We start from the raw sequence: 57,671 nt of genomic DNA on the forward strand, positions 1-57,671 counted from the left end.
TACTGACAACTTAAGGGAATTATTGATGTCCTCTCCCCTGGGTGAAAAAAACACCCTGGCTATTGATCCTGGTTTTCGTACAGGCTGCAAACTTGTATGTTTGAATAAGCAGGGAAGGTTACTTGAAAACACAGCCATTTTCCCTAATGAACCGCAGCGTAAAACAACTGAGGCTGAAGCAATAATACTGGCATACTGCCAGAAGTATGAAATAGAAGCAATCGCCATAGGTAATGGGACAGCCAGCAGAGAAACAGAGGCTTTCGTACGGGGAATTAAGCATTTGCCAAAAAATATACAGATAGTGATGGTCAATGAAAGCGGGGCGTCAGTATACTCCGCGTCTGATGTTGCCAGAGAAGAGTTTCCCGACTATGACCTTACTGTAAGAGGTGCAGTTTCTATCGGTAGAAGGTTGATGGACCCTCTCGCGGAGCTGGTAAAATTGGACCCTAAATCCATAGGGGTAGGACAATACCAACACGACGTAGACCAGACGGCCTTACGTCAGAGTCTGGACGATACGGTAGTCAGTTGTGTAAACAACGTAGGTGTGGAAGTAAATACAGCGAGTAAGCAATTGTTGACATATGTATCCGGTTTGGGCCCTTCCTTAGCACAGAGCATTGTTAACTACCGGGATGAGAAAGGCCCCTTTAAAACGAGAGGAGAACTCTTGAGCATACCTCGTCTTGGGAATAAAGCATTTGAGCAGGCTGCGGGATTTTTAAGAATAAGAGATGCGGATAACCCACTTGACCGTAGTGCGGTTCACCCTGAAAGATACGAAACTGTCAACCAGATGGCAGCTGACCTGGGCTGTACCATAGAAGATTTGATCAAGGATGAAAACTTACGTAAGCGCATTAACTTAAAGCAGTATGTATCAGAAGATGTAGGGCTTCCTACGCTGGAAGATATCATGGCTGAGCTTTCCAAACCCGGCCGTGACCCCCGCGAACAGTTTGAAGCTTTTCAGTTTATGGAAGGTGTACATGAGATAGAAGATTTGAAAGTAGGGATGAAACTACCCGGCATCGTTACCAATGTTACAAATTTTGGAGCATTTGTTGACCTCGGAGTTCACCAGGACGGATTAGTACACATTAGCCATCTGGCTGATAAGTTTGTGGATAACCCCGCTGAAATTGTTAAAGTACACCAGCAAGTGCAGGTAACAGTGATGGAAGTGGATGTTGCCAGAAAAAGAATTGGACTATCTATGAAAAGTGATCCCTTTGCTCCACCAAAAAAAGGTGGAAACAAACCCGCGAAAAAAAGAAGTAAGCAGGAGGGTGACAGTGGGGATCTTCAATCTAAACTTGCCATGCTAAAAAACAAATTCAGATAATATTAAAGCTCATCAAGTATGATGAGCTTTTTTTTCTGTCATATGGATGAGTTCGGTGATCAGCCCTGTCCAGCCGGTCTGATGGGAAGCACCGAGCCCCCTTCCATCATCCCCATGAAAATACTCATAAAATAAGATATGATCCTGAAAATGAGGATCTGTCTGGAACTTCTTCTGATCACCAAACACTACTCTTTTTCCCTCTTCATTCTTTTTAAAAATATTGATGAGGCGATGGCTGATGTTTTGAGCAATTTTGTCCAGTGTAAGAAAATTTCCGGAGCCCGTAGGATGTTCCAGACGAAAACTTTCTCCATAATATTCATGGAATTTCATTAAAGATTCTACGATGAGGAAGTTGATAGGAAACCAAACCGGCCCTCTCCAATTTGAATTCCCACCGAACATAGATGAATCCGACTCTCCGGGTAAGTAGGATACCGAATGTGGATGCCCATCCACAGAATACTGATAAGGGTTCTCATGATGAAACTTAGAAAGCGCTCTAATTCCATATTCTGATAAAAATTCATCTTCATCTAACATACGTCTTAGGATGCATTTCAGACGGTGAACCCTCACCAGGGATAACATTCTGGTTTCCCCTTTTCCGTGTTCATACCAGCGAGAAATCAATGAACCCAGATCTGGACGATTACGCAATACCCACTGCAGACGGCGGGTAAAGTCGGGCAAAGCTTCCAGGAGCTCTGGAGTAAGTACCTCAACTGCAAAAAGAGGGATGATACCTACAATTGACCTGACCTTCAGAATTTGAGTAGAGCCGTTTTCCAGGTGCACTGCATCATAATAAAACTCATCAGTCTCATCCCAAAGGTCTACTCCTTCTTTACCTATATTAAACATCGCACCAGCAATGGAAAGGAAGTGCTCAAAAAATTTAGAAGCCATCTCCTGATAGTAAGGACGGTGTTGTGATATTTCCAATGCTATCCTCAACATATTAAGCGAATACATTGCCATCCAGGCGGTAGCATCTGCCTGCTCCAGCCTGCCACCAGTAGGTAGCCCATGGCTACGGTCAAACACGCCAATGTTGTCAAGTCCTAAGAAGCCTCCCTCAAAGAGGTTACTCCCACTTGTGTCTTTTTGGTTGACCCACCAGGTGAAATTCATGAGCAATTTGTGGAAGATTTTTTCCAGAAACTCAATATCTCCGGTGCCCATTCTTTCTTTGTCTATACTGTAAACCTTCCATGCACTCCAGGCATGTACAGGTGGATTGACATCGCTGAAGTTCCACTCATAGGCGGGAATCTGCCCGTTGGGGTGCATATAGTATTCGCGCAGCATCAGCAGGAGCTGCCGTTTGGCAAAACTGGGATCCAGACGGGCTAAAGGAATACAATGAAATGCCAAATCCCAGGCAGCATACCAGGGATACTCCCATTTGTCAGGCATTGAGATAATATTATTATTTACCAGATGCCTCCAGCTATTGTTTCTTCCATTTCTACGATGCGGACTACTTTTATTAAACTTTGGATCCCCGTTGAGCCATTGATTAATATCGTAAGCGTAGAGTTGCTTGCTCCACAGCATACCCGCATAAGCTTGCCGTTGTATACTTAAGAGGTCAGGATCAGTAACTTCTTTTTGTAAATCTTGATAGAAAATATCAGCTTCTTTGACTCTCTGTGAGAAAATGTCTTCAAAGTCGGAAAATGGTTCGTTCTGATTCGTAGACATTCTCAGGCGAGTTTCCCAAACCTCATTGGGTGCGAGTACTTTTTTCCAATATAATGAGGCCTTTGTACCCACTAACTCATGGTTTACCTTATTATCTAAACCTTTGACAACATAATCATTGATACCGTCTTTTGTGTATGGTCTTTCATTTTTGCCCCCTTCCAGTTTTTCCCAGTTGGTTTCATTCTCACAGAAAAGCAAGCCTGGCTCACCCTCATAATGTAGAAAAGCATCTTTCTGCATTTTATATTTAATAGCGATGAGCTTTCTGGTTCTGGAAGCTATCAGCTCAGGACGATAGTCATCGTGGCCCCAGGACCAGGAGTTGCGAAACCATGCAGTCGGCAACAGATGAAAAGGAGCAGCTTTAGCGGAACGATTGACAACTTTAATTTTGACCAGGATATCATCTTCTGCTGCTTTGGCATATTCTACAAATACATCAAAGTAATCATTCTTCTCAAAAATGCCGGTGTCTATGAGTTCGTATTCCGGGTCTTGTTTTGTTCTGCTTGCACTACCTTTTAATAATTTGGCATAGGGGAAAGCCTGTATTGGATACTTATATAGCATTTTCATATAAGTATGCGTAGGCGTGGAATCCAGATAATAATAGTATTCTTTTACATCTTCCCCATGGTTTCCTTCATGATTGGCCAGACCAAACAAACGTTCTTTGAGGATAGGGTCATTGCCATTCCACATAGCCAGCGCGAAACAAAACTGTTGTTTATTATCAGATAATCCGGCGATGCCATCTTCCCCCCATCGGTAGGCTTTACTTCGTGCCATATCATGAGTGAATGCTCCCCAGGCAAATCCATGTTCACTATAATCTTCTCTTACCGTTCCCCACTGTCGTTCGGAAAGGTATGGCCCAAACCTTTTCCAGGTTTTATTGTCTGTGGTAGACAGCACTCTGCCCCATTCCGGATTCTGTAGATTTTGATCGGACATTTTATCAATCATTAATGAAGTGTGGGCCGAAATTATAAAATTTTAGAACACACTGCTCTGCTCGTATTAAAAACACTGGTTTTACAAATAATTTGATGAGTAAAGCATAGCCTAATTACCTATTCTCATATTTTTTAACCTTGCAAGCGTTCCTGCATCTGGCTGATTTTGGCTTCTCGTTCGAAGGAGAAAACTTTTTCTTCACGGTTTAAGTAATCAAAAACCTCTAAGGCCTGCCGGTATTTGATATGTGATTTCTGGAAATTATGCATTTCATAATGGATGTCTCCCTCTTCCTTGAGCAGTTCGGCAAGCACATTCAGCTCATCAAACTCAAAGGACTTTTCAGATAATAAAGTCTCAAGAAAAAGATCATCTCCATATTGTTGAATGTCCAGATTCAATAACTTTTGATAAGTATCTTTTGTGAACTGTAAAGCACTTTCAGGCTCACCCTCCCCTCTCAATTGATTGATTTTCTTCATAGCCTGGTCTAACTGCTGTAGGAGTTTGAGTAGATAATCTTTCTTAAACATATGCTAATATCTGTTAGTCAATTCTTTAAAAGCAAAAATATATACTGAGTTGTATATAATTAACATTTTAAAATTTAAGTTTTCTACTTTAGCTATAGAAGTAAATTAAAAAGTACATGTTCGTGTTAAAGCATAAGGATTTTATAATTTAAAGGCTTTAATTTCTATTATGATTAAACTAAGTCCTTTCTTACTCATCGTATGCGTTTTATGCTCCTGTGGCTCCTCAAGTACGGATCAGGAAAGTACCATAACTGTGAAAAAAGATGTAGAGGATACTTTACTAACAAGTGAAAAAGTGGTAGAGGCCATTTCTCTTCTCGGAGATACACTTTACCGTTTGGATTTACCTCAAGAACGCAAAGCTCAGTATGACTCTGCCCTGCGTGTGGCATTACAAAACTACAATGACGCCCCCCGGAACCTGGAAAATATTATCTGGTTAGGCCGTAGGCAGGCTTATCTGGGAAGATATCAGGAAGCGATTGATACCTATACGAATGGCCTTACACTATTTCCTGATTCACCTGAATTATACAGGCATCGTGGGCACCGCTATATATCTACGCGTCAGTTTGATAAAGCAATAGCTGACTTGGAAAAAAGTGCCCAACTGGTCAAATCTACTCCTCTCACAGACGAAGCTAACGGTATTCCTCTTCCTTTGCCTGAAGATGATCAGCCTACAACGCTACAATTTAATATATACTATCATTTGGGACTTGCCTATTATCTCGAAGGAGAATATGGAAAGGCAGCTCAAACCTATGAAAAATGCCTTGAATTTTGTCAAACTGATGATGAAATCACTGCTACAGCTGATTGGTTATATATGGCATACCGCCGGCTGGGTGAAGATGAAGTAGCCGAGGAGACGCTTGCCATGATAAGAGAAGATATGGATATACGTGAAAATGAGGGTTACTTTGAACGATTACTAATGTACAAAGGATTGGTATCCCCTGATTCTCTTTTAGAAATTGGCCCAAATGTACCTTTAGCCGACCGCGATCTTGCATTGGCTACACAAGGTTATGGTGTTGGCAATTTTTACCTTTATAACGGAGAGCAACAACTTGCTAAGCAAATCCTTGAAGATATAATTGAAGGGCGCCACTGGGCTGCCTTTGGCTACATCGCTGCGGAAGCCGACCTTGCCCGAATGCAGGAATAGACAGCCATTGCTGATCATAAAAACCCTTGGGCTGAGTTTTCTTGCATTTTGATGATCACTTACATATTACAGTTATTTTCTTTTTTGCTCACTATTTAACTTTTCTAAGCTTTAAATTGGAAATAAAAAAGCTTTGACACGTTTAATAGCATTATTTTTAGTCGGATGGGTCTGTAGTTTTACAATCGGTCACGCACAAAAAGGAAAATATAGAACGAGTAGCAATCTGTTCAGTTCCACGCAAGGATTCATTGGAATATATTCAGGCGTAAATTTCAGTTCACCGCTGATTTCCCAATCTTATTCAGATTATACCCTGACTGATAAAGAGGTTAACATACTAAATGACAATAAGCAGTACGAAAGCCTTACTAAAAATACGGGAAGCCTGTTCGGATTATCCGCTGCTTTTTCGTTCAGTAAGTATTTGACATTAGCTATTTCTCCTGCTTATAACACTTATAAGTATAAATATCAAAGTCAGTTTAGTTGGCAGGATGAAGAAAATTTCAATAACTCTCTGGAACACACCTATCATCATGAACAGATTTTATATTATCTCTCTTTGCCGCTCGCAATACGATTCAGTCCTTTGGGAAGAAGATTCAGACCCTATCTTCAGGCAGGAGGATACTACAATCTCTTGTTAAATGCTCAGAAGCATGTAATTACAGAAGGAATAGATCTGGCTTCAGGAGGTCAAGTTAACTTTAAAGAGGCTCCTCAAACAACTGACATTAGCGACTTATATATTAAATCAAATGCTGGCATATTGGCCGGAGCAGGAGCAAGTTATTATCTGGGTACTATCATTTTTTACCTGGATGGTCAGTATCGTTACGGTCTTCATAATGTAGTTAGTGCCAAACAGAGGTTTAGCGGTAGTCGCAATATTTATGGCTTTGGCAATGTGCAGGACAATCTTAGCCTCAAGAATATTGAGGTTTCAATGGGCTGCTACTTCCCTTTGAAATTCCTGACCAAAGATTTTAAACCCGTAATTCTTTAAACAATGAAATTTGACGAGATATATAGCAGTTTTTGCCTATCTGTACTAATCCTAACATTGACTTCTGCCTGTGATATTAGTGAAAATGTGATAGAGCCTGGCGTTAGTTTTACCAAAATATATAATAATACCAGTTTTACAGCAAGCTATGACCCTCTGGATGTTGCAACTCTTAGTGACAGTTCTTATTTAGTTTTGGCAGCTACAGATGCATGGAATGCATACTTGCTCAAAGCTAATATAGACGGAGAATTTGCTTGGGATTTAAAGTTACCTGAGCCTTACGTAAACCCCTTGCCCCAACTGTTCATACAAAATGACAATGTGTATTTTGTTTGCATGGATGAGCTTCAACTGGGCACTTATATTTTGCAGATCGCCCCTTCAGGAGATACTCCTGAAGTTGTTTATCAGAATAGTGATATTACTTACCCTTTGGCAGCGCAAATGACCGCTGAAGGTGGATGGTTGATACAGGGATATAATCGTGAAGCCAGAAAAACTACCCTAACAAAGATTACTAATGCTTTCTCAGAGGAATGGCAACAAGAATACGATATCTTGGAGGATGTGGAAGAGAGAATTATTAAACATCTTACCAGAACCGGAAGCAGGCTTCCCTTTTTTAATGGATATGTTCAGGGAAATGGAAACGCTGCTTATTACTATTTTAACGGATTTAATAATTATACCATCTCGCTGACATTTGTAAATCCTACAGATGGGGAGCCTATGGGTGTAATGAATGGATTTAGAGATTTAGGGTTTATCAATGCTGCAAAATCACTTCCGAATGGCAATTTTGCTTTATCAAAAAATAGCTACGGAGATAATTACCTGATTCCTAAATCTGAGATTAACGAAAGGGCCATCACTTCCAGCAGTGACTTGGAAGCAAACCATTTTCCTGAAATAGATGCCAGGGCAGCAGTAGTGATCAAGACTATTAAGATTCAGGGGCAGGAAATCGTCTTTTATGCTACCCATTCTAAGAGTAAGCGTATCATGATTTATGCCTATGATGCTGCGGATGGTTCTCTTTTAGGCGTAGAGTATTTGGGTCAAACTTCTCCCTACGAAATAGGTAATATTTCTGCTACCTCGGATGGAGGTATGATTATATTAGGCAAAACCTATGTAGCCGGTCGTTTCCCTCGTATATGTCTATTTAAATTAACCAAAGAAGAGGTGCTTAGTATTATTAGCTGAAAAAACTAAAACCTGCCCAATTACTTGAGCAGGTTTTGCTTTTCTCCCCTATCCATTAATACCCGCTATTACATCACCATTAATGTTTTTGCGTTTTTAAAACTACCAGCTTGTAATATTAAATGGTATACTCCCTTTGGCAAAGCAGAAACATCTACATACAATTTGTATTCTCCGGGAGCTTTCTTTTCTCTCAATATTTTTTTCACAATTCTACCCTGCTGATTCAGTAATTTAAGCTCTACCAGGCTATGAATGTTGATTCTAAACCTGACCTGTGTAATTGAAGAGGCAGGATTGGGAGTGCAGTGTTCCAGATAATAACGATCTGAAATAAAATTATCCTCAACGCCTAATACAGGATTTCCGATAAGAGATAGTTTTTGATCATTCCATACGAAGTCTTCAAAGCGGGTTTTCTGAATAGCTTCCGGAGAAGCTTCAAACCAGTCTTGTACGATTGCTCCAAATACCTGACGGTAATCATGTTGCATACGGAGGTTATTTCTGTCCAGATCATATAGGTCAGGGTTAGTTCCGGTAATACCGGGTTTGACATGATTTCCAAAGATGAGCATAGGGGCAGATGTACCATGGTCAGTGCCCCAACTTCCGTTGGAGGCTGCCCTTCGTCCGAACTCTGACATGGTTGTGGTAAGTACTCGGTCCTCAAGCCCTAAGCCCTTAAGATCGTTTTGAAAGGCTTTTACAGCTTCTGACAAGTGATAAAGTCGGGCTGCATGTACACCCATCGTTGCATCGTAGCTTTCTACCTGAGAAGCATGGGTATCAAATCCACCAATGCGTGCTAAAAATATCTTGGTTTTACAACCTCCACTCAGCAGACGAGCTATCATTTTTAATTGAGGTGCCAGTGAATTATTTAGCGAGTTTTTGGGAGCATTATAAGGATAAGTTTCAGGGTATCGGACTGAAGGACTATTGGTCCCTTTTGCAAAAACTTCCTTCAGCCTACCAGCATATTGGTTGGATTTTTTTTCAATATCCATGATCCATTGCAACTCATGGCCATAGTGTGTGTCTGCCACTGACTCAGGTGGCTCCCCTCCTACACTAGTGATCAGATTATAAAACTGTTCAGGATTACTAACAGATACAGCTGTAGGTATACCATTGGCACGATGAAAGGCCAAAGAGACTGCATTCCCAATTTCTAAACCGAGTGGATCAGGCATATCAGCTGAAGGATAAGCGTCCGGATAGCCGGGATAAATATCATCTAGATACCTTCCCATCCAGCCAGAGCCAATGTATTCATCATAATCACCTCCCATAAACCATATATCCCGGCTTCTGAAATGGGATGCATTCAGGTTTTCATAAGCAACCCCTTGTACAATTCCTACCTTACCCTGATCATACAGTTCTTTGATTCCAAGCATATCCGGATGTATTCCAGCCTGCTTTTCCTCACTTAGCGTACTATCCAAAGTGATATAGCGTCGCTTTCCATGATCTGGAATTGCAATATTTGGCCTCAAATTATAATACTGGCTATATTGGTTGATTGGAATAATTGTATTCAAGCCATCATTACCTCCATGCATTTGAATGATCACCAGTACCCTATCATTGTTTGCGCTTGATGCCAGTCTTTGCATCTCTCCACTTTGAGCCATAACTTTGAACGGCATGCCATTCAACATAAAAGCTGCACCAGATGCTGATAAGTTTTTAAGAAATTTTCTTCTTTTCATAGCTGATCACTTAGGATAATTGGTATTCTGGTGATTGAATGATAGTATGAATAAGGCTTTCTAACTGAACCCTGACCGCTGAATCATCACCAGTACTTTTATATTTTTCCCATTCCTTTTGCCAGTTGATTTCAGATAATTCATCCAGTAGTATAGTCTTGCGGAAATATTGAAAACGCTCTTCAGTGATTTCCTCTGGTAGCAAATAATCTACAAGTTGCCTTACCAATTGCTCAGCATTTTTTGGGTCAGTGATATTAGTAGTATCGTCAACATAAGCCACTATGTCCAACATATAGAGCAGTTGCTCATCATCATTTCGCACTCCTTCTATTAGCATATGTGAAAACTCATACCTTCTGGCCAGATAGTTAGTACTGATCCAGTTTCTATGAAATGCTGGCTCCTGGTGATAAGCAGCATAACCTGCCACTTCATAAGGTTCGTAGAAATCCAGCCCCTGATCACTTAATACCTTGAGTATACCTTTTCCGTAAGCCTCATAGAATATATTCAGATTTGTATTCTGAGAAGGCATGTCTACTTTGAAAAATCGTAAAGCGCCTACCACTAATTCTAAAGGAGATTTAATGATGCCGCCTGTATTATTGTCTTCCTTTTCCTGGTTATCCAGATCGTAAAAATGTTGGCTGGTGAAAAGTTTAGTGAGCACTGGCTTCAGCTCATAATTTGAAGCTACAAGTTCCTGGGCCAGGGGTATGATTACGTTTTGTTCTACCTCTTGGGTGAGTTCATAATATACGAAGAAGCGATACAGCTTCCTGCAAATGTGTATTGCGGTGGCTTCTTTAGCAAAAACCATATCTACCAGCTGATCTAGTTCATCAATTGTAGCTTCAGGAGTAGCTTTTCCACCAATGATTTCATTTGGGGCTATTTGTTGGTTATCAAATGCATGACTAAACTGCTTTACACTGGCATCATGCCGGAAAGCCAGACCTGCTTCATTGGTCTGTACAACTACCTGAGCTAGACCTGTATCAGGATCAAAACTTGAGAATTCTTTATCTTCTTTGTAGCCCGAAAAAATTTTGGAAGCAGCAATAATATCATCTTCAGTATAATGGGTATAGTCATTTGGACCTATCTGAGGGCCTTTTCCGATAGTATAAAGCTCCAGAAATTCTCTGGCAAAATTTTCATTAGGCTTGCCTACTTCATTGAGATAGCCATCCAGAAAACGTAGCATGGCATGATCCAGGCATATTTTTTTCGCAAGAGCCTTAAAATTTCCAAGTGAATACTCTCTAAAGAGTTTAATCTGATAATACAATGCAGGTGCGTAGCGCATTCTTGATTCCATGGTGGTAAAATGCGTATGCATAAAAAAACTCATCTTTTCTACAGCTGACACAGATGCTTTTACCATTTGGTCCAGCCACCAGCATTTTACATGCTGCATAAGTGTTTCGTTATCACTATTGACATCTGTAGGTGCGGGATTTAGCCAAATATTTCCTGTAGCAGGATCTATTGGAGGGGAGTAATCTGTTTCAGGATTCTTAAGCAGTTTTTCAACCGCTTGTTGGGGAGTATACTTGGCAAATGTATCAATCTCTTGTTTACTTGCTCCAAAGGTCAATCTCCGCAACAGATGAGCAGCCTTTTTTCGGCCCAATGTATCTTGATATGAAGTAAGTGAAGCCATAAAAAATCGTTAAAAACACATGCTATGGCTTCAATAATAGTACGAATGAGCAGTGATATACTTAACAAAGAGATAATGATGTTACACAAATAAACATTTTAAGCAGTTAACACAATAATATAACTAATCCTACACTGAAGCTTATTTGATCAATGTTTATAAGGTATTAAATTAAATATTTCTAATAATCATCTTTGTTTATTAAAATTTTCAAACAAAATCTCAATAGAATAAGCAATACCTTACTATTGAGTATATACTTCCTAATGGAAGTAATTATCAATTATCATAAGCTGTTTTACTTTTTGCATTTTCTCCTTACTTAATAGTGGCAATTCGCTGGCATTTACGTTTTTCCAAAGCTTATCCAAAAAGCCTCTTCCCACTTACCTTCTACCTTCCAGGTAACGAATGAAACTTCTGATACCATAAATTCTGTTTTACCAAGTCTTCAATACTCCATATAATTGTAATCACTGAGGTATTACAAAAAACTCTTTTTTTTAGTTATAATGGAAAATTAAATGCTTTCTATGAAACTAACTGTATACCCCCTAATCTTGATGATAGGGTTGGTCATGTTAATGCAAGCTTGCCAGGTAGAAAAGGATGAAAATCAATACAAAAATGAAGACATCAAATTAATATCGGACAGCATTGATTGCGAAAATCTTTATGACACTGCCTATGCCCGATGGATGAGCGATAAAGCTCAGGAAATTGACGAGTTTTTTTCATCAAAGTACGATGTTGGTCTTTTCAACGGCACAATTTTATTCGCTGATGGTGGCAATGTGATCATTAAAAAGGCATACGGTTATGCAGACTTCCGTGAAGAAGACACTTTAAGCATCAATTCAGCATTTCAGCTTGCATCCGTTTCCAAACCTTTAACTGCGCTTGGCGTGATTTGGCTTAAAGAAAAAGGTTTGATTTCATATGACGATACTGTGCAGCATTTCTTCCCTGACTTCCCATATGAAGGTATCACAATTCGTATGCTGCTTACGCACAGGTCTGGATTGCCAAACTATATGTATTTTGCAGATGAACATTGGATTGACAGGAAAGTTCCTATTTCCAATGAGGATGTGTTGTGCCTGATGAAAACTTATGAGCCCAACATTTACTATATCCCCAATTATAGATATAACTATAGCAACACAAACTATAGCCTGCTAGCTTCAATTATTGAGAAAGTTACTGATTTGAGATTTAGTGAGTTTATGAAAGCTTATATTTTTGACCCACTTGGGATGGAAGACAGTTATGTTTACTCAAAAGCTTACAGGCCTGATATTGAACATAGTACCATAGGCTATGACAACAGAAGAGTAGCCGAAGATACTTACCTGAATGGGGTGACTGGCGACAAAGGGATTTATTCAAGTGTAGAAGATCTTTTTAAACTTGATCAGGCGCTATACAAAGAAAGCTTTCTGTCCAAAGAAAGCCTTACAGAAGCTTACCTTGCTGCACACCCTGAGTTATATGCCCACGACAATTACGGACTGGGTTGGAGAATCAACGAACAGCCCGATTGCAGCAAGATCGTATTTCATAGTGGTTGGTGGAAAGGATACCGTACCCACTTTATCAGACTTCTTGATAAACAACAAACCATTATTGTCCTTGCTAATACCAATAGAAGCAGATTCATTAGCACCAGGGACTTACTTGACCTTATGGATGCTTAGACATTTCTTTCCAGGTATTGAATTATTTTACCCGCCACATCAACTCCTGTAGCATTCTCTATCCCTTCAAGACCTGGAGAAGAATTTACTTCTATGATTAATGGACCGCGATTAGATTGTAATATATCTACACCGGCCACACCCAGACCGAGTTTACGGGCTGACTCTATCGCTGCGTGTTCTTCTTCTTGGCTTAGTTCAATTACTTCAGCGGTTCCTCCCCTATGAAGATTTGACCTGAATTCTCCTTCTTTTGCTGTACGCTTCATAGCACCAACTACTTCACCATCCACTACAAAAGCACGAATGTCTGAGCCTTTGGATTCCCCAATGAACTCCTGTACGATAATCCTGGCCTTAAGTCCGTTAAAAGCTTCTATAACAGATTTTGCTGCTTTTTTATTTTCTGCCAGTACCACACCTAATCCCTGTGTACCTTCCAGGAGTTTGATGATCACTGGTGCGCCTCCAACTTCGCTGAGAATTTCATCCGTTTCTTTGGCATAATTGGTAAAAACAGTTTTGGGTAAGCCTAAACCAGCCCGGGAAAGTACCTGAAGGCTACGTAATTTATCTCGGGAACGGATAAGCGCCTGTGACTCAACTGCACTAAAAACTTTCATCATCTCAAACTGTCGAACTACAGCACTTCCATAAAAAGTAACTGAAGCACCAATACGCGGGATTATAGCGTCAATATCATTAAGATAGTGCCCTTTGTAAAAAACAGTAGGCTTCTTTTGCTCAATTATAATATTACATTTAAGATGATCTACTACTTGTATTTCATGGCCTCTCTGCTTGCCAGCTTTGAGAAGGCTCTGTGTAGAATACAAATTTTCATCCCGAGATAATATGGCGATTTTCATAAATTGAATATCTTTTAGAAAAATTATGTCAAATTAATTAGAATTGATTTCATTTCTTTCTTTATGAAAAAGAAAATAAAAAAAGTAATTGGGACTCGTGATAGAATTGATTTACCTGAATTTAATTTATATGAACTTCCCTGTAAAATTGATACAGGAGCTGAATCTTCAGCTATCCACTGCCATAGAGTAAGATTAGTAGAAGTCAATGGAAAAGAAAATATTTCTTTTCGCTTATTAGACCCTTCCCATGAAGCCTATAACAATCATGAATACCAAACGTCTAACTTTAAAGAAAAAAAGATTACCAATTCATTTGGAAAGTCTGAATACAGGTTCTCTATTAAATGTCAGGTAATTTTATTTGGAGAAACTTTTACCACAGATTTTACTTTAGCTGATAGGGTAAGTATGCGTTATCCCATATTGTTAGGTAAAAGGCTTCTTAAAAATCGTTTTTTGGTTGATGTCAGTAAGATTGACTTATCATTTAAACTAAAACAGGAAAATGAATAAAAAATCAGTAGCCGTACTTCTCTTTCCAAAAGGCTTTTAGACGTTTTCTAAGCTCATTTTCTCTCGGGTTTTCTCCAGGATCATACAGTTTAGTGTTTTTTATTTGATCGGGCATAAACTCCTGAGCTACAAAGTTAGCAGGAAAATCATGAGCATACTGATAACCTTTACTATATCCCTCATCTTTCATCAATTGTGACGGAGCATTTCTAATGTGCATAGGAACTTGCAGATCACCTGTATTCTTAACAATTGATTTTGCCTGCTTTATAGCTTTATAACTGGCGTTACTTTTCGGGCTGGACGCCAGGTATGTTACACACTGTGACAAAATAATTTCTGCTTCCGGAAAACCAATCATATTGACTGCCTGAAAGCAATTAGTGGCTAAGACCAATGCGGTTGGATTCGCATTCCCTACATCCTCGGAGGCTAAAATTAACAAACGTCTAGCTATAAATTTGGCATCTTCTCCTCCTTCTATCATGCGAGCCAGGTAGTAAACTGCTGCATTAGGATCACTCCCTCTAATTGACTTGATGAAAGCAGAAACAATATCATAATGCTGTTCACCTTTTTTATCGTATAATGCAACTTTCTGCTGAGAGAGTTTTGTTACCAGATCATTGTTAACAACCACCTTATTTCCTGATTGCCTTATGATGAGTTCCATTAAATTTAGAAGTCGCCTGGCATCTCCTCCTGATAAACGAAATAATGCATCATACTCATCAATTTGAATTTCTTTGTTTAATGCCGGTTCATTCACAACTCGCTCAACCAACTTCAGAAGTTCTTCATTGGAAAGTGGCTGTAAATGATACACCTGACAGCGAGAGAGTAATGCTGCATTTACTTCAAAGGAAGGATTTTCAGTGGTGGCTCCTATTAATGTTATTTGTCCTTTTTCTACTGCACCAAGCAGCGCGTCCTGTTGAGATTTACTAAATCGGTGAATCTCATCTATAAAAAGAATGGTCTGAATCAAGCCTCCGGCCCGGTTTATTACATCTCTGACCTCTTTTACGCCAGCGCTTATGGCACTTAGGAAGAATATTTGTGCTTTAGACTCATGAGCAAGAATCTGAGCTAAAGTAGTTTTGCCCACTCCGGGAGGTCCCCAGAAGATGATGGAAGGAAGACGGCCACTTTCCAACATTTTTTTTAATACTCCTTGTGGTCCTGCAATATGCTGCTGACCTATAACCTCATTTAGTGTTTTGGGCCTTAGTGTTTCTGCAAGGGGCTGAGAAAATATACTCAAGGGTTTATAAATAATTAACGAATAAATAAAAAATAATTAATCAAACATTTAAAAATATGAATAAAAAATAGTACTTTTATTACATATTACAGAAAAATGAAGATATCAAACTTAAGAAGCAAACTCATTGAATATCGTGAAGGTGTTCTAAAGACGAATAGCAGTCCTGAATCAATCGCTATGGGATTTTCCCTTGCTACACTCATTGCTATTTTACCGACCCCGGGATTCGGAATTTTTCTGGCGCTCTTTATCGCACTCTTTTTTAAAAAGATTAACAAAATCGCAATTGTTGCTTCTTTTGCAATATGGAACCCCTTGGTTTTAGCTCCGATCTACTGGTTAAGTTATTTGCTGGGCGATGCACTTTTTCGCCCTGACCCATCAATGCATTTTGACTTAGCGATTTTTAATCACCTTTACCATTACTCGGGTAGGTTTATACTGGGAAATGCTACTTTAGCTATATGCTTTGCCATAACAGGTTATTTACTTATTTACTATCTCATACTGCATTATATGAGAAAGAGAAGTCTGCAACGTGTCGTTAATGCACTACCTCCAAGTAAAGATGCCTCTGCTTAAATTATTCATCTAGTTCCCAGGTATGATCAGCCAACAGTGTCGCCTTACTGATTAACTTTTTGAATGGAGAAGTTTTTCCCCACTCATCCGGTGCAATCATTGAGAGGACATCATTACCATCATCCTTTTCATATAGATAGTAGGTATGGCCAACTAAAGGTTCAAAACTCATCTGCGCCAAATAAATCCTCTCCGATACTTCTACTCTTTGTTTTAGTTCGTTAGCCTGATCAACCAATGTCTGCATCTGATCATACAACTGCTTCATCTGACGATCCGTTTGCTGATGCATAGCAGAAACTGCTCTCCCTTTAATTTTACCTCTGTCCTCAGGTTTGATCAGTGCTCCTCCAACTGTATGAGGAAAAGCTAACGTACCGGGGTTTTCAGTAATTTTCTCCTTTTCCTTTTCAAAATCAATGTGTTCTAAATTTACTTTTTAGCCTTTTTTACTCAATGCTAATAGATTTTATGTATTTAATAAACCTTTTTTCTTATTGTGAGGCCGATATTCTCTCCTTCAAATTTGGTTTAGATCCGGGAAAAGTTGTTCGGGTCGCAATATCATAACTAAAATAAATCATTATCAATAAGAAAATGATCGCAATCAGAAGAAAGATTTTTTTGGATCTTTTCATTTTAATTAACTTCAATCAAAAAACGTCTCAACACAAAAATAGTTCTTATAAATTAGGTGTCAAGCTCAGAAAACATCAGGAAGATTATCCATATTGACATGGATGCTTTTTATGCTTCAGTAGAGCAGAGAGACTTTCCTGGGCTAAGAAACAGACCCATAGCTGTGGGGGGAAGTAGTATGAGAGGAGTGGTAGCCGCTGCCAGCTATGAGGCTCGTAAGTTTGGTGTGCATTCTGCAATGTCCTCTGTACAAGCCAAAAAACTGTGCCCTCAACTTATTTTTGTAAAAGGGAGAATGGATGTTTATAAAGAGGTTTCCAGCCAGGTAAGAGAAATCTTTAATTCATATACTGAGCTTGTAGAACCTTTATCTTTAGATGAAGCCTATCTTGATGTAAGTGTTAATAAGAAAAATATTAACTCTGCGATGAAAATCGCTCTACAGATCAAAAATGAAATAAAAGTTAAAACACAACTCACTGCATCCGCAGGTATTTCTTTTAATAAGTTTCTTGCTAAAACGGCTTCAGGGATGAACAAGCCTGACGGTTTTACAGTCATACTACCTAATGAAGCTGAACGATTTCTGGAAAAGCTACCGATTGAAAAATTCTATGGTATAGGAAAAGTCACTGCCAGAAAAATGCATGAGGCAGGCATTGCAAATGGTTTTGATTTGAAAAACAAAAGTCTCGCTGAATTGGTAAAACGCTTCGGTAAAATTGGGAAATTCTATTATAATATCGTTAGAGCAAAAGATGATCGTTCTGTTAACTCTGAACGGATAAGGAAATCTATCAGTATTGAGCGCACTTTTGCAGAAAACCTGAGAACAAAGGAAGAGTTGCTAGTTTCAGTAGCCGAGCTATCAGAAAAATTATATCTGAGAATGCAAAAAAGCCAGTCTTATGGTCAAACTTTAACACTTAAAATAAAGTACGAAGACTTTAGTATACATACACGAAACTCAACAGCCCCACTTCTATTTCGTTCTTTGGAGCAAATTATTTTGTATGCGCAAAGTTTATTGGTCCATGTAGATTTAGAGCATCATCAGGTGAGGCTATTAGGCATTGGTATTTCTTCATTAGACGGCCAAGAAAAACAAAAAATTGGCAATCAACTCTCATTTGAATTTTAAAAGCCCTCAATAACATTGAAATTACTTTTTTGCACTTAATCTTACTCTTCTCTTCAATAAAGCTGTCCCATTATAATTGGTATTCCTCTTGAAAGTTACACCCTTATCACTATAACAGATTTATAATACACTCAATTTCAGTATTTTATAATATTCAACTTCTTTATTTTTCTTTATCAATCTCTTACAAACCCACAGCCATACATCTTAAATCAAAGGTTCAATTTTTGTATTATTCATATAAACTATTTGAAATAGTAAGTGCATAAAGGGTTTTGAAGATAGTTTATCATTATGAAATACATTTTTACGGTAAACAAAGGAACAATAAGTGGAATTAAGTCATTTGACAGTCTTTATTATTGCTTCATCGTATGCTTAATCGTTTTACTAAGCAATACGAACACATATGCACAGTGCTCTTTGGGTTATAAATCTGGTAATGATGTATTAAGCAGGCCTATATTATGCGCAACTGAAAGTTATGAATGGAAGGTCTGGTATACCATTGACGGGGCTCCCACTAATGTTGAGTTTGAGTTTTTTTGGGGTGATGAAGCCACTCCGGGAGCCAGTCAGATTGTTACTCCTACCTTTGTAGGAGTAGTTGGAGGGGGTAATAGATATGAAGCAACTGTTCCTCATAGTTATGACAGAGATGCTGGAGAATGTAATTATTCACCTACCGTATTTTTAAGAATGGACGGTGTCCGCTGTACCAGTTCTGACCAGACCCAGAATGTAACAGTGTGGGACATAGATAACAGAAATGGAGGAGAACTGCTCATCAACCCTGAAGTATACAGAATCTGTGTAGGTGAAGGAGCAAGCCTTAATTTTACTGACAATACCATATTTAACTGCGTTCCTGCCTCTGGAGAAAATGACCACATTAACAATCTGGTAAGATGGATACAGTGGGTATATGGTACGGGTCCATCTTCTCTTACTGGTGTACAAGTTAATGGAACTTCTCATGCATATCCTTTTGATGGTAATGTAACAGACCTTCCTGGTCCAGTCATTAACTCGGGAGAAACCAGTAACTTAATTACTGTAGCACCTACAACCGCAGCCGATTTGGGTAAGCAGTTTGAAGTCACTCTAAAAAACTGGAATTATTGCAACCCCTATGATGCGTATACTACTGATGGATATCTAAATCCTGCTACTGCTGGGGGCGACAATCCGTTTATTTCACGCACTGCACGGATTATTGTCGTTGAAAAATCTAATCCATCATTCCAGACACGACTAAATGATAATAGTGGACAAGTACAAACTGATTTTTGTATTGACGACCAGATTTATTTCCAAAACCTAACTGCTGGCATTGACGATGATGGAGATGGTACAGATGACTCCAATTATCAATGGGTTTGGGAATTTTATGATGATGATACGCAAACCACTCTTTTAGCTACAAAAAATGGTAAAAACCCTACTTTTAGTTATAGTTCGCCCGGAGCGAAATCCATTAAGCTCATTGCAAAAGACTTAAATTCTGTTGGACAGTGTGGAGGTGAAATCGTGGTGGATGTTAACATACTTTCCACCCCTACAGCCGATATTAATGTAACTGATATAAATGATAGTGCATTAACTGATCTTTGTTTTGACCCCACAAATCCTCAGAATTTTGATGTTCGCTTCCATGATGTATCTACAAATTTTGAAGCTAATTCTACTTGGGAGTGGAATATCTATGATCCAGCTAATACGCTTATTGACAATCGGTCTGGAGGTGGAACGCAGGGCTATGTACAGCAAACTTTCACAGCTCCAGGCACATATATGGCTGAACTAATTTCTTCAGCAGTGGGTGTTGACTGTGAAACCCGGGATACAGCTTATGTGCATATTTACGAAGTGCCTACAGTAGATTTTAGTGCGGATGAAATTTGTGCCAACGACAGTACAACTTTTAAATCGCTGGCAAGCCTGAGTACAGTGGTCAATGGTGACCAGATTGATACATATGAGTGGGATTTTGATTATGATGGTGTCACCTTTAATGTTGATGCTATTACTACTACTGCTGATCCTCTTAAACACAAATTTATAAGCAGTGGTACTTTTCAGGTAGCTCATAGAGTAAGTACTCAAAAAGGTAAATGCTCAGCCATTTTGGTAAAGGATGTTACTGTTATGCCTCTACCAGATGTTAGTTTTACTGCCAGCCAAGTAGAAGGTTGTTCACCTTTGGGAGTAGATTTCTCTCCAAATACTTTGTTAACTGACCAGCCAACGGGTATTGATAGTTACATCTGGTATGTCAAAGACCTAAAAACCAATGTTGTTTATAATACTATTGTAAGCCCGGCTGAAGATAATTTCACTACTTCATTTCTAAATACACAAACTTCATATGCAAATCATGAATATGAGATTTGGTTAGAGGCCAAAGCCAGTAATACCTGCGATGTAATAAGCGATACGCTTACGATTATGGTATACGCAGGACCTCCATCAGAATTTAGTATTACTAATCTTAGCGGTTTAGATGCTAATTGTGCTCCCAGAACCTATGATTTTAGAGTTGATGCGAGAACGCGTACTTTAAACCCTGACCTGTATCATTGGGAAATTATGGATTTAGCAGATAGCAGTATTGTACATCAAACTACCGAGCCTGGTACTGAACCTACTTTATCCTTTACGCTTCATAATGAAACCAAAATCCGAAAAAAATATAGTATTTCTTTACTGGCTGAGAAAAGTGGCTTTTGTTTCTCCAGAACTGAAAAAATCGTAGATGTTAATCCAGTACCAAAAGCAGATTTCACCTATGAAATCATTGATGTTGATTGTGAATCGGTAGTTTATAAAGTAAGTGCAAAGGAAAAAGGACTTTTCTATGACTGGCAGATCTCCCCTAGCCCCCTGAATAGCCCTGACTTATCAGAAAGCAGCTTTGAAGTACATTTCCAGAAAGGCAGCACGTCAGCATATAATGTAAAAATTACTTTACAAACAGAAAATATTGTTGGCTGTGTTAGTGAGGCAAATGTTCAAAATATTCAGGTTGATCCAAAAGAAAATATAGGAGCTTCATTTATTGTTAGCCCTACCATTATGGAAATTCCTGATAAAACTATTTCTATCACCAATACTACCAACTCGGGTGACTGGACATATTTATGGAATTTTGGTGATGGTAATACTTCTACTGCAAAAAACCCACTTTCTCACACTTATGATAAGCATGGTGAGTACAAAGTAAAGATGAGAGCGGAAGGACTTTACTGCTATGAAGAAGACTCAGCCACTATCATTATCAAGCAATCACTACCTCAGATAGACTTTAGCTTCACCAGTATTGAAGGCTGTCTTCCTCTTGAAGTTGATTTTACCAATAAAACTTTATTTGCTGATACTTCTACTTACCTCTGGGATCTGGGAGATGGTACAGTAACTAACGAGCTTCATCCTGTCCATACCTATACCGAATCTGGTATTTATACTGTAAGCCTTCAGGCAAGTAATGAGTTAGGCGTAGTGATGAAAAAAGAAATTGATTTGATTGTAGATTTGGATCAGGGCCCTAGATCAGATTTCAGAATTCGTCTGGCACAAGCATATTTACCTGGTCAGGAGGTTCATTTAGTAAATCAAAGTCAGCGCTCTGAGTTCTTTTTCTGGGATTTTGGAGATGGAACTACCAGTACCGAAACCAATCCAAAACATGCCTATGAAGAGGTTGGGCATTATGAAATTATGCTTGTAGCTTCTAACGCTTTGGGCTGCGTTGATACATTAACCCAGGAGATCTTTATTGAGCCTTTCCACCCTCAGGTAGATTTTACTTATGAGCCTCCGACCGGTTGTAGACCTCTTACTGTTCAGTTCAGAAATTTATCAAGATTTGCCGAGCCAGGCACCTACCGATGGAGCTTCGGAGAAGGTGAAGGTGTCTCTACAGAGGAAAATCCCAGTTATACTTATTATGAGCCGGGTATGTACACAGTAATTCTTGAAGCCAGCAATAGCAATGGCGTTACCATGCAAGCAATCAAGGAGTTTAGCGTAGAAGTTTACGAAACCCCTAGAGCATCATTCAATCTCAGACCTCAGGAGGCTTTTCTCAGCGAGCCTATCTACTTCGTAAATCTAAGTGTAGATGCTACGAACTATTACTGGGATTTTGGAGATGGAACTACATCAACAGAATTTGAGCCATCCCATGTGTACGAATCTACGGGTGTGTACGATGTTACTCTGGTTGCCGAAAGCGAAAAAGGGTGTACAGATACGCTTACTATGCTTAGTGCAGTAATCATTAAAGAAGGAGGCAAAGTTAATGTACCCAATGCATTTACGCCTAATACTACTGGTCCGGGTGGTTCTGATGCCGGATCTGCCAGTAAAAATGATTTGTTCCTCCCTGTTTTTGAAGGCATCACCCGCTTCCAAATGATGATTTATAACCGCTGGGGTGAACTTCTATTTGAAAGTGCTGACAAAACCTACGGTTGGGACGGCTATTACAAAGGCAAACTGTGTCCTAAAGATGTATACGTCTACAAGTTGGAATTAGAGTTCAGCAATGGCAAATCAAAATCAATTGTAGGAGATGTAACACTCTTGCGATAATTAAGAATAACCATGAAGTCAGGATTGTTGAAGAAAATTATCTGCTTAATACTGTTTGCTAGTTCTATTTATGCTGAAACTAAGGCACAGGATCCTCAGTTTACGCAATATTATGCTGCCCCTTTGTATTTGAACCCTGCATTCGCAGGAACTACCGGACAGCACAGAGCCAGTGTTAATTATCGTAATCATTGGTCTAGTTTACCCCGTGCATTTGTGACTTATGCTTTCGCCTATGACTACAATCTACCTGCAAGTAATAGTAACATTGGTGTAATTATCTCTACTGACAGAGCCGGTACAGCAAACCTTAGTTCTACCAATGTAGGAGCGATATATTCATACACTATTCCCCTTAATGACAAAATAAGAGCTGTGCCTGCATTTCAGATAGGGTACACCACTCAAAGTATGGATTTCTCCAAACTTATCTTTGGTGACCAACTAGCATTTGGAAATGCTGACGCTCCCACTACTGACCCAGATATAAGAAGCCTGGAAAACAATAACCATTTTGACTTCGGAAGCGGTTTGGTTATCTACGGCAGTAAATTCTGGACGGGGTTTGCCCTACACCATATCAATCAACCGAATCAAACTGCACTGGATGGAGAGAGTAAGCTCTCAATGAGGATTACTGTTCATGGGGGTATGAAAATCCCAATGAAACTTGGTCCAATGAAAAGTGGAATTGAGTCCAGTATTAATCCTTCTTTCAATTACCGAAAGCAAGGGAGATTTGATCAATTAGACCTTGGCTTCAATTACTATTACCGGATGTTGATGTTGGGGCTTTGGTATAAAGGGATTCCACTCCAACAAGATATGCCGCGAACTATTAACCATGATGCGCTGGCGGTATCGTTTGGCTTATCTTTTAATAACATGAACTTTGGTTACAGCTACGATATGACGGTATCCAAACTCGGTCCGGCCTCTTCTGGTGGATCTCATGAAATATCACTGGTAATGGAACTTCAGTTCTCAAAAAGGCCTGGTAAAGTGAGTCGTAAAGACAAGTATAATCCCTGCCCAGCTTTTATGCCAAATTATCTGTGGAAGCCCTAAACAAGTGGTCATTAATGCTGATCACTGTTCAATATATAGCAATTGGTATGTGATGGGATTATAAGATAATTCCGAAACTAAAAGCATTAAGCTGCGGGCCTTTTCCTTCAGCGAACAGTTTGTTCAAATCATAATTTGCGAATATGTCTATACTCTTAAATCCCATTTGTAGTCTTGCTCCATATCGCCAGCTATTCAAATAAAAACTATTCCAATCCTTATCTCTTCTTCTATCACCATCATTTTTGTATACGGCTTTTGAATGTGGACCAAGTCGGTAACCAGCGTACATACCTAATCCTATTCTAAATCCATCATTTTCATGGTAAGAAAAGGGCTCCCAGTCACTACTTCTATTTTTTCCAAATATAAACATAGGTACCAGACTCACATTCAGATAAGGAACCACCAATTTACTTTTGATAGGCGATATATCAGGAGTTGGATCTTCATAGAAAAAAACTCCATCGTCTAGCTTTTCTATTCTGGTCCTTTCGTTCTCAAATTTAAAATTATACCAGCTTACATTAGCTCCCCAGTCTATGGATAATGGTCCGGCAATGTGAGTAGAATTCATACCTCCCAGGGAAACATACCAGGAAACGATTGGGTTAACTGAATACAACTCACTTTCATCACTTGGAAACTTACCATTACTTAAATAGTTGTTCAACCCAAACTCAAAAATGAAAGTGCTGCTAGTACCAGATTTATGTTTTTTGTTAAACTTTACGTCTCTGTCCTCATACTTTTTATCCTCAATTGATTCACTCAGCCTATCTAGTTCCCTCTCCAGCCTTTCCACTTTTTCTTCTAATCCATTTTTTTCCCTAAATTGGTTGTGTTCTTCCTCATCATCATAATTTCTTTCCAGAATATATTGTGTACCAGAACTATCCTGCATGGTAATGGTCAAATTATCATTACCTTCATTTGCTTTTTCATTTAGCTCTCTGATGATTTTATTAATATCATACTGACTTAGTTGCTTAAGCTCATTGCCACTGCTGGATATTATCTTTATTTCTTCCTGCTCAGAAAGTCTGATGATAATGGTATCAGGTGAGGTATTCGCATACACCTCTGTCAGTAAACTGCCCCAAATCAAGGGCAGCAAAAAAAGATATTTTATAGTTTTCATGGGTAAATGTTGTTAAGGAGTAAGTTCGTTCTCTTTTTTGCTAAATACCTTAGCCAGGAGTTCAGCTTTGGCATTTCTGATCTCTGAAAAAGAAATATTTGAGTTCCTTAATTCACTCAGAAGTTCAAGTGCGATATTTTTTTCTTCATCATCGGGTGCTGCACCAGGTTTGTATATGATTGTTACGGGTGTATTTATATCAGTTTTTACCGGCTCCATCGCCAAGAGTTCTTTTTCAAGCGGGGCTAAAGGCTCAACGTTTACTGTTTCTACACGCTGAATTTGCTCCAATTTGGGTTCATCATCAAAATTATCGCTTTGTTTTTCATCCCTAGAGGCATACACAAGCTGAGCATGAGGCGTAGGCTGAGTATTTTGCTTATTAAGCATGTCCTTAGGTTCCTTGCTAAGAGGCTGTTTGACTATATTTTCAGCATCGTTATTTTGATTTTTATCACTTCGCTCATTTGTATCCGCAGTAGTATTAGAAGATCTTTTTTCCTCTAACGCCAACAGATTTGTTTCCTCTTCTGGAGAAAAGTCTTTTTCAGATGCTTTAGGTATTATAGTTTCAGTACTATTCTTATCGGCAAGCTGAGTATCAGTCTGAGGCTGGCTACCAAACCACCAGCCAGTTCCACCGAGTAGTAAAAGCAAAACTACCGCAGCAACTCTCCAGAATATAACTTTTCTCTTAGCATGTTGCTCTTTATCCAAAGCCGAATTTAACTGATCCCATCCATTGGCTGGAGGAGGAGTCTTATGGTGATACAGCTTTTCAGAAAATATTTTATCAAAATCATGCATAGTGTTCTACCCTATTTGATTTTTATCGTTAATGGACTGATCCTGTTTGAGGATCAAATTTCTTAATAATTGTTTTGCCCTACTCAGTTGGGACTTACTAGTGCCTTCATTGATGTTTAACATAACAGCTATCTCTTTATGAGAATACCCTTCAATCACAAAAAGGTTAAAAACTGTACTGTAACCCAGTGGCAGTGATTGTACCAGATGCATTAAATCCTGTTCCACTAGATGATCAACTCTAATGCTCTTAGCTTCATTGGCTTCTTCAATATCCACCTCAAGATACATTGTTTTGTTTCTACGGATATACATCAAGGCTTCATTTACTATTATTCTTCTGATCCACCCTTCAATACTGCCTTCCTTTCTAAAATTTTTGATGTTTTGAAACACTTTCATAAATCCTTTGAGCAGCACATCTTCTGCCTCAGCTGTGTCCTTTACATATCTGAGGCAAACTGTATGCATTACCGGCGCAAAACGCTCATATAAGTCATGCTGCGCTTTTCTGTTTTGCTTAATACACCCTGTGACTAAGTGGTCCAAAGATTTACTTTTGCGAAGTTTAAGGCTCATGTCAATATTAAACTATTCATATTCAAGATGAGCTTAGTTGTTCTGAGGTTGCATGCTTGCTAATTTTTTTTTGAATTTTGGGTAACTAGCATTAAAATTCGTGAAAATCCTTCTATGTTAACAGGCATAAATGCATAAGATGATAGATTTGAGAAGTGATACCGTTACTAAACCCACCCCAGCAATGCTGGAGGCTATGATGAAGGCCGAAGTAGGTGATGATGTGTTTGGTGAAGATCCTACAGTAAAAGCACTGGAAGTAAAGACCGCAGAAATTTTCGGAATGGAGGCAGGTATATTTTGTCCATCAGGCACGATGACCAATCAAATCGCAATCAAAATACTGACCTTACCCCAGCAGGAAGTGATTTGTGATAAGCGTGCCCACATCTATAACTATGAGGGCGGTGGCATTGCTTTTAACTCATTGTGCTCAGTAAAACTGGTTGATGGTCCCAGAGGGATATTATCCATAGATGATATAGAAGCAGCGATAAATAGTGATGATATTCATTATCCACAAACTGCTTTGGTAGCGCTGGAAAACACTGTTAATAAGGGAGGTGGAGCTTACTATACATTAGGCCAAATCAAATCCATACATCAGCTGTGTAAACAACATGGCCTTCCACTACATTTAGATGGTGCAAGGGTTTTCAATGCGCTTACAGCCTCTCATGATACTCCCGCTGATTATGGAAAATACTTTGATACTATTTCTGTTTGTCTCTCTAAAGGGCTAGGTGCTCCGGTAGGCTCAGTTTTGGTGGGCAGCCATGATTTAATAAAAAAAGCAAAACGTGTAAGAAAAGTCTTTGGTGGTGGTATGCGACAGGCTGGTTATCTGGCTGCCGCGGGTATTTATGCATTGGATCATCATGTAAAAAGACTGGCTGAAGACCATATAAGGGCAAAAGTTCTGGCTGAAGAACTTCAGAATAAAAGTTTTGTGAAAGAAGTTTTCCCTGTAGATACTAATATCATCATATTTTCTCTACAGCACATGGACACAAAACGTTTTCTGAATGCATTGAAAGAGCATGATATTTTAGCAATTCCATTTGGAAAAGATGAAATTAGAATGGTTACGCACTTAGCGTTTGATGATGATTCATTAGAAAAAGTAGTGGACGCTTTAAAAAAAATGGACCGAAAGCCAGTCTAAATGCCGGCTATCGGTCACACATCCTCCAATAAATTTACCCTGTACTGACTTAGACAGTAAGCTTGTACAAATGGTTGGAAACACCTGAAAAGTTTTTCAATAAATATCCCAGTTGCCATCAAGGTAATATTTATACAAAACTGGATTATGCACCGTGTTTACCTCTAAATCATCATGATCAGAAAGAAAAAATTTTTTCCCAAAAGAAGTCATTAGTTGCATCGCTTCCTGATTCAGCCAGGCTGTTTCTACCTCAGTAAAGCTTAATTGCTGTAAATTTTCTTTAAGATTCGGCTTAGGATATTCTGTTTTCACTCCTATCACCCAGCCCCATTCTCCAAGTGTGAGTATCTGATTATGCATAGGCTGAGTCTTAAAGCCTGCCTCAGCCATGGTTTTATCAATACAGTAAAATGCCTTAGTGGCAAAGTATGGGCTTCCTGCCTGGGTAATTATTGTCCCATTAGGTCGCATTTGCTTTGAGGCTAAAGTGTAAAATTCAAGCGAGTAAAGTCTACCTAACTCTACAGTTTTAGGATCCGGCAAATCAATAATCACGACGTCAAAGTATTGATTGGTATTTTCCAGAAAGTGAAATGCGTCATCATTGATAATCTCTACTTTTTTGTTCAGCAAAGCTCCCTGATTTAATTCTAATAATACCGGATGTGTTTTACCCAAATCTGTCATGGCAGGATCCAGATCCACCACAGTAATGTTTTCAACTTCCGAGTATTTTAGTATTTCTCTTACGGCACAACCATCCCCACCACCCAGGACTAGTACATCCTTTACTGCAGGCAACAGCTTCATAGCAGGATGTACCAGTGGTTCGTGGTACATCTGTTCATCCAAAGAACTTAATTGCTGATTACCATTGATATAGAGCCAGTGGTGATCTTTCCACTGGGTAATGACTATTTTCTGATAACGGCTTTGTTTCTGGTAGATGATCTTATCTTTATACCGCTGTTGCTCTCCAAACAAAATAATCGGCTTTGCTAGAAAAATACCGGAAGCTAAAACCAGGGCTACTAAAAAAGCTGTCAGGCCTAGTCTTTTTTTGACCTTTGTGGCAATAGCAGTCCATAGCACAATAAGTAGAAGCAGGGCAACCAGAAAGTTAATGAGACCTAATACAAAAGGAGTGTATGTAAGTCCCAGATACGGTAGCCCTACAAATGCAAAGAATATTCCTCCCAGCAAACTCCCGTAATAGTCTTTTTCCATTACTGATGAAATATTCACTTTCAGTTCTTCAAACTCATCATTCAAGCGGATTACCAGTGGGATCTCCAAACCGATCATAAGGCCAATGAGTATGCTAAAAGCATAGATAATAAAGCCGGTATACATGGTAAAAGCAGCTGCGGTATAGGCTAGCAAGGCTGCAAAAGCCGAGAAAATTGAAAGAGTAAACTCCACATAAATAAATTTCTGGAGGAGGTCTTTCTCAAATATTTTGGACAAACGGCTTCCTAAACCCATGGAGAAAAGCATCATTGAGACGATGATGGTCCACTGGAAAACTGAATCTCCTAAAAAATAAGTCGCTAAGGTAGAAAGGACATACTCTGCAACAATTCCGGCCAAGCCAGTAGCAAAAAGTGCAATTTTCAGTACGTTTGATCTCAGCTTTTTGCTGATGGTATGTTCAAAATTTTTAGGTGATGCTACAGACATAAAGTAATCAACACTGATCCGCCAATATAGGCAAAGGCTTCAATCAATCCTGCTCCGGTATTAGGTTTGTCCTGATTGATAAGTTCATCGGTAAGACTACGTCCCGGAAGCAATATTTTATCAGTTAGGGTTCTGGCTATGGGTAGAAAAATTAACCCAATCAGAACATCAATGCCTACGTTGATGAATGATTCCTGCCAGGAGACAAAGTCAATCATCAGGCCATAGCGTATCAGATTGGCTATGGCTACCAGGGCTCCCGCGAAACCTAAACCTACCGCTACATTATCTTTTTCAATATGGTCATGAACATCAAAAGGTGTAATCCAGCTGTAAAAATAGGCCGTAATAATTAGGATAATCTGCCCTACTACCCAAAAAACCAATGCAGTGACTATTCCGCCTCCTTCGCCTGAAACTGAACCCAGGATGATAAGACCGGTAGCAACAGCATTGGCACCCTCTATCACACCTGTACCTACGTTCCGGTCTTCAATAATTTCTTTATACACCACAAACTTGCGGAGAATTATTTTGTCATTGATAATGATGGATATGTTGAGCAATACAATGGCGAGTAACCCATAAATTGCAATGTCCATTACATCTATCCATATTCCGTTACTTGGGCCGACCACGGCACTGCTAATGGCCAATAATAAGCCAATAAAATAACCCACATGTGCTACAGCAAAGGCTAAATTATCTTTTTCTACCAGCTCCTCTCCCACCTTGATTTTGGACTGAAACAGTTTATATACAAATTTTCCGATTAGAAATAAAAGAAAGCATTCTGCCAGATAAATTAATGCCGTTAGGGCAGCATCTAAGGTAATCATGTGTGGTTAGTTAAGCTTAATTGAATGAATAATTTAATTCTATTTGCCAAAGCCACCTCCTCGGGAGCGCATACTGGAAGAACTATTATACCTGCTACCTGAACGAGAAGTCCGGTTACCAGAGCGAAAAGCCGAACTACTACTACGACTTGAGCTCCAACGGGTATTGGGTTTGGCAGCTGTAGTATAGGCACTCCCCGTACCATAGGCCCTTCTTCCATTATTAACCACCGGTCCGTAATAAGGCCTGCCACTTTGGCGATAGCCACGATAATCGTCATAATAGGAGCGCCTGACAGGAAATGTAGCCAGGTTAAGCATACTACTTAGAAAAGCATACTGACCATAAAATGCCCAGAAGCTGTTTCCCCCTGCACCTTGTTGCCAATGTCCATATTGTGGATTACCCACATAATTTGAATAGCCCGGTGGGCTTACAGATTTGGTTACTTCTCCTTCCGCTGTCTTTGCCGCTATTTCCATTCCCATATCATTGGCATGGCTATTAAAAAAACTTTCACTCACTTTGTACCAATCAGTAATCTGTTCTTCAGGTTCGGCTTCCGGAGAAGATTGCTTGAGGATACGGTATTGATGTTGGTAATCCTTAAAAAAAGTCCCCTCTACATCCATGTCATATAGCATGATAGAGTAGATGGGCGTATCTGTCATCTCTTTGATCATTTGATCAACTGGGTTTTTCTGAAAGTCATTGTTGGAACATGCACTTAATAAAAGCATGAATATGACAATACAAGATTTATTTTTCATATGCTTCATTTCTACTATGCTACTCATTAGTCTTGTTCTAAGTTATTTTAATAAAAAGCTTAAAACAAAAAAATCGCACTCAAATGAGTGCGATTCAAAATTATATTAAGCCGAAATTTTTAGTAAACTAATTCTTTGTTATCGTTCTTTTCAATTTTACGGATCACTGCATTGGCTCTACGATCAGCAATTTGTTGTTTCATTTGAAACCACTTCTTACCCAAAGCTTTCCTCATTGTCCAATCAAGCCCTTGACGTACGCTGATATTCATTAATCCTTTGAAGCGCTTGGAAAGGTGCGGATTTAAAGAACGAAGACTCATTCCAAATCCACCTTCAGTATATTCAATATAATGCCAGTACTCTCCGGGCATAAAAAGTGTATCTCCATGTTTGATTTCACACTCAAAGCCTTTTACATACTGAAGTCCGGGATATCTGTCATAATCAGGTTTCACTACGTTAACTCCGGTATGAACATTAAGTGGATAACGATAGAGTAATTTTGAGTACTCGGGTGAAAAAAGAACTACACGTCTTTTGCCCTGAAACTGAGTTAAAAACACATTAGACATGTCTATATCCTGATGCATACGTGCCACCGAACCTTCTCCACCAAAAAACATATAGGGAAAGCCCTTTAAAAACTTGGTTTTAATATCAGGAAACTCAAAGTCATCCATCAATTCAGGGCAATCTTTAAAGATATTCCATAAATGCATTCTAAGATCAGTAGGCGTAGATGCAATCAGGTCAAGATATTCCGAGAACTTCATCTTATGATGAGGTACTTTCATGGTCTTATCGAGATCTGACTCGCGGTTTTCAAAAACTCCAATTGTCTTGTCTCCAGCCACTTTTTTGAAATATCCAAAATCCCACTCCTCATATGCTTTCGTACCTTTTAGTAATCCTCTAAGAATAACAGGTTTTTGGGGTAGAAGATAATTTTGCTCAAACTCTCTTAAGTCAATATCTTCAATAATATCAACAGGATGGTTGTAGTCTATTGCCATGTCAATAATGGATTATCCGTTATTAAAATTATTGTTACACAAAGCTATAATAATTATGAAAACCTTACGCTATTTTTTAAACTATGTAAGCAAAAATTTCAAAAAAATGACAATAAATGTCACTTTTTATGCAATGCATAGCCTTGTAGTTAACAATCTTTAACTCATCAGATTAATAAATGTTACATACAACATTTTAATAGTATGCCATGCCTGCACTAGATAAGTTGATAGTTCATTAACTTAATCGCGTTAATGAGTAGTTTTATGAAACTGTGGGTATAAATTGCCCTGAAATGAACTATACATCTATTACTCTTTCTTTATATAGTAATTCAGGTTAATTTGAATATAGATTAAATTACTGTGTACAAAACCGCTTCTATTAATCAGAATTTACGACTCTTCTTTTGGCTTAGCTTTACTCTGTTAGCAACATGCGCTTTGCCTGTTTCAGCACAGTCAATAAATTGGTCAGATTCAACTTCTGAAGTAAGCACAGATGAAAAGATAGAGAACAAACGCATAACCATTGATAAGATCTTTATTATAGGCAATAGGCGTACAAAAGAGCGTATCATATTGCGAGAACTTAATATCAATGAGGGTGAGGCTTTTTTATATGATGAGCTTCGGGAAATAATAAAACAAGACAGAAGGAAGTTAATGAACACCCAACTTTTTCTGGATGTAAAACTTAGCTTAATACAGCTGGATGAAAACATTGCTGACATTATTATTAGAGTAACAGAAAGGTGGTATACGGTTCCAACACCCTATTTTAAGCTTGCTGACAGGAACTTTAACGTCTGGATCTCTAATCAAAACCGGGATTGGAAAAGAGTAGAATACGGTTTAAAGTTTTTTAAGTATAATTTTCGTGGGCTCAACGAACAGATTTATTTCGCTTTTCAATTGGGGTTTACCAAGCAACTGGCACTGAGATACCGAATCCCTTATATAGATGAAGCCCAAAAAAATGGTCTTGAGTTTGGTTTTAGTTTTTCTGAGACTGCTAATATAAATTATACAACTTACGAGCACCGTCAGATTTTTACCGACTCACTGAATAAAGCTTCACAATCCACCATCGGATTGGTGGGTTGGCGATACCGTCCTTCTTTTTACAAGAATCACTTTATAGAATTCAGATACAATGATGTAAAAATAACTGATACGATCCGTGCCCTCAACCCCCAATACTTCCTTAATGATGGCAATCGTCAGCAATATTTAATGCTCTCCTATAGTTTTGAAAATGATCATCGCGACTTTGTTGGTTACCCCTTAAATGGATATCGCTGGCGAGCAGAAATTTCAAAACTTGGCTTGGGAATTTTCGATGAGCTAGACTTATTTCGTCTATCCGCAGAAGCAGCTAAATACAAACCTTTAAGCAAAAAACTATATTATGCAGGTATAGGCAGAGCTTTCTTCAGCTCTCCTAAGGTACAGCCATATGCCAACCTCACCGGCTTTGGTTTCAATCAGGTCTGGATCCGAGGCTACGAGCTTGATGCAATTGAAGGACAGGCCTACCTGATGCAGCAAAACACATTGAGGTGGAAGTTGTTCTCACGCGAGTTTGATATCAGCAACGTAATGCCAGTTGACCAATTCAATACTATTCCCCTTGCCATTTATGTAAAAGGGTATTTTGATCAGGGTTATTTATGGAATGATATATCATATCTTGAAAATAAACCCTTTGCAAATAAATACCTCTACGGCTATGGTTTAGGCGTTGACATTGTTTCCTTTTACGATTTTGTTTTTCGCATAGAACACTCCTGGAAACATGACGGTACATCCGGAATATTCTTTCATTTCAACAGTGCATTTTGATATGCTTTTCTTAATATTGCCTCTTTTCAGACATCAAACTTACTTGACCTACAATAATCAGCATATATGTCAGTAACTAACAACAAGCCCAAAAGATATACCATCACCGCTGCACTTCCTTATGCCAACGGACCACTTCATCTAGGGCATATTGCCGGAGCATATTTGCCAGCAGACATTTATGTGAGGTATCTCCGGCTTACAAAGAAGGATGTGGTATTCATAGGTGGTAGTGATGAACACGGAGTGGCCATTACATTGAGAGCGAAAAAAGAAGGAATATCGCCTCAGGAGATAATAGATAAGTACCACTTTCTCAATAAAGAAACCTTTGAGAAATTTGGAATTTCCTTTGACATGTACCACCGTACTTCGGAAAAGATACATCATGAGACTTCTCAGGAATTTTTCTCTACCTTATATGACAAAGGAGAGTTTATAGAAAAAGACAGTGAACAGTTTTATGACGAAGAATTCAATCAGTTTCTAGCTGACCGTTACATCGTTGGAACTTGTCCGATTTGTAAGTATGAAAACGCTTATGGTGATCAATGTGAAAACTGTGGTTCATCTTTAAACCCAACCGACCTTATTAATCCAAAATCCACTTTAAGCGGTAAAGCACCTATTCTTAAAGAAACCAAGCATTGGTATCTTCCTTTGGATAAATACCAACCCTGGCTAGAAAAGTGGCTGCTGGAAGGAAAAAAAGGGCTTTGGAAATCAAATGTCTATGGTCAGTGTAGTGCCTGGCTACAGGCAGGCCTCCAGCCTCGTGCCATGACACGCGACCTTGACTGGGGGGTTGATGTACCCTTGCCCAATACTGAAGGCAAAAAGCTTTACGTATGGCTGGATGCTCCTATCGGTTATATTTCATCCACTAAACAGTGGGCCAAAGACAACCATAAGGACTGGGAACTTTACTGGAAACAACAGCCCAGTGAAGAAGATAACAGTAGGCTTATTCATTTTATCGGTAAAGATAATATTGTTTTCCACTGCATCATCTTCCCTTCCATTCTGCACGCCAATGGTCAGTATATTTTACCGGAAAATGTACCTGCCAATGAATTTCTTAACCTTGAGGGCAAAAAGATATCCACCAGCAGAAACTGGGCAGTATGGCTACACGAATACCTGGAAGATTTTCCCAATAAACAGGACATATTGAGATACGTTTTGTGCAGTATATTGCCAGAAACCAAAGACAGCGAGTTTACGTGGAAGGATTTTCAGGCCAAAAATAACAACGAACTGGTTGCCATTTACGGTAATTTTATCAACAGGACCTTAATACTGACCCACAAATACTTTGATGGTTTTGTCCCAGAAGCTGATAAATTTCAAATTATAGATCAGGAAGCATTAGGCAAAATCAAATCTTTGACAAACAAGCTCTCTGAAGCAATAGAGAATTTCCGTTTTCGCGAGGCGAATGCGATCATGATGGACTTAGCCCGTGTAGGTAATAAATACCTGGCTGATACCGAACCCTGGAAGGCCATAAAAGAAGATGAAAACAGGGTAAAAACAATTCTGAATGTGGCGCTCCAAATTGCCGGAGGCTTGTCCATTCTATCTGAACCTTTTCTTCCATTTACTGCTCAAAAACTCCGAGATATGCTCAACATTGAGGCCATTTCTTGGCATAAAGCGACTGAAGACGTGCTCATTGTTGCCGGACATAAAATTGGTAAAGCTGAGCTTTTATTTGAGAAAGTAGAAGATGAAGTAGTAGAGGCACAAATTCAAAAGCTTCTGGATGCCAGAAACGAAGCATCTACTGACTATAAAGCCACTGATCCCAAAGCTGAAATTGCTTTTCCTGATTTTGAAAAAGTAGATATCAGAGTGGCTAAAATCATTGAAGCTGAAAAAGTCAAAAAGTCTAAAAAGCTGCTAAAACTAAAAGTAGATACCGGTATAGACCAGCGGACTGTGCTTAGCGGTATTGCCCAGTTTTACAAACCAGAAGAAGTAATAGGCAAACAAGTGTGCATTCTAGTGAATCTGGCACCCAGAAAAATGATGGGCGTAGAATCACAGGGCATGATACTAATGGCCGAAGACCATGACGGAAAGCTAAGCTTCGTACAGCCTGAAGACTCCGTAAGCAATGGAAGCCAAATCAGCTGATATTATATTAGTCGTTATACTGGCTCATGGTACGTTCAATGCCCATGGTACTAAAAGAAATGATCATCTCTCCTGCCCTGTCCATAAGATGGGGCAGTTCTTCCAATTCATCATTGGGAAAGTTACCCAAGACATAATCTACTTGTCTTCCTTTAGGAAAATCATTTCCTACACCAAATCTAAGCCGGGGATACTGAGTACCACCTACAACAGATTCAATATCTTTTAACCCATTATGACCAGCGCTGGAGCCCTTGGCCCTCATCCTCAACTTGCCAAATGGTAAAGCTATATCATCAGTTACAATTAAACAGTTTTGTATATTTACTTTTAGCTGCTGTAGCCAATAATTAACAGCTTTTCCACTCCTGTTCATATAAGTGTTCGGCTTAAGCAAGTAAATGCTTCTCCCTTTGGCTTTAAATGATGCAACTTCGCCCAGTTTTGCTTGCTCAAATGCTACTTCATGTTGATCAACAAGACGATCTAAAGTCAGAAAGCCAATATTATGGCGGTTTAATTCATATTCTGGCCCGGGATTACCCAAGCCTACAATTAAAAATTTCATAATTTACTATAAAAGAGAAAATCCTGTTCATAAAAGATATGAACAGGATTAAAAAATGAACTTTATATCTTTATTTTACTCCTCAGCACCTTCTTCTACTCCTTCTTCCACCTCTTCTTCATCCTCAGTTCTTCCTCTCAATGCACGAGGCACCTCAATTACAGCTATTGATACCGCCGGGTTGTCGAGGATTTCAAAGTTCTCAGCTTCCACATCACTTACTTTGATAGCCTTGCCAAAATCTAGTCCTGAAACATCTACATTGATATGCTCTGGCATATCTTTAGGAAGGGCTTTTAATCTGAGTGACCTTCTCTTGAACATAAGGGTACCACCTTTGCTTACTCCGGGGGCTGTGCCTGTAAGATGTAATGGGATATCCATTTTTACTGGCTTTTTCTCTTGAAGTTCAAGAAAATCTGCATGTAAAATAACCTCATTTACCGGGTGAAATTGAATGTCCTGTAAAATACATCTTATATGATTTCCTTCAATATTGAGATCAACCATGTGTGCTTCAGGCGTATACACGAGTGGGCGAAACAGAATCATAGGTGCATAGAAGTGTGTTTGCTCTCCACTTCCGTAGACTACGCAAGGTACATTACCTTCTGCACGCAATCGCTTCGATTCTTTTTTTCCGAGATTTGCTCTTTTATACCCTATAATCTCTACTGTTTTCATAATAAATTATATAGTTTATTGATTTTTAAAATCTTGCTTTGCTTATAAAAAGCGGGCTGATAGACTCGTGTTTATGTATCTTAGTTAAAGCTCCGGCGAAAAGTTCAGCCACTGTCAATACTTTTATTTTCGAGCACTCCTTCTTTAGTGGTATGGTATCTGTTACCACCAATTCATCCAGCATAGAATTTTCTATATTTTCATACGCATTACCTGACAAGACAGCATGCGTACTAATGGCTCTGACAGAACGAGCGCCATTTTCTTTGATTATCGCTGCAGCTTTGCAAAGCGTACCAGCAGTATCTACCAGGTCATCAACTAACACTACGTCTCTATCTTCCACATCTCCAATGACCTGCATGCTTTCTACCTGATTTGATCTCTTGCGTTGCTTATCACAGACAACCATATCAGTTTGAAAATATTGTGCAAAATTTCTGGTCCTTTTTACTCCACCTACGTCAGGAGAAGCGAAAACAAGGTTTTCAGTAGGCAATTGACTTAGATATGGCACGAATATGATGCTGCCACTAAAGTGGTCTACAGGGAAATCAAAAAAGCCCTGAATTTGACCAGCATGAAGATCACATGTCATCAAACGATCAGCTCCGGCTGCTGATAACAAATTAGCAATCAGTTTAGCTCCAATTGCAACTCTTGGTTTGTCTTTTCTGTCCTGTCTGGCATAACCAAAGTATGGAACTACTGCAGTAACATATTTGGCGCTAGCTCTACGTGCAGCATCTATTAGTAAAAGTAGCTCCATCAAATTATCAGACGGAGCAAAAGTTGACTGAACTAAAAAGACATCACAACCTCTTACAGACTCAGTGAAATGGGGTGAAATTTCTCCATCGCTAAATTTCTCTATATTCACCTCACCCAACGGCTTTCCATATAGCTGCGCAATTTTTTCTGCCAAGTATTTTGTTGCTCCACCGGAAAATATTTTGACTGTAGGCATAAAAAATGAAGGTCAGTGGATTTGCTAAAATTAATCCCAGTTTGCTTTGCAGCAAACCGGGATTTTGTAGTTGTCCGGCAAGGACTCGAACCCTGAATAACAGGACCAAAACCTGCTGTGTTACCATTACACCACCGGACATCAATTTTTGGAGGTACAAAAGTAGTCACTTTTAAATTACTCGCAAACTCTGCTGGAAAAAAAATCAAAAAAAATTTAATGCGAACCGACTTTTTGTACAGACTAACTTACAAGCTTAATTTATTATTTCTTAATCCAAAAAAAACAAATCCATTAATACAAGTATCATTATAATTCTAGTGTGTTCAATCAATATTGGTACATATGGCATACATGTTGTTTTTACTTAGTTTTTTAAATAACAATCCATTCAATATGTTAATTCAACCTTTCATGTTAGATATTTTTTTAAGTTTTAATCACATCTACTTATAAATCCATTATATAAATATTAGAATAATAAATATTAAATATTTTGTGATTTATAAAAATTAATAATATATTTACAGCATATATTACATATGTTCAATAACTTTATTGAATAGTGCAAAATGACAGCCTTTGATTTTATAAAAAAGAGTCATTACTCAAAGTCTCTGATCATACTTCTACTGACAGCAGATATTCTAGTACTGATATTGTCTTTCAGGCTTTCTTATAGCTTTTTTTACAATGCAAATGCTATAAGTAATAATTCTACAGAAAGCCTTTTAGTGATATTTGTATTGGCATGGGTAATAGCCTCTTTATTTGGTAATATCTATCATATTGATAATTTAAGAAAGCTTGGCCGCATTGCTTTAGTCAATTTTTTTGGCCTGATGTTCAGCGCGATCATTTCAGGGGTTTATATCCTATGGTTATACCCTAACTTATTTTCTCCTAAGTTTATTTTCTCTGTTTATGCGCTTTCTTATGTGCTCTTATTTACCCTTAGGTTTCTCGAACTAAAGGGATATAAATTTCTTAGATCACTTAAAAACACCAGAAAAAACATTGTAGTAATAGGTTATACACTTTCGGGAAAAAAACTATACAATTATTTTAAAGATAGTGCGGCCTACGATTATAATTTTTTAGGTTTTTTTGATGATGAGGTAAATGACAATGAACTTGTACTTGGAAAGCTAAATGATATTCAGAAATTCTGCATCAGAGAAGATGTAGATGAAATTTACTATGCATTACCCAATCACGCAGCCTTAGTTGATCGTTTGGCAAAGTTTGCAGATGAAAATTATATGTATTTTGGATTAGTGCAGGATATAGGGGGGCTTTCTAACAAAAAAATAGATACTCATTTATATGATGATGGTCGAATTCCGATAGTGACACCCCGTCGTGATCCTTTACGCTTCTTTTTTAATCAGCAGGTAAAACGCATGTTTGATATATTTTTCTCAGCCTTTGTTATTTTTTTCATATTCCCTTTCATAGTCCCAATAGTAGCTTTCTTTATTAAAATTGACTCAAAAGGTCCCGTTTTCTTTAAACAGCTACGTTCGGGGAAAAACGGAAAACCTTTTTGGTGTTATAAGTTTCGGACAATGACAGTGAATAGTGAAGCAGATAGTAAACAAGCTACAGTAAATGATTCTAGAGTAACTAAAATAGGTAAGATACTTAGGAAAACCAGCCTGGATGAAATTCCACAGTTTTACAATGTGTTGATTGGTGAAATGTCTGTGGTAGGTCCAAGACCCCATATGTTAAAACATACTGAAGAATACTCTGCGATTATCAACAATTTTAATCTACGCCACTTTATTAATTCAGGGATAACAGGCTATGCTCAGGTCAACGGATACAGAGGGGAAACCAAGAATAATTATCAAATGGAAAAGAGAGTTATGTATGATAATTGGTATCTAGAAAACTGGAGCCTCACCTTAGATATTAAGATTATTATTAAAACAGTAGTAAATGCTTTCAAAGGCGAAAAGAACGCATATTAAGTTTCAACTCAGTTTAACAACAAATCAATGATGAAAATAAGTGTATTTGGTCTTGGATATGTAGGTGCCGTGTCTTGCGCATGTTTTGCTAAGTTAGGCCATCAGGTAATTGGCGTTGATGTTAGCGAATTAAAGATAAAGCTTATCAACAGTGGCAAGTCTCCAATTGTAGAAAAAGATTTAGATGAGTACATAGAAGAAGGTATTAATAATGGCAATATAACAGCAACAAATAATGTAGAAAATGCTGTTCATAATTCAGAAATCTCAATTGTATGCGTAGGTACACCAAGCCAGATAAATGGGAATATTGACTTAACCTACATCTACCGAGTTTGTAGTGAGATTGGTGAAGCTATCAAAACTAAAAATGGTTTCCATACAGTGGTGATCAGAAGCACAGTGGTACCAGGTACAATCAAACAATGTGCTCAGATCATTGAAGATGCATCAGGAAAAAAACACGAAGTTGATTTTGGAGTAGCTTCCAACCCTGAGTTTCTAAGAGAAAGTACTGCTATTGAGGATTTCTGGAATCCTCCATACTCAATTATAGGTACACTAAGTAAGCAAAGTGAGAAAAAACTGGTTGAATTGTATAGCGACATTGACGCACCCATTTATACGCTTAAGCCAGAGGAATCTGAAATGATTAAGTATGCAAATAATAATTTTCATGCGGTAAAGGTCACTTTTGCTAATGAAATAGGAAATATCTGTAAAGAACTGGGAGTAGATGGGCAAAAGGTAATGGAGGTGGTTTCCAGTGATAATAAACTTAACCTGTCTCCTTACTATATGAAACCCGGCTTTGCATTTGGTGGGTCTTGCCTACCTAAAGATGTTAGGGGATTGAATTATCGTGCAAAGACGCTAGATCTTAAAACTCCTCTTTTAAGTAGTCTGATGAATAGTAATAATTATCAGGTGGAAAGAGGGCTACAAATGGTTTATAAAACAGGAAAGAGAAAAATAGGCTTTTTGGGTTTTGCGTTTAAAGCTGGTACCGACGATTTACGTGAAAGTCCAGTAGTTGAGATCATCGAAACCCTTTTGGGTAAAGGTTACGCACTTTCGTTATATGACAGTAATATCTTACTTTCCAGATTAATGGGAAAAAATAAAGATTATCTTACCGGTCATATCCCACATATTAACAGAGTACTTAAAGATTCTGTTGAGGATGTAATCAATGAATCGGATGTGATAGTATTTGGAAACAAATCTGAGGAGTTTAAGCAGGCTCTTCAAAACATATCTGAGGATAAAATTATTATTGACTTGGTTAGAATAGATAAAACCAGAATTACAAAAGATAACTATGTCGGAATTTGCTGGTAAACACATATTGATCATCATTGAAAACCTGCCAGCCCCCTTTGATAGGAGGGTATGGCAGGAGGCCTGTACGCTCAAAGAAAAAGGCGCTGATGTAAGTATTATATGCCCTAAGATGAAGGGCTACACTGAGAGCTATGAAAATATCAATGATATTGATATTTACAGGCACCCTCTTCCTTTAGAAGGAAGTGGTGCGCTTGGCTACTTATTTGAATACAGCACAGCGATCTTTTGGGAGTTATTCCTGAGTTTTAAGATCTTTTTCAAAAAGCGTTTCCATGTGATTCATGGTTGTAATCCTCCCGACCTTATTTTTCTGACAGCATTGCCTTTCAAACTGTTCGGTGTGAAGTATGTCTTTGATCATCACGACATCAACCCCGAACTTTACATTGCTAAATTCGGGAAAAAAGATTTTTTCTATCGTTGCATGATTTGGTTAGAGAAGTTGACCTTTAAAACAGCTGAATATAGCATCGCTACTAATGAATCTTATAAGCAGATTGCCATTGAGCGAGGCAATATGCCTGCTGACAAGGTACAGGTAGTTAGAAGTGGCCCCAGCCTAGAAAGAATCAAACTTACTCCTGGAAACGAAAAATATAAAAAAGGCAGATCTTATTTGATAGGTTATGTAGGGGTAATCGGTGTACAGGAAGGCCTGGATTTATTACTTGAATCAGTAAAATACCTGATTACCAAAAGACAAGATGTACAATTTGCAATCGTTGGAGGTGGTACTTCATTGGAAGATATTCAGAAAATGGCCAAAGAGATGGGCCTCGAAGATTATGTTGACTTTTATGGTAGGGTAAGTGATGAAAAACTACTGGATGTGTTAAACACTTGTGACGTTTGCGTAAATCCAGACAAGCCTACTGTAATGAATAATCTCTCTACCATGAACAAGATCATGGAATATATGGCTTTAAGAAAGCCTATTGTTCAGTTTGACCTTAAAGAAGGCAAAGCCTCTGCTCAAAAAGCTTCTTTGTACGCAAAGAACAATGACACACAAGACTTTGCTGATAAAATCATGTGGCTACTTGATCATGAAAAAGAAAGTAGTGAGATGGCTGAGTATGGATATAATAGAGTGCTTAGTAAACTTTCCTGGGAACATGAGAGTGTTAAGTTAACTAAATTTTATGCCCGAGTTCTGAATGTAAAAATCACAAAACCAGCTAGAGTCTTAAATTGAATTTGAAAAGGTATTAATCATTTATAGCAATAATTTACATGTGATTAAACAAATAGCCCGTATTTTATTTTTAAATACGGGTATCCTTTTATTTAACAAAAAACTTTTTTATGCTTAACCGAAGTACCTTTTCATTCTTACTCATTATTGCTTTGGTATTCAGTTGCCAAAAAGTGCCACTCACCGGGCGCCAACAATTTACTCCTCTTCCTGAAAGCCAGATTCTGAGTATGAGTTTTCAAAACTACAATCAGGTTTTGGAAAGCAGTAAACTATCTAATGACCAAGAAGAGGTCCAAATGATCAGGCGTGTTGGGGAAAAACTGGCAAGTTCAGTAGAAAATTACTTCCGTGAAAACAATCAAGCAGGCAGAATTGATGATTTTGAATGGGAATTTAACCTTATTGAAGATGATGATATGGTCAATGCATGGTGCATGCCGGGAGGAAAAGTAGCTTTTTATACTGGAATTTTGCCGATATGTGAAGATGAACAAGGTGTAGCTACTGTAATGTCTCATGAAATAGCCCACGCAATCGCCAAACATGGCAACGAAAGAATGGCTCAACAATTAGGTGTACAGCTAGGGGGTATGGCACTAAGTGTAGCATTAAGTGAAGAGCCAGAAACGACGCAGCAACTGGCTTTTGCTGCATTTGGCTTAGGGACTCAGTATGGCTTACTCTTACCCTACAGTAGACAGCATGAAACTGAAGCTGATGAAATTGGCATTTACATGATGGCGATGGGAGGTTATGACACCAATGAAGCTATCGATTTCTGGCAAAGAATGGCTCAGCAAGGTGGAGAAAGGCCTCCTGAATTTATGTCAACCCACCCCTCTCCCGAAAGCAGGATTGAGCATATTCGCAAAACTATACCAAAAGCAGAGAAGTATAGAGGGGAGTATTAATGATCGTTTTTAAGTACAGGATCAAACTTACCTACTAAAAAGAGTTTATAATTTTCACATGACATCCGACCAGTTTCTTTACAGTATTGGCAGGCTTTATATATAGAGGTTCCTAAAGAGCCCCTTTCAATTGAAACACCTTGTCCGGAACAAACCGGACACACCACGAAGGGAGTTTGTTCACAGTTGATAAACTCTCTTTTCCTGGGTTCTTTATTATTTTGTATTTGTGATGCAGTACTTTGAAATTGTTGCTCTTCCTCAGCTAACTTCAAATATTCAACAGCTGCATCAAAAAAGCGACCTGATGTTCCTTTAAGCTCAATATATTTGTTAAGCCAGTCTATGCTTTGGCTGAACTTATCAAGATGGAAAGAATTCTTACCAAAGTAGAAGCAAAGGTCAGCGGGAACCACCTCAACATTTAAAAGGACTTCCCTAAAGAGTTCTTCAGCCTTCTCAAAGTTCCCCTGATTCATCAGCTCAACTCCTTCATCCATTTTCATTATTTGTTGGCTTTGGTTTAAGTCCAATACCTGCTGGCCAATGGCATGAAAATAAGTGATAAGGGATAGAAACGATATATATATAATCTTTGACACTTTTCTTAATTTAACTCTTAAAGTTAAGGATTAATCATTATTCTCTTAGGAATAACTCTCTCAATCTCAAAAAATGATAATAGTATCATATTTCTTTTCATCTATTTGCATAAATAATACTTTTGTGCATGAACAAGCAAGTGCTAGAAGAAGGAAAACAGCTGAATTTACAATTTGATAAACGAGGCGGACTCATACCTGTAATTGTACAAAATTCAGAAAGCAAAGAAATACTCATGCTGGGCTACGCAAACCGGCAGGCATTTGAAAAAACTGTTTCCTCAGGTATGGCTACCTTTTGGAGTACTTCTAGAAAACAAATATGGACCAAAGGTGAAACATCAGGAGATTATCTTCTGGTGGATAAAATTCTGGTGGATTGTGACCAAGACTCTATCATTTATCAAGTTACCATGCAAGGTTCAGGAGCCTGCCATACAAAAAATAACAGAGGGAATACCAGAAAAAGTTGTTTCTACCGAGAATATCAAGGAAGTAAAGACTCTCTTGAAAATATAGATCCCTGATTTTCAGGTGCTTGATTCCCCATAAATACAATGGGCTTTATTTGCAGTAATTTGTAAACTATGTTTAGTAATTACGTTTACCTAAATAAACATTTCGTTTGATATCGTTTTTATTCATCAGATCATAAATTCCATTCATAAGATTAATTATAAATATGAATCAAAAAGGGCGTGATCAATTCCCTGTTTATATTACAAACAGCTATACAAGAAAAAAAGAGAAATTTGAACCATTAAATCCGTCTCATATAGGAATGTATGTCTGTGGTCCTACAGTTTACGGAGACCCACATCTAGGACATGCACGCTCAGCAATTACGTTCGATATTGTTGCTCGCTATTTTCGTTTTCTTGGATATAAAGTAAGGTATGTAAGAAACATCACCGACGTTGGGCATCTTGAGGATGAAGTTCTAGATTCGGGAGAGGACAAAATTAGCAAAAAAGCAAGGCTGGAGAAACTAGAGCCTATGGAAGTGGTACAAATGTATACCAACCACTATCACGATGCCATCGCCAAGCTTAATGTAATTCCTCCAAGCATTGAGCCATCAGCCAGCGGTCATATTCCTGAGCAAATTAAAATTATTGAAGAGATCATCAAAAATGGCTTTGGTTATGAAGTAAATGGATCAATATATTTTGACCTTGAAAAATATGCGAAGGAACAACCCTATGGTAAACTCTCCGGTAAAGTATTAGATGACCTTAAATCTGGGAGTAGAAACACACAGGGGCTTGGTGAAAAAAGAAGCCCTCATGACTTTGCTCTTTGGAAAAAAGCTAATCCAGAACATATCATGCGCTGGGATTCTCCCTGGGGAGAAGGTTTTCCTGGCTGGCATATTGAGTGTACTACGATGTGTACCAAATATCTGGGTGAAGAGTTTGATATTCACGGGGGTGGATTAGACTTACAATTTCCACATCACGAAGCCGAACTTGCTCAAAGCTACGGCGCCACCCATAAAAACCCAGTTCGCTATTGGATGCATAACAATCTGGTCAGTATTGACAATCAGAAAATGAGTAAGTCTTTGGGTAATTTTATTACTATTGAGGAGCTTTTTAGTGGAGAACATAAAAAACTTGAACAGGCATATAGTCCAATGACTGTAAGGTTTTTCATTCTGCAGGCCCATTACAGAAGCCCAGTTGACTTTTCTAATCAGGCCTTACAAGCCGCTGAAAAAGGCTTACAAAGATTGATGAATACATCTGAGCATCTTGCGAAGCTGGAACACCAGGCTGGCGAACAGGAGTCGGAGTTAGACAATGAAATCAGAGACTTCTGCTTTTCTTGCTACGAGCATATGAGTGACGACTTTAATACAGCAAAAACCATAGCCTCCCTTTTTGAGCTAAGCAGTAAGATTAATGCTTTTTACCATAAGCAACTCAACCTAAATAGTATTTCTTCAGATACTTTTATGCTGCTCAAAGATACTTTTAAAGGCTTTGTACATGACGTACTTGGATTGACATTTGAAAAGAATGATCAAAGTGATCGTGTCGATGCTCTTGTAAAATTATTTATTGACCTGCGTAAGGATGCAAAACTGCAAAAAGATTACAATAAAGCTGACATGATACGTCAGCAGTTGGCTAATATTGGAGTCCAATTGAAAGATGAAAAAGATGGTAGCACTTCGTATTCTTTGGTTTAAATAATTAGATAAATCCAATTTGCTCTTCTGTTAAATATTACATTATAAAACCCTAAAGCATTTTTTACAGTAAATATGATACGTTTGCTTTAGATTTTGAAAAAAAGAAAATGATATTATCTGGAAGAGAAATAGTAAAACTGATTGACAAAGAAATTTTTATTAATCCGTTTTCAATAGATCAAATAAATCCCAATAGTTATAATCTTCGTTTACACAATCAACTATTGGTTTATGAAGATGAAGTATTAGACATGAAAAAGGATAATGATGTCAAAAAAGTCATTATCCCAGAGGAGGGATTGATTTTACAACCCAATCGTTTGTATTTGGGCAGAACCATTGAAACTATTAAAGCAGAGCATCATGTTCCTAAATTGGAGGGTCGTTCTTCCATTGGTCGCTTAGGTATTATGGTACATTTGACCGCAGGACTTGGTAATATTGGTTCTGATGGATACTGGACATTAGAGCTTGCCTGCATTCAGCCGGTCAGGATTTATCCTGGTGTAGCCATTTGTCAGATTTATTTTGAAGACATCAAAGGTGAGTACGATACTTATAAAAGTGAAAAGTACCATCATGGAGATATACAACCAAGTCTGATTTATCAGGAATTACAGTGATGCTTAAAACTCTTATACAAAGACTTGCATTAGGGTTGATACGATTTTACCAGCTTGCAATCTCGCCTATCTTGGGGAGTCATTGTCGGCATACTCCCAGTTGTTCAACTTACACAGCTACAGCCATCCGGGAATGGGGACTGTTAAAGGGTGTAAAACTTGGTATTAAACGGATATCAAGATGTCATCCGTGGGGAACTTCTGGTTTTGATCCTGTACCAAAAAATGTAAGATCTGATATTAAGAATTCTCACAGTTAACACTTGGGGAAATCATTTAGCCCTGATAGATTAATTAAGAAGAAAGTAGATTTTATGGATCGGACTGTGCATATTTTGTATATACAAGTTAAATGAAAGAGGAAGAAAAATACATGAGGCAGGTTTTTGAGCTTGCCCTCAAAGGTAAAGGTAAGGTTGCCCCTAATCCTATGGTAGGTTGTGTCATTGTAAATGATCAGCGTATTATTGGTAAAGGGTGGCATATGGAATACGGTAAAGCACATGCTGAAAGAAATGCTGTTGACAATGTTAGTGATAAAAAATTATTGATAGGTAGTACAGTTTATGTAAATTTGGAACCTTGTTCTCATTATGGCAACACCCCTCCCTGCTGTAATCTAATGGTTAGCAGTGGGGTTAAAAAAGTAGTAATTGCTAATGTTGATCCCAATCCGTTAGTGAATGGAAATGGGATAAAAAGAATGCGGGAGGCAGGAATAGAAGTTATTACTGGTGTATTAGATCAAGAAGGGAAAAAACTCAATGCATCCTTTTTTGAAAAAATGAGACGCAAAACTCATATTCAAACCGTAGATTAATTTATTCATCACATGTTATTGCATAACAGGATTGATAAAAAGATTTTGAAAAAACAAATGGAGGAGAGCAATGAAAAACGGGTTACTCTTTCTTTTTACAATTACGCTCACATAGAAAAGCCTGAAGTACTTCGCGATAAACTTTTTGCTGAGTGGTCAGAAATTGGTGTATTAGGTCGTGTGTACCTTGCTAAGGAAGGCATTAATGCCCAGGTTAATGTGCCTGAAGAAAAATTTGAACTCTTTAAGGCAAATATGAATAACCTATCTTTTCTCAAAGGAGTCAGGTTAAATATAGCGGTTGAAAAGGAAGGTAAATCTTTTTATAAGCTCAAGATAAAAGTACGACCTAAAATCGTTGCTGATGGTCTTGAAGAAAGTCAATTTGATGTTACTGACAAAGGGACGCATGTAAATGCTGAGGAGTTTAATCGCCTGACTGAAGATCCTAACACTATTGTAGTGGATATGCGCAACCACTACGAAAGTGAAGTGGGACATTTTGAAAATGCTATACTTCCTGATGTAGATACTTTTAGAGATGCGTTACCTATAGTGAAAGAAACGCTTCAACCATACCGTGATCATAACATTATCATGTATTGTACCGGGGGTATACGTTGTGAAAAGGCCAGTGCATATTTCAAACACCTTGGATTTAAAAAGGTACATCAGTTAGAAGGCGGTATTATCAAATATGCTCATGAGGTAGAAGCTAAAGGTCTTAAAAATAAATTTATTGGAAAAAACTTTGTTTTTGACGAGAGACTTGGTGAACGCATCTCAGGTGATATAATCAGTCATTGTCACCAATGTGGTAAACCTTGTGACAGCCATACCAATTGTAAGAATGATGCCTGCCATCTCTTATTTATTCAATGCGAAGAGTGCTCTGAAAAATTTGAAGGCTGCTGCTCAGAAGAATGTACAACATTCATTCATTTGGACGAAAACGAGCAAATAAAACTAAGAAAAAAGTTTCAGCAAAAACGAAATGTCTTTAAGAAAGGTAGGGCCGAACACCTCAAACAACATTGGCTAAAAGACTTAAAAATTATCAAGAAGCAAGCTCACAGTTAAATGTGAGCTTTTTTTTTGCATAGCTTCTCAGGATCATCTTCTTTCCTCTACTGTAAAGCATTAAAGTGAAAAGATGCTATCCATACTTCTTTCCAAATACCGATTATTCCATCATATGTAACTTTTGATTATGGTTTGAAGGTACGCAAGTGCACTCTGCTGCTAATTTTGATAGTACTTTAAGTAGCCAATAGAGGTGAAGCAGAAGGAAGAACAAACCACACATAATTAAAGTTATTCATGCCCAAAATAAAATATTATTACGATTCCAATACCTGTAAGTATGAAAGAGTAAAAGTGACCAAAAAGGAATGGATTATTGATGGGGTCATGAATATTTCTATCGTTCTGTTTGCGGCAATTGGGATAGCTTTTATTTACATGAACTTTTGCGATTCTCCTAAAGAAGTAAGCCTGAAAAAAGAAAATGAAAAGCTGCACTTCTATTACAATATTCTACATAAACAAATGGATGAAGCATCGTCCAAGCTGGCTCTCCTTCAAGATCGTGACGATGGAATTTATCGCACCATATACGAACAGGATCCTATCCCAGAGTCAGTAAGAAATGCAGGCATCGGAGGTGTGGAGCGTTATAACAAATTACTAAAGGCCAATCTAAGTGAAGAAGAGCTGATATTATCAACTGTAAAAGACTTTGATCAGATCAAAAGAAAAATGTACATACAGACGAAGTCGTATGATGAACTTTTGACATTGGCTAAGAATCAACACCTTATGTTGGCTTCAATACCCGCTATTGCACCTATTTCAACAAATGACTCATATTTGTCCTCTGGATTTGGCCTTCGTTATCATCCTATTTATAAAATAAGAAAATTGCATACCGGATTGGATTTTGCGGCACGTATTGGTACGGCAATATATGCAACTGGTGGTGGTACCGTATCAAAAGTATCAACCAGCTATTATGGCTATGGAAGACAGGTGGAAATTGATCATGGCTTTGGCTTTAAAACAAAGTACGCTCATATGTCTGAGTTTAATGTTAAAGTTGGGCAAAAAGTAAAGCGAGGTGAGTGTATTGGATACTCAGGAAATTCCGGCACTTCTTCTGGTCCCCACTTACATTATGAAGTTCACAAAAACAGAAAAAAAGTGAACCCGATCCACTATATTTACCGGGATATTACCGAAGAAGAGTATGAAATGTTAGTTAAACTGGCTTCTATTGAAAACCAGTCTATGTAACCACTTAACTGAAATTAAAGGTTTTTGTAAAAAAAGTAATAGCGCACAATTGTTTAAATGGCTATTACTTTTTTTATCTTATTTTTTGCTGTTACTCCAAAGTATTACGCCTATTACAAGGACTATAATACTGATAATCAGGGGAACATAATTAGCCTGACTTACCACTACATCAGCACCAAAAATACTAAAACTATCTGAGTCATCAGCAACTTGCATACCGGTAATGGCAGTAGCTGCAATACCTACCAGAGTGAGAACTATTCCCAATCCTTTTTTCATAAAAAGTTAATTAATAATTAAAAAATTAAGTCAGTTAAGCTTTAATTTATCAGTAAAATGAAACTGAGAAAAGACTAACTGCATCAAAGTATAAATTTTCTATAAAGTAAAGAAGATCTAACACTTAAATTGTTTCAGGCATTTGTTTTATGCTTATTCTTATTTATTCCTTTGCTTAAATAAAAAATAGCTACTACCAAAATAACCAAAGATACCGCAAAGATGATGAGAACAGTGATTGATGAGCTTGTTAATATACTATAATTGGCACCCTCCCCATCTTGCGCATAAGCTTCACCAGATGTATTGTCGGACGATGCCTCTTCCTTAATTCCATCGTCAGACTGTGCATTACCACTTGCACCTACTCCTAAGGATGCTGTTTCGGATATCGACTCTTTTTTTATGTAGGCCAAGATACTAAGGATATCATCATCAGACAAAAACTCAAAAGCAGGCATAATCTGCTCGTTGTATTGACTAAATAGTTGTTTTGCGTATTTCTCTTCAGGATCAGAAATTACTTCCTGGGAATTTTTTATGAATCTTATCAACCAATCAGTAGGCCTGGTACCATGCACACTAGCCAGTGCTGGTCCAATTAGTTGCTTTTCAATCATGTGGCATGCACTACAATGCTGGCCAAACAGGTCCCTGCCATGAGCAACAGCTTGAGGATTATCAGGGATACTTACTTTTGTCTCATCACTCTCTACATTTTGTATGTTTTCTTCAGGATTTTCCTGAGCTTGAGTATCATATGTAGAGATGAAAAAAAACAAACTCAATAAATATAAAAGTGAGACCAGGAAACTTTTGTGGTTTCTTTTTTCGCTGTATTTAAAAATTGAGAACATCTGAGTAAAATTATTAGTCAAAAAAATATCTTATTGTATATTGTTGAAAGATGTAGAACAACTCAAATGTTTTGGAATATTATCTTTTCATGATTTAGACTTAAGTATTATTAAATCCTTCTTTTGCGTTTAAGGACAAAGAAAAGCCTGACTTACTATACTTTAATGCACAAATAGATCAGGCTGTTTGAGAAAAGAACGTGTTACTTATTAAAAAGGCCTAACTGGTCTTTTGAAGGTTTAGCTTTTTTTTTATCATCATTATTCTTGTTGATTTCCCATACTACTTCCTCACCTGCAGATATATCTCCATTTTCAGTTTTTTTATTTTTTCCTGTATTCTTTTGCTCCTGACCATTGGAGAGAGCATCATCTATAAGGGTAAGGGTTTTGACTTTGTGAGGCGTTAGTTGATTGCCCAAAGCTTTCCACCCTTTAATATCTACGATTATATCCAGATCAATTATTTGCTTCTCATGCTGTTTCTGGCCATCTTTTTTGTAAATAAGTTCTACCTGCGGCTGCTTTAGAGTGGTAGCTAACAATAATCTTGAACTGCGTGCATCGGTAATGAAACAAAATTTACGGTCTGCTGAAGATGTCTCTATCTGAAACCTCTTTACCAGATGATTTTTAGACAAGCCATCATAATAAACAGCAGTTAACGTGTTTTGCGAATCAAATTTCTCGATTAAAATGATGTTATCCGGATCAAACTTATTGGTGAGTTCATATGATTTTATTTCATAACAACCGTCTTTATAAACTGCCAATACCTGATCTTCTCCCTCAAAATTACCTAAATACTTTCCTCTTTCATCCGTATTTAGCGTGCCTACAAAATCATCGTACCAAATATCCAAACCACCCATGGTAGACTCACCTTCAGCTATTTTAACCACCTTACGGATAGGATACTTTGTCAGTATATTACCCTGAGCTCCCCTACCCTTGATGTCTAGTGTAGCGAAATCAAAATCAAACTCTTTGATCTTAGCTCGTGATCTTCCTGACAGATAGACTTTGATAACTTCTGCCTCAGCATTAGGGTTAGCTGAGAAGTAATGTACTTTTGAGCCTGCATTACCTTTGGTAAGGTCATATTCCTTGTCGCGTGTAACAGCCAATACCTGAAAACGTTTCACCATGGAGCGGCCGGTCTTTCCATCTACATAGATCATGTTGTATACTTTACGCTCATCATTTTTCCTGAATACATCAACATGAATAATGTCTTTCCCTACAAATACTTTATCATTAATCTTGGTGACCATGCACTTTCCATCAGCTCTAAAAACAATGATATCGTCAATATCAGAGCATTCGGTAACAAACTCATCTTTCTTCAAGCCATATCCAATGAAGCCATCTTTACGGTTTACAAAAAGTTTTTCATTCGTAAGCGCCACTACATTGGCAGAAATCGTATCAAAATTTTTGATTAAGGTTTTACGTTCCCTTCCTTTACCGTATTTATCCAGCAGACCTTTAAAATATTTGATTGCAAAATCTCGGATATGCTCCAGATCATATTTGGTCTGCTCGAGCTCATCCTGCATTTTTTTCATCAGCTCATCAGCCTTAAAGCTATCGAACTTAGAGATTCGCTTAATTTTGATCTCGGTAAGCCTTACCAGATCATCCTGGGTAATCTCTCTGTAAAAGTCTTTTTTAAATGGGTCTAAACCATTGTCTATTCTTTTCAGGACATCTTCCCAGGTTTCCGCTTCTTCTATATCACGATATATACGGTTTTCTATGAAGATCTTTTCCAGCGAGGAAAACAGGATTTTCTCCATGAGTTCCTGATACTTAATTTCAAGCTCATGCTTCAGCAGATTAACTGTCTGTTCGGTATTTACCTTAAGCAACTCATTTACTCCCAGAAAGCGGGGTTTATCTTCCAGAATCACACAGGTATTAGGGGAAATAGACACCTCACAGTCAGTAAAAGCGTAGAGTGCATCTTTGGTAATATCGGGAGACTGACCGGGAGCCAGAGATACAAGAATTTCTATATCCTTAGCAGTATTGTCTACTACCTTTTTGACCTTGATTTTACCTTTGTCATTGGCTTTTAGAATGGAATCTATCAGGCTATTGGTAGTGGTTCCAAATGGTATATCCTTGATTACAAGTGTTTTCTTGTCATATTCTTCTATTGTAGCCCTTACCCTTACTTTTCCTCCTCTTTTACCTTCATTATAATCTGAAAAATCTGCCATCCCTCCGGTAGGAAAGTCAGGAAGAAGATTGATCGTTTTATTCCTTAAAAAATCAATAGAAGCTTGTAACAACTCACAGAAATTGTGCGGTAGCACTCGCGTAGACAGTCCTACGGCAATACCTTCTACTCCCTGGGCCAATAAGAGTGGAAACTTGACCGGAAAAGTAACAGGTTCTTTCTTACGGCCATCATAGGAAAGTTGCCACTCAGTCGTTTGAGGATTAAAAACTATATCCAACGCAAATTTTGACAGACGGGCCTCTATATAACGGGGTGCTGCCGCATTATCCCCGGTACGCAAATCACCCCAGTTGCCCTGAGTTTCTATCAATAAATCCTTCTGGCCCATACCTACCATAGCATCACCGATGGAGGCATCTCCGTGAGGGTGGTATTGCATGGTTTGCCCTATGATATTAGCTACTTTATTAAATCTGCCGTCATCCATTTCCTTCATGGCATGAAGAATACGTCTTTGTACGGGCTTAAGACCATCTTCTATGGCAGGAACTGCTCTTTCCAGAATCACATATGAGGCATAGTCAAGAAACCAGTTCTCATACATTCCATCTATTTTTTCACCTGATTGTAGTTCTTTGTCCTTTTCGCTCATTTCAATCTTATTGCGTGCTCCTTATAACGTTATTTAACTTTGATTTGAAGTACTTTCAGCATATTTACCGTAATCATTATTGCTATACCTAAACTTAGATAGGCAAGAACCTGTATGCTTCTCACTTTCTTTTGGGCATTTTTATAAAGTTTATGCCCTACGGTTATCTGAATATCTTCTAACTTATGCGTGGTATCCAAAAGCTTTTCAAATGCGGGAATGCTTTCACGCAGATAAACCGTATTGGCTGCTTCAAATTGTTTATTTTCTATATTTCTGATGATTTCATTTTCTATCCTTCGGTAATTCTTAACATGAGTATTAAACTCATTTAACCTATTAGCTTCATCCACTGTCAGGTTAGTTTTGGCATACTTTGCCTCAATCTGATCAATAATATCATTATTAACCCTGATTTTACTGATCACTTTTTTTATCTCCTCATTCTCTTCCATATACACCAATTCTTCCAGGTTGAGACGGTTCCTGTAGAACTGCTCCTGTATTTTAGCCAGATCAAATGAAGGAACCAGCCTGTCTTCTAACATGGACTTAAAATCTTGCGAAAAATCTGTCAAATTACGTGATGTCACAATTGTTAGAATATTGAGCAACACAAGTACTACCAAAAAAGAAATGATAATTCTCTCTCTGTTAGATAATTTGCCAAGAAATCGCATAAAGTTGTTGTATTAAACGGCTGCTTCTACCAGGTCTTTTTCTACCCTAAGCCTATCAATAATGAAAGTCTGACGGTCAGGCGTATTTTTACCCATGTAGAAAGTTAATAGTTTTTTAATGCTTACCTTATCATCTATAATAATAGGCTGTAACTTAATATCTTCACCAATAAAAGCACCAAATTCATCCGGTGAAATCTCACCTAAGCCCTTAAAACGGGTAATTTCAGGTTTACCACCGAGTTTATTTACTGCCCGTCTTTTTTCTTCTTCAGAATAACAATAGATCGTTTGCTTTTTATTTCTTACCCTAAACAAAGGAGTATCCAGAATAAAAACATGGCCATTGCGCACCAGATCCGGAAAGAACTGCAAAAAGAAAGTCAGCATGAGCAATCGTATATGCATGCCATCAACATCCGCATCAGTTGCGATGATAATTTTGCGATAACGCAAACCATCCAGCCCATCTTCTATATTTAAAGCATGTTGAAGCAGGTTGAATTCTTCATTTTCATAGACGACCTTTTTGGTCAGAGAAAAACAATTCAAAGGTTTACCTCTTAAGCTAAATACTGCCTGTGTCTGCACATCTCTAGACTTGGTAATGGATCCACTAGCTGAATCTCCCTCGGTGATGAATATCATAGTATCATCAACTTTTTCTCCCTTTTTATCGTCGTAGTGGATACGGCAGTCCCTCAGTTTCTTGTTGTGTAAATTAGCTTTCTTAGCTCTTTCATTAGCTAGCTTTTTGATACCAGCAATTTCTTTCCGTTCACGTTCAGATTGCTGAATTCTCTTTAAGAGGGCATTGGCTGTTTCTTGGTGTCGGTGCAGATAGTTATCAAGCTGATTTTTGATAAAGTCATTGATAAACGTACGCATGGTGGGCCCCTCAGGCCCCACGTTTTGTGAACCTAGTTTCGTCTTGGTTTGTGACTCAAATACAGGCTCCTGCACTCTTACGGAAATTGCCGCCACAATAGAAGCCCGGATATCTGCCGCTTCAAAGTTTTTGTTGTAAAACTCACGTACTGCCCTTACTACTGCTTCACGGAATGCCGCCAGATGCGTACCTCCCTGTGTGGTGTATTGTCCATTAACAAAAGAATAATATTCCTCGCCATACTGGTTTGTATGTGACATTGCCACTTCTATATCCTCTCCTTTCAGATGGATGATAGGGTAGCGAAGATTATCTTCAGAAGTTTTATTGGAAAGGAGGTCTAACAGCCCGTTTTCTGAGTGATATTTTTTTCCATTAAAAATAATGGTCAGTCCTGAATTCAGGTAAGCGTAGTTCCAAAGCTGGTTTTCAAGAAACTGAGGACGAAAATGAAAATTTTTAAAAACGTCATCATCAGGTTCAAATATGATGAGTGTACCGTTTTTATCCGTGGATTTGGTGATCTTAGCATCATTAGTGATAACACCACGCTCAAATTCTGCCACTTTAGTTTTTCCTTCACGGAAGGATTGCACCTTAAAATGATTGGAAAGGGCATTAACAGCCTTGGTTCCTACCCCATTCAAACCTACTGATTTTTGGAAGGCTTTGGAGTCATATTTTCCCCCGGTATTAATTTTTGATACACAATCAACTACTTTGCCCAATGGTATTCCACGACCGTAGTCACGGATCTCCACCCGCTTGTCAGTAACTTTGATGTCAATGACTTTTCCATAACCCATTACATGCTCGTCAATACAGTTGTCTATGACTTCTTTCACCAGCACGTATATACCATCATCAAATGAAGACCCGTCACCTAGTTTACCAATATACATTCCCGGCCTCAGGCGGATATGCTCACGCCAGTCCAGTGAACGTATACTATCCTCATCGTAGTTACTGTGATTGTTGTTTGCCATATATTTTAGAAAAAACTTATAATACGTAAAATTTGCCTTGAACGCTCTAAATTGAAGATTTCTTATGCTTAATGCAAGTATACTCGCTGTGGAAACAGTTAAGGCTTTGACTTAGTTCGCACCCCCTATACACTTGAATCTCAGCTAAATTGCCCAGGGAAAGTAAGGAGAAATAGAGCCTAAAAAAAATTTAAATTTCTATGCTCAGGCTATCATAAGCCAACTGAACACCTAAAGGCAACATACGGCTTACCTCTTGGTGCATGCCTAAATTGTGACTGATGTGCGTGAGAAAAGCCCGCCTAGGATTGATTTCTTCAATTAAAGCCAGAGACTCTTCAAGGGTAAAGTGTGATATATGCTGCTTGTGTTGTAATGCATTTAGCACCAAAACCTCAGTGCCGAACAATTTTTCTTTTTCTTCTTCGGCAATGGTCTTTGCATCAGTTATATAGGTAAAATTTCCAATACGGTAGCCAAACACAGGAAGCTTGTAATGAAGAACCTCTATGGGTGTGAAAGTAACTCCTTCTGCAATAAAGGGCTGATTCTGGATTTCATTGACCACTACTCTAGGAACGCCCGGATATTTGTCATTGACAAAGACATAAGCAAACTCCTGTTTTAACTGCCTGATTACCTGACTAGAAGCATATACCGGCATGTCTTTCTGCTGGGTGAAATTAAAACCTCGCACATCATCCATTCCGGCAATATGATCTTTATGCTGATGGGTAAATATTAATGCATCCAGTTTTGTGATCTGATTGCTAAGTACCTGTTGTCTAAAATCAGGACCGGAGTCAATAATAAAGCTTTTGTCATCTACTTCTATGTGAACAGATGACCTCAAACGTTTGTCCCGATAATCTAATGAACTACATACTTTGCACTGACAATTGATGACAGGCACACCCTGTGATGTTCCTGTGCCTAAAAAAGTTACTCTCAAATCTCAGAGGAAGTTTCCAGTATTTCCAGTAAAAATTTTTTGTTTTTATCACTAAGGGATTCAATATCCAGGTCCACCAGCTTGATAATATCCATCAGGCAATTGATCTTGCCTTCCATCGGATAGTATTTATTGATGATCGCTACTTTGTTTTCGTTAAGAATACAGTATCCCGACTTGAAGTTACCTTTTTCGTACCTTAGGATGTAGTCTGATTCGGCAAATAGATCTTCAAGTTTATTTAAAAAATGCTTAGTGTACTTAACTTCACCTGCTGCCATTAGCTCGTATATTTTTTCACTACCTCTAC

The 57,671-nt window shown here is 38.2% G+C and carries 50 protein-coding genes and 1 tRNA gene (2 of these 51 running past the window's edge); 24 read left to right on the forward strand and 27 right to left on the reverse strand.

The genetic code is table 11. From position 1 onward, the window contains the following. Nucleotides 1-1,351, forward strand: partial view of a Tex family protein gene (locus tag OKW21_RS14095; RefSeq protein WP_277480232.1) — the 3' portion only. The gene continues 896 nt to the left of window position 1, outside the view; the window shows 1,351 of its 2,247 coding nt (coding positions 897-2,247); the start codon falls outside the window, past its left edge; it ends in the stop codon at nucleotides 1,349-1,351. 12 nt (nucleotides 1,352-1,363) lie between these two features. Here the strand turns inward: OKW21_RS14095 and OKW21_RS14100 are convergent, their stop codons facing one another. Further along, a complete protein-coding gene (locus tag OKW21_RS14100) occupies nucleotides 1,364-4,018 on the reverse strand; it encodes an MGH1-like glycoside hydrolase domain-containing protein (protein ID WP_277480233.1) in 2,655 nt (884 codons plus the stop codon). Nucleotides 4,019-4,152: 134 nt separating this feature from the next. After that, a complete protein-coding gene (locus OKW21_RS14105; RefSeq protein WP_277480234.1) occupies nucleotides 4,153-4,554 on the reverse strand; it encodes a hypothetical protein in 402 nt (133 codons plus the stop codon). Between the two features lie 169 nt (nucleotides 4,555-4,723). Between OKW21_RS14105 and OKW21_RS14110 the strand changes: the two genes are divergently transcribed. From OKW21_RS14110 to OKW21_RS14120, 3 genes are all read left to right on the forward strand, one after another. Then, nucleotides 4,724-5,728 (forward strand): tetratricopeptide repeat protein, encoded by a 1,005-nt coding sequence (locus OKW21_RS14110; RefSeq protein WP_277480235.1) that lies wholly within the window; start codon nucleotides 4,724-4,726, stop codon nucleotides 5,726-5,728. Nucleotides 5,729-5,861: 133 nt separating this feature from the next. Further along, nucleotides 5,862-6,737, forward strand: a complete 876-nt coding sequence (locus OKW21_RS14115; protein ID WP_277480236.1) for a porin family protein — start codon at nucleotides 5,862-5,864, stop codon at nucleotides 6,735-6,737. 3 nt (nucleotides 6,738-6,740) lie between these two features. After that, the gene (locus tag OKW21_RS14120; protein ID WP_277480237.1) at nucleotides 6,741-7,946 is read left to right on the forward strand and encodes a hypothetical protein; all 1,206 of its coding nucleotides are present in this window, start codon (nucleotides 6,741-6,743) and stop codon (nucleotides 7,944-7,946) included. Nucleotides 7,947-8,014: 68 nt separating this feature from the next. Here OKW21_RS14120 and OKW21_RS14125 read toward each other — a convergent pair whose 3' ends face one another. Beyond that, nucleotides 8,015-9,664 (reverse strand): DUF1501 domain-containing protein, encoded by a 1,650-nt coding sequence (locus OKW21_RS14125; protein ID WP_277480238.1) that lies wholly within the window; start codon nucleotides 9,662-9,664, stop codon nucleotides 8,015-8,017. Nucleotides 9,665-9,674: 10 nt separating this feature from the next. After that, entirely contained in the window at nucleotides 9,675-11,333 is a 1,659-nt protein-coding gene (locus OKW21_RS14130; protein ID WP_277480239.1) for a DUF1800 domain-containing protein, read from the reverse strand. 533 nt (nucleotides 11,334-11,866) lie between these two features. On the opposite strand from OKW21_RS14130, the gene OKW21_RS14135 reads away from it, so the two are divergent. After that, on the forward strand, nucleotides 11,867-13,030 hold the full coding sequence (locus tag OKW21_RS14135; protein WP_277480240.1) for a serine hydrolase domain-containing protein: 1,164 nt from the start codon (nucleotides 11,867-11,869) through the stop codon (nucleotides 13,028-13,030). Here OKW21_RS14135 and rimK read toward each other — a convergent pair. Then, a complete protein-coding gene (rimK, locus tag OKW21_RS14140; protein ID WP_277480242.1) occupies nucleotides 13,027-13,899 on the reverse strand; it encodes a 30S ribosomal protein S6--L-glutamate ligase in 873 nt (290 codons plus the stop codon). The two genes, OKW21_RS14135 and rimK, sit on opposite strands and share 4 nt — an antisense overlap. A 63-nt stretch (nucleotides 13,900-13,962) precedes the next feature. Here rimK and OKW21_RS14145 point away from each other — a divergent pair, with 63 nt between their 5' ends. Further along, a complete protein-coding gene (locus OKW21_RS14145; RefSeq protein ID WP_277480243.1) occupies nucleotides 13,963-14,415 on the forward strand; it encodes an ATP-dependent zinc protease family protein in 453 nt (150 codons plus the stop codon). Nucleotides 14,416-14,419: 4 nt separating this feature from the next. Here OKW21_RS14145 and OKW21_RS14150 read toward each other — a convergent pair whose 3' ends face one another. Further along, the gene (locus OKW21_RS14150) at nucleotides 14,420-15,673 is read right to left on the reverse strand and encodes a replication-associated recombination protein A (RefSeq protein ID WP_277487685.1); all 1,254 of its coding nucleotides are present in this window, start codon (nucleotides 15,671-15,673) and stop codon (nucleotides 14,420-14,422) included. A 102-nt stretch (nucleotides 15,674-15,775) separates the two neighbouring features. Here OKW21_RS14150 and OKW21_RS14155 point away from each other — a divergent pair, with 102 nt between their 5' ends. Next, nucleotides 15,776-16,264, forward strand: a complete 489-nt coding sequence (locus tag OKW21_RS14155) for a DUF2062 domain-containing protein (RefSeq protein WP_277480245.1) — start codon at nucleotides 15,776-15,778, stop codon at nucleotides 16,262-16,264. A 1-nt stretch (nucleotide 16,265) separates the two neighbouring features. Here the strand turns inward: OKW21_RS14155 and OKW21_RS14160 are convergent, their stop codons facing one another. Further along, complete coding sequence (locus OKW21_RS14160; protein ID WP_338130056.1) at nucleotides 16,266-16,556, reverse strand: DUF2452 domain-containing protein; 291 nt, start codon at nucleotides 16,554-16,556, stop codon at nucleotides 16,266-16,268. 402 nt (nucleotides 16,557-16,958) lie between these two features. On the opposite strand from OKW21_RS14160, the gene dinB reads away from it, so the two are divergent. The 3 genes from dinB to OKW21_RS14175 all read left to right on the forward strand — a co-directional run bounded on the left by dinB (nucleotide 16,959) and on the right by OKW21_RS14175 (nucleotide 23,705). Further along, nucleotides 16,959-18,044 (forward strand): DNA polymerase IV, encoded by a 1,086-nt coding sequence (gene dinB, locus OKW21_RS14165; protein WP_277480247.1) that lies wholly within the window; start codon nucleotides 16,959-16,961, stop codon nucleotides 18,042-18,044. A 423-nt stretch (nucleotides 18,045-18,467) separates the two neighbouring features. Then, complete coding sequence (locus OKW21_RS14170; protein WP_277480248.1) at nucleotides 18,468-22,637, forward strand: PKD domain-containing protein; 4,170 nt, start codon at nucleotides 18,468-18,470, stop codon at nucleotides 22,635-22,637. Between the two features lie 12 nt (nucleotides 22,638-22,649). Continuing rightward, on the forward strand, nucleotides 22,650-23,705 hold the full coding sequence (locus tag OKW21_RS14175) for a PorP/SprF family type IX secretion system membrane protein (RefSeq protein ID WP_277480249.1): 1,056 nt from the start codon (nucleotides 22,650-22,652) through the stop codon (nucleotides 23,703-23,705). A 58-nt stretch (nucleotides 23,706-23,763) separates the two neighbouring features. On the opposite strand, the gene OKW21_RS14180 is transcribed toward OKW21_RS14175, so the two are convergent. The 3 genes from OKW21_RS14180 to OKW21_RS14190 are packed head-to-tail and all read right to left on the reverse strand — an operon-like array spanning nucleotide 23,764 to nucleotide 26,202. After that, a complete protein-coding gene (locus OKW21_RS14180; protein ID WP_277480250.1) occupies nucleotides 23,764-24,846 on the reverse strand; it encodes a hypothetical protein in 1,083 nt (360 codons plus the stop codon). Between the two features lie 12 nt (nucleotides 24,847-24,858). After that, a complete protein-coding gene (locus tag OKW21_RS14185; RefSeq protein WP_277480252.1) occupies nucleotides 24,859-25,653 on the reverse strand; it encodes a hypothetical protein in 795 nt (264 codons plus the stop codon). A 6-nt stretch (nucleotides 25,654-25,659) separates the two neighbouring features. Beyond that, the gene (locus OKW21_RS14190; protein WP_277480253.1) at nucleotides 25,660-26,202 is read right to left on the reverse strand and encodes an RNA polymerase sigma factor; all 543 of its coding nucleotides are present in this window, start codon (nucleotides 26,200-26,202) and stop codon (nucleotides 25,660-25,662) included. A 169-nt stretch (nucleotides 26,203-26,371) separates the two neighbouring features. On the opposite strand from OKW21_RS14190, the gene OKW21_RS14195 reads away from it, so the two are divergent. Then, nucleotides 26,372-27,397 (forward strand): threonine aldolase family protein, encoded by a 1,026-nt coding sequence (locus OKW21_RS14195; protein WP_277487689.1) that lies wholly within the window; start codon nucleotides 26,372-26,374, stop codon nucleotides 27,395-27,397. Between the two features lie 96 nt (nucleotides 27,398-27,493). Here the strand turns inward: OKW21_RS14195 and OKW21_RS14200 are convergent, their stop codons facing one another. From OKW21_RS14200 to OKW21_RS14215, 4 genes are all read right to left on the reverse strand, one after another. Beyond that, nucleotides 27,494-29,080, reverse strand: coding sequence for a polyamine aminopropyltransferase (locus OKW21_RS14200; protein WP_277480254.1), 1,587 nt, complete (start codon nucleotides 29,078-29,080; stop codon nucleotides 27,494-27,496). Continuing rightward, complete coding sequence (locus OKW21_RS14205; protein ID WP_277480255.1) at nucleotides 29,071-29,919, reverse strand: DUF350 domain-containing protein; 849 nt, start codon at nucleotides 29,917-29,919, stop codon at nucleotides 29,071-29,073. Before OKW21_RS14205 ends, OKW21_RS14200 begins: the two co-directional genes overlap by 10 nt. Nucleotides 29,920-29,958: 39 nt before the next feature. Then, the gene (locus OKW21_RS14210; protein ID WP_277480256.1) at nucleotides 29,959-30,690 is read right to left on the reverse strand and encodes a hypothetical protein; all 732 of its coding nucleotides are present in this window, start codon (nucleotides 30,688-30,690) and stop codon (nucleotides 29,959-29,961) included. 119 nt (nucleotides 30,691-30,809) lie between these two features. After that, the gene (locus OKW21_RS14215; RefSeq protein WP_277480257.1) at nucleotides 30,810-31,706 is read right to left on the reverse strand and encodes a cupin-like domain-containing protein; all 897 of its coding nucleotides are present in this window, start codon (nucleotides 31,704-31,706) and stop codon (nucleotides 30,810-30,812) included. A 444-nt stretch (nucleotides 31,707-32,150) separates the two neighbouring features. Between OKW21_RS14215 and OKW21_RS14220 the strand changes: the two genes are divergently transcribed. Together OKW21_RS14220 and metG are read left to right on the forward strand one after the other, a co-directional pair. Further along, the gene (locus tag OKW21_RS14220) at nucleotides 32,151-33,551 is read left to right on the forward strand and encodes a POTRA domain-containing protein (RefSeq protein WP_277480258.1); all 1,401 of its coding nucleotides are present in this window, start codon (nucleotides 32,151-32,153) and stop codon (nucleotides 33,549-33,551) included. Nucleotides 33,552-33,617: 66 nt separating this feature from the next. After that, nucleotides 33,618-35,690: a methionine--tRNA ligase gene (metG, locus tag OKW21_RS14225; RefSeq protein WP_277480259.1), complete on the forward strand. Its 2,073-nt coding sequence runs from the start codon at nucleotides 33,618-33,620 to the stop codon at nucleotides 35,688-35,690. A gap of 7 nt (nucleotides 35,691-35,697) precedes the next feature. Here the strand turns inward: metG and pth are convergent, their stop codons facing one another. The 4 genes from pth to OKW21_RS14245 all read right to left on the reverse strand — a co-directional run bounded on the left by pth (nucleotide 35,698) and on the right by OKW21_RS14245 (nucleotide 38,050). Further along, on the reverse strand, nucleotides 35,698-36,258 hold the full coding sequence (pth, locus tag OKW21_RS14230; protein WP_277480260.1) for an aminoacyl-tRNA hydrolase: 561 nt from the start codon (nucleotides 36,256-36,258) through the stop codon (nucleotides 35,698-35,700). Nucleotides 36,259-36,333: 75 nt separating this feature from the next. Next, the gene (locus OKW21_RS14235; RefSeq protein ID WP_277480261.1) at nucleotides 36,334-36,942 is read right to left on the reverse strand and encodes a 50S ribosomal protein L25/general stress protein Ctc; all 609 of its coding nucleotides are present in this window, start codon (nucleotides 36,940-36,942) and stop codon (nucleotides 36,334-36,336) included. Between the two features lie 25 nt (nucleotides 36,943-36,967). After that, a complete protein-coding gene (locus OKW21_RS14240; protein WP_277480262.1) occupies nucleotides 36,968-37,909 on the reverse strand; it encodes a ribose-phosphate pyrophosphokinase in 942 nt (313 codons plus the stop codon). 70 nt (nucleotides 37,910-37,979) lie between these two features. Continuing rightward, a tRNA-Gln gene (locus OKW21_RS14245) sits at nucleotides 37,980-38,050 on the reverse strand. A 431-nt stretch (nucleotides 38,051-38,481) separates the two neighbouring features. Between OKW21_RS14245 and OKW21_RS14250 the strand changes: the two genes are divergently transcribed. The 4 genes from OKW21_RS14250 to OKW21_RS14265 all read left to right on the forward strand — a co-directional run bounded on the left by OKW21_RS14250 (nucleotide 38,482) and on the right by OKW21_RS14265 (nucleotide 43,341). Further along, on the forward strand, nucleotides 38,482-39,885 hold the full coding sequence (locus OKW21_RS14250; protein ID WP_277480263.1) for an undecaprenyl-phosphate glucose phosphotransferase: 1,404 nt from the start codon (nucleotides 38,482-38,484) through the stop codon (nucleotides 39,883-39,885). 27 nt (nucleotides 39,886-39,912) lie between these two features. Next, nucleotides 39,913-41,226 (forward strand): UDP-glucose dehydrogenase family protein, encoded by a 1,314-nt coding sequence (locus OKW21_RS14255; protein WP_277480265.1) that lies wholly within the window; start codon nucleotides 39,913-39,915, stop codon nucleotides 41,224-41,226. After that, entirely contained in the window at nucleotides 41,207-42,427 is a 1,221-nt protein-coding gene (locus OKW21_RS14260) for a glycosyltransferase family 4 protein (protein ID WP_277480266.1), read from the forward strand. The genes OKW21_RS14255 and OKW21_RS14260 overlap by 20 nt, the downstream gene beginning before the upstream one ends. 110 nt (nucleotides 42,428-42,537) lie before the next feature. Further along, nucleotides 42,538-43,341 (forward strand): M48 family metallopeptidase, encoded by an 804-nt coding sequence (locus tag OKW21_RS14265; RefSeq protein WP_277480268.1) that lies wholly within the window; start codon nucleotides 42,538-42,540, stop codon nucleotides 43,339-43,341. On the opposite strand, the gene OKW21_RS14270 is transcribed toward OKW21_RS14265, so the two are convergent. Next, complete coding sequence (locus OKW21_RS14270) at nucleotides 43,338-43,847, reverse strand: tetratricopeptide repeat protein (protein WP_277480270.1); 510 nt, start codon at nucleotides 43,845-43,847, stop codon at nucleotides 43,338-43,340. The genes OKW21_RS14265 and OKW21_RS14270 overlap by 4 nt on opposite strands. 224 nt (nucleotides 43,848-44,071) lie before the next feature. On the opposite strand from OKW21_RS14270, the gene hisI reads away from it, so the two are divergent. The 7 genes from hisI (at nucleotide 44,072) to OKW21_RS14305 (ending at nucleotide 49,875) form a co-directional block, all read left to right on the forward strand. Next, complete coding sequence (gene hisI / locus OKW21_RS14275; RefSeq protein ID WP_277480271.1) at nucleotides 44,072-44,470, forward strand: phosphoribosyl-AMP cyclohydrolase; 399 nt, start codon at nucleotides 44,072-44,074, stop codon at nucleotides 44,468-44,470. A gap of 155 nt (nucleotides 44,471-44,625) precedes the next feature. Further along, nucleotides 44,626-46,137 (forward strand): cysteine--tRNA ligase, encoded by a 1,512-nt coding sequence (gene cysS, locus OKW21_RS14280; RefSeq protein WP_277480273.1) that lies wholly within the window; start codon nucleotides 44,626-44,628, stop codon nucleotides 46,135-46,137. A gap of 110 nt (nucleotides 46,138-46,247) precedes the next feature. Further along, complete coding sequence (gene dcd / locus OKW21_RS14285; protein WP_277480275.1) at nucleotides 46,248-46,763, forward strand: dCTP deaminase; 516 nt, start codon at nucleotides 46,248-46,250, stop codon at nucleotides 46,761-46,763. Beyond that, nucleotides 46,763-47,023: a membrane protein insertion efficiency factor YidD gene (gene yidD, locus OKW21_RS14290; RefSeq protein ID WP_277480277.1), complete on the forward strand. Its 261-nt coding sequence runs from the start codon at nucleotides 46,763-46,765 to the stop codon at nucleotides 47,021-47,023. Before dcd ends, yidD begins: the two co-directional genes overlap by 1 nt. A 92-nt stretch (nucleotides 47,024-47,115) precedes the next feature. Beyond that, nucleotides 47,116-47,583, forward strand: a complete 468-nt coding sequence (ribD, locus tag OKW21_RS14295; protein ID WP_277480278.1) for a bifunctional diaminohydroxyphosphoribosylaminopyrimidine deaminase/5-amino-6-(5-phosphoribosylamino)uracil reductase RibD — start codon at nucleotides 47,116-47,118, stop codon at nucleotides 47,581-47,583. A gap of 12 nt (nucleotides 47,584-47,595) precedes the next feature. Beyond that, nucleotides 47,596-48,663: an oxygen-dependent tRNA uridine(34) hydroxylase TrhO gene (gene trhO / locus OKW21_RS14300; RefSeq protein ID WP_277480279.1), complete on the forward strand. Its 1,068-nt coding sequence runs from the start codon at nucleotides 47,596-47,598 to the stop codon at nucleotides 48,661-48,663. A gap of 240 nt (nucleotides 48,664-48,903) precedes the next feature. Further along, nucleotides 48,904-49,875: a M23 family metallopeptidase gene (locus OKW21_RS14305; RefSeq protein ID WP_277480281.1), complete on the forward strand. Its 972-nt coding sequence runs from the start codon at nucleotides 48,904-48,906 to the stop codon at nucleotides 49,873-49,875. A gap of 78 nt (nucleotides 49,876-49,953) precedes the next feature. Here OKW21_RS14305 and OKW21_RS14310 read toward each other — a convergent pair whose 3' ends face one another. The 8 genes from OKW21_RS14310 to OKW21_RS14345 all read right to left on the reverse strand — a co-directional run. After that, the gene (locus OKW21_RS14310) at nucleotides 49,954-50,157 is read right to left on the reverse strand and encodes a hypothetical protein (RefSeq protein ID WP_277480282.1); all 204 of its coding nucleotides are present in this window, start codon (nucleotides 50,155-50,157) and stop codon (nucleotides 49,954-49,956) included. A gap of 134 nt (nucleotides 50,158-50,291) precedes the next feature. Then, complete coding sequence (locus tag OKW21_RS14315) at nucleotides 50,292-51,035, reverse strand: c-type cytochrome (RefSeq protein ID WP_277480283.1); 744 nt, start codon at nucleotides 51,033-51,035, stop codon at nucleotides 50,292-50,294. A gap of 182 nt (nucleotides 51,036-51,217) precedes the next feature. Continuing rightward, a complete protein-coding gene (locus tag OKW21_RS14320; protein ID WP_277480284.1) occupies nucleotides 51,218-53,854 on the reverse strand; it encodes a DNA gyrase/topoisomerase IV subunit A in 2,637 nt (878 codons plus the stop codon). Between the two features lie 29 nt (nucleotides 53,855-53,883). Beyond that, a complete protein-coding gene (locus tag OKW21_RS14325) occupies nucleotides 53,884-54,534 on the reverse strand; it encodes an MCP four helix bundle domain-containing protein (protein ID WP_277480285.1) in 651 nt (216 codons plus the stop codon). A 12-nt stretch (nucleotides 54,535-54,546) separates the two neighbouring features. Further along, complete coding sequence (locus tag OKW21_RS14330; protein WP_277480286.1) at nucleotides 54,547-56,409, reverse strand: DNA topoisomerase IV subunit B; 1,863 nt, start codon at nucleotides 56,407-56,409, stop codon at nucleotides 54,547-54,549. Nucleotides 56,410-56,599: 190 nt separating this feature from the next. Then, nucleotides 56,600-57,361 carry an MBL fold metallo-hydrolase gene (locus OKW21_RS14335; RefSeq protein ID WP_277480287.1) on the reverse strand — a complete coding sequence of 254 codons (762 nt, stop codon included), beginning with the start codon at nucleotides 57,359-57,361 and terminating at the stop codon, nucleotides 56,600-56,602. Beyond that, nucleotides 57,358-57,642 (reverse strand): hypothetical protein, encoded by a 285-nt coding sequence (locus OKW21_RS14340; protein ID WP_277480288.1) that lies wholly within the window; start codon nucleotides 57,640-57,642, stop codon nucleotides 57,358-57,360. The genes OKW21_RS14335 and OKW21_RS14340 overlap by 4 nt, the downstream gene beginning before the upstream one ends. Further along, nucleotides 57,642-57,671, reverse strand: partial view of a response regulator gene (locus OKW21_RS14345; protein WP_277480289.1) — the 3' end only. 348 nt of this gene lie beyond the right edge of the window; the window shows 30 of its 378 coding nt (coding positions 349-378); its start codon lies beyond the right edge, outside the window; the stop codon is at nucleotides 57,642-57,644. Before OKW21_RS14345 ends, OKW21_RS14340 begins: the two co-directional genes overlap by 1 nt.

It is taken from the genome of Catalinimonas alkaloidigena (assembly GCF_029504655.1).
GTDB lineage: Bacteria > Bacteroidota > Bacteroidia > Cytophagales > Cyclobacteriaceae > Catalinimonas > Catalinimonas alkaloidigena.

Coding starts and splice junctions, on each gene's coding strand:
- OKW21_RS14100 (WP_277480233.1), bottom strand. CDS start 4,018: ATGTCCGATCAAAATCTACAGAATCCGGAATGGGGCAGAGTGCTGTCT.
- OKW21_RS14105 (WP_277480234.1), bottom strand. CDS start 4,554: ATGTTTAAGAAAGATTATCTACTCAAACTCCTACAGCAGTTAGACCAG.
- OKW21_RS14110 (WP_277480235.1), top strand. CDS start 4,724: ATGATTAAACTAAGTCCTTTCTTACTCATCGTATGCGTTTTATGCTCC.
- OKW21_RS14120 (WP_277480237.1), top strand. CDS start 6,741: ATGAAATTTGACGAGATATATAGCAGTTTTTGCCTATCTGTACTAATC.
- OKW21_RS14125 (WP_277480238.1), bottom strand. CDS start 9,664: ATGAAAAGAAGAAAATTTCTTAAAAACTTATCAGCATCTGGTGCAGCT.
- OKW21_RS14130 (WP_277480239.1), bottom strand. CDS start 11,333: ATGGCTTCACTTACTTCATATCAAGATACATTGGGCCGAAAAAAGGCT.
- OKW21_RS14135 (WP_277480240.1), top strand. CDS start 11,867: ATGAAACTAACTGTATACCCCCTAATCTTGATGATAGGGTTGGTCATG.
- rimK (WP_277480242.1), bottom strand. CDS start 13,899: ATGAAAATCGCCATATTATCTCGGGATGAAAATTTGTATTCTACACAG.
- OKW21_RS14145 (WP_277480243.1), top strand. CDS start 13,963: ATGAAAAAGAAAATAAAAAAAGTAATTGGGACTCGTGATAGAATTGAT.
- OKW21_RS14155 (WP_277480245.1), top strand. CDS start 15,776: ATGAAGATATCAAACTTAAGAAGCAAACTCATTGAATATCGTGAAGGT.
- OKW21_RS14160 (WP_338130056.1), bottom strand. CDS start 16,556: ATGCATCAGCAAACGGATCGTCAGATGAAGCAGTTGTATGATCAGATG.
- OKW21_RS14175 (WP_277480249.1), top strand. CDS start 22,650: ATGAAGTCAGGATTGTTGAAGAAAATTATCTGCTTAATACTGTTTGCT.
- OKW21_RS14180 (WP_277480250.1), bottom strand. CDS start 24,846: ATGAAAACTATAAAATATCTTTTTTTGCTGCCCTTGATTTGGGGCAGT.
- OKW21_RS14185 (WP_277480252.1), bottom strand. CDS start 25,653: ATGCATGATTTTGATAAAATATTTTCTGAAAAGCTGTATCACCATAAG.
- OKW21_RS14195 (WP_277487689.1), top strand. CDS start 26,372: ATGATAGATTTGAGAAGTGATACCGTTACTAAACCCACCCCAGCAATG.
- OKW21_RS14200 (WP_277480254.1), bottom strand. CDS start 29,080: ATGTCTGTAGCATCACCTAAAAATTTTGAACATACCATCAGCAAAAAG.
- OKW21_RS14205 (WP_277480255.1), bottom strand. CDS start 29,919: ATGATTACCTTAGATGCTGCCCTAACGGCATTAATTTATCTGGCAGAA.
- OKW21_RS14210 (WP_277480256.1), bottom strand. CDS start 30,690: ATGAAAAATAAATCTTGTATTGTCATATTCATGCTTTTATTAAGTGCA.
- OKW21_RS14215 (WP_277480257.1), bottom strand. CDS start 31,706: ATGGCAATAGACTACAACCATCCTGTTGATATTATTGAAGATATTGAC.
- metG (WP_277480259.1), top strand. CDS start 33,618: ATGTCAGTAACTAACAACAAGCCCAAAAGATATACCATCACCGCTGCA.
- pth (WP_277480260.1), bottom strand. CDS start 36,258: ATGAAATTTTTAATTGTAGGCTTGGGTAATCCCGGGCCAGAATATGAA.
- OKW21_RS14235 (WP_277480261.1), bottom strand. CDS start 36,942: ATGAAAACAGTAGAGATTATAGGGTATAAAAGAGCAAATCTCGGAAAA.
- OKW21_RS14240 (WP_277480262.1), bottom strand. CDS start 37,909: ATGCCTACAGTCAAAATATTTTCCGGTGGAGCAACAAAATACTTGGCA.
- OKW21_RS14250 (WP_277480263.1), top strand. CDS start 38,482: ATGACAGCCTTTGATTTTATAAAAAAGAGTCATTACTCAAAGTCTCTG.
- OKW21_RS14255 (WP_277480265.1), top strand. CDS start 39,913: ATGATGAAAATAAGTGTATTTGGTCTTGGATATGTAGGTGCCGTGTCT.
- OKW21_RS14260 (WP_277480266.1), top strand. CDS start 41,207: ATGTCGGAATTTGCTGGTAAACACATATTGATCATCATTGAAAACCTG.
- OKW21_RS14265 (WP_277480268.1), top strand. CDS start 42,538: ATGCTTAACCGAAGTACCTTTTCATTCTTACTCATTATTGCTTTGGTA.
- OKW21_RS14270 (WP_277480270.1), bottom strand. CDS start 43,847: ATGAAAATGGATGAAGGAGTTGAGCTGATGAATCAGGGGAACTTTGAG.
- hisI (WP_277480271.1), top strand. CDS start 44,072: ATGAACAAGCAAGTGCTAGAAGAAGGAAAACAGCTGAATTTACAATTT.
- cysS (WP_277480273.1), top strand. CDS start 44,626: ATGAATCAAAAAGGGCGTGATCAATTCCCTGTTTATATTACAAACAGC.
- dcd (WP_277480275.1), top strand. CDS start 46,248: ATGATATTATCTGGAAGAGAAATAGTAAAACTGATTGACAAAGAAATT.
- yidD (WP_277480277.1), top strand. CDS start 46,763: ATGCTTAAAACTCTTATACAAAGACTTGCATTAGGGTTGATACGATTT.
- ribD (WP_277480278.1), top strand. CDS start 47,116: ATGAAAGAGGAAGAAAAATACATGAGGCAGGTTTTTGAGCTTGCCCTC.
- trhO (WP_277480279.1), top strand. CDS start 47,596: ATGTTATTGCATAACAGGATTGATAAAAAGATTTTGAAAAAACAAATG.
- OKW21_RS14305 (WP_277480281.1), top strand. CDS start 48,904: ATGCCCAAAATAAAATATTATTACGATTCCAATACCTGTAAGTATGAA.
- OKW21_RS14310 (WP_277480282.1), bottom strand. CDS start 50,157: ATGAAAAAAGGATTGGGAATAGTTCTCACTCTGGTAGGTATTGCAGCT.
- OKW21_RS14320 (WP_277480284.1), bottom strand. CDS start 53,854: ATGAGCGAAAAGGACAAAGAACTACAATCAGGTGAAAAAATAGATGGA.
- OKW21_RS14325 (WP_277480285.1), bottom strand. CDS start 54,534: ATGCGATTTCTTGGCAAATTATCTAACAGAGAGAGAATTATCATTTCT.
- OKW21_RS14330 (WP_277480286.1), bottom strand. CDS start 56,409: ATGGCAAACAACAATCACAGTAACTACGATGAGGATAGTATACGTTCA.
- OKW21_RS14340 (WP_277480288.1), bottom strand. CDS start 57,642: ATGGCAGCAGGTGAAGTTAAGTACACTAAGCATTTTTTAAATAAACTT.